52 protein-coding genes (2 of these 52 running past the window's edge) are annotated in these 56469 nt (G+C 61.2%); 22 read left to right on the top strand and 30 right to left on the bottom strand.

What is annotated here, in order from left to right; translation table 11 throughout:
• Positions 1-2283 carry the 3' portion of a hybrid sensor histidine kinase/response regulator gene (locus PH551_RS18465; protein WP_285194282.1) on the top strand. It extends 1101 nt beyond the left edge of the window, so only the last 2283 of its 3384 coding nucleotides appear in the window; its start codon lies beyond the left edge, outside the window; it ends in the stop codon at positions 2281-2283.
• The gene (locus PH551_RS18460; RefSeq protein ID WP_285194281.1) at positions 2276-3193 is read left to right on the top strand and encodes a response regulator; all 918 of its coding nucleotides are present in this window, start codon (positions 2276-2278) and stop codon (positions 3191-3193) included. The genes PH551_RS18465 and PH551_RS18460 overlap by 8 nt, the downstream gene beginning before the upstream one ends.
• 193 nt (positions 3194-3386) lie before the next feature.
• Here the strand turns inward: PH551_RS18460 and PH551_RS18455 are convergent, their stop codons facing one another.
• The 6 genes from PH551_RS18455 to PH551_RS18430 form a co-directional block, all read right to left on the bottom strand.
• The gene (locus PH551_RS18455) at positions 3387-4511 is read right to left on the bottom strand and encodes a branched-chain amino acid ABC transporter substrate-binding protein (protein ID WP_085779191.1); all 1125 of its coding nucleotides are present in this window, start codon (positions 4509-4511) and stop codon (positions 3387-3389) included.
• Positions 4512-4631: 120 nt separating this feature from the next.
• Entirely contained in the window at positions 4632-4985 is a 354-nt protein-coding gene (locus PH551_RS18450) for a DUF6867 family protein (protein ID WP_085779192.1), read from the bottom strand.
• Between the two features lie 18 nt (positions 4986-5003).
• On the bottom strand, positions 5004-5747 hold the full coding sequence (locus PH551_RS18445) for an ABC transporter ATP-binding protein (protein WP_285194280.1): 744 nt from the start codon (positions 5745-5747) through the stop codon (positions 5004-5006).
• On the bottom strand, positions 5747-6622 hold the full coding sequence (locus PH551_RS18440) for an ABC transporter ATP-binding protein (RefSeq protein WP_064804536.1): 876 nt from the start codon (positions 6620-6622) through the stop codon (positions 5747-5749). The genes PH551_RS18445 and PH551_RS18440 overlap by 1 nt, the downstream gene beginning before the upstream one ends.
• Positions 6622-8013, bottom strand: coding sequence for a high-affinity branched-chain amino acid ABC transporter permease LivM (gene livM / locus PH551_RS18435; RefSeq protein WP_285194279.1), 1392 nt, complete (start codon positions 8011-8013; stop codon positions 6622-6624). Before livM ends, PH551_RS18440 begins: the two co-directional genes overlap by 1 nt.
• Before the next feature lie 4 nt (positions 8014-8017).
• On the bottom strand, positions 8018-8920 hold the full coding sequence (locus PH551_RS18430; protein ID WP_064811172.1) for a branched-chain amino acid ABC transporter permease: 903 nt from the start codon (positions 8918-8920) through the stop codon (positions 8018-8020).
• Between the two features lie 534 nt (positions 8921-9454).
• Here PH551_RS18430 and cysQ point away from each other — a divergent pair.
• Together cysQ and PH551_RS18420 are read left to right on the top strand one after the other, a co-directional pair.
• The gene (cysQ, locus tag PH551_RS18425; RefSeq protein WP_285194278.1) at positions 9455-10252 is read left to right on the top strand and encodes a 3'(2'),5'-bisphosphate nucleotidase CysQ; all 798 of its coding nucleotides are present in this window, start codon (positions 9455-9457) and stop codon (positions 10250-10252) included.
• A gap of 586 nt (positions 10253-10838) precedes the next feature.
• Complete coding sequence (locus PH551_RS18420) at positions 10839-11564, top strand: sugar transferase (protein WP_285194277.1); 726 nt, start codon at positions 10839-10841, stop codon at positions 11562-11564.
• Here PH551_RS18420 and PH551_RS18415 read toward each other — a convergent pair.
• Complete coding sequence (locus PH551_RS18415) at positions 11561-11743, bottom strand: hypothetical protein (RefSeq protein ID WP_285194276.1); 183 nt, start codon at positions 11741-11743, stop codon at positions 11561-11563. The two genes, PH551_RS18420 and PH551_RS18415, sit on opposite strands and share 4 nt — an antisense overlap.
• Before the next feature lie 488 nt (positions 11744-12231).
• Here PH551_RS18415 and sciP point away from each other — a divergent pair, with 488 nt between their 5' ends.
• Positions 12232-12507: a CtrA inhibitor SciP gene (gene sciP, locus PH551_RS18410; RefSeq protein ID WP_007533628.1), complete on the top strand. Its 276-nt coding sequence runs from the start codon at positions 12232-12234 to the stop codon at positions 12505-12507.
• Between the two features lie 21 nt (positions 12508-12528).
• Here the strand turns inward: sciP and PH551_RS18405 are convergent, their stop codons facing one another.
• Positions 12529-12996 (bottom strand): paraquat-inducible protein A, encoded by a 468-nt coding sequence (locus tag PH551_RS18405; protein ID WP_285194144.1) that lies wholly within the window; start codon positions 12994-12996, stop codon positions 12529-12531.
• 135 nt (positions 12997-13131) lie between these two features.
• Between PH551_RS18405 and PH551_RS18400 the strand changes: the two genes are divergently transcribed.
• Entirely contained in the window at positions 13132-13410 is a 279-nt protein-coding gene (locus PH551_RS18400; RefSeq protein ID WP_285194143.1) for a GNAT family N-acetyltransferase, read from the top strand.
• A 156-nt stretch (positions 13411-13566) separates the two neighbouring features.
• On the opposite strand, the gene PH551_RS18395 is transcribed toward PH551_RS18400, so the two are convergent.
• A complete protein-coding gene (locus PH551_RS18395) occupies positions 13567-13920 on the bottom strand; it encodes a flagellar export protein FliJ (protein ID WP_085779199.1) in 354 nt (117 codons plus the stop codon).
• A 437-nt stretch (positions 13921-14357) separates the two neighbouring features.
• Here PH551_RS18395 and ctrA point away from each other — a divergent pair, with 437 nt between their 5' ends.
• Complete coding sequence (gene ctrA, locus PH551_RS18390) at positions 14358-15059, top strand: response regulator transcription factor CtrA (RefSeq protein ID WP_007533606.1); 702 nt, start codon at positions 14358-14360, stop codon at positions 15057-15059.
• Positions 15060-15270: 211 nt separating this feature from the next.
• Here the strand turns inward: ctrA and PH551_RS18385 are convergent, their stop codons facing one another.
• Together PH551_RS18385 and chpT are read right to left on the bottom strand one after the other, a co-directional pair.
• Complete coding sequence (locus PH551_RS18385; RefSeq protein WP_285194137.1) at positions 15271-15633, bottom strand: response regulator; 363 nt, start codon at positions 15631-15633, stop codon at positions 15271-15273.
• A 118-nt stretch (positions 15634-15751) separates the two neighbouring features.
• On the bottom strand, positions 15752-16399 hold the full coding sequence (gene chpT / locus PH551_RS18380) for a histidine phosphotransferase ChpT (protein WP_085780171.1): 648 nt from the start codon (positions 16397-16399) through the stop codon (positions 15752-15754).
• Positions 16400-16593: 194 nt separating this feature from the next.
• Here chpT and PH551_RS18375 point away from each other — a divergent pair, with 194 nt between their 5' ends.
• Together PH551_RS18375 and PH551_RS18370 are read left to right on the top strand one after the other, a co-directional pair.
• Positions 16594-17181, top strand: coding sequence for a DUF1134 domain-containing protein (locus tag PH551_RS18375; protein ID WP_285194135.1), 588 nt, complete (start codon positions 16594-16596; stop codon positions 17179-17181).
• A gap of 116 nt (positions 17182-17297) precedes the next feature.
• Positions 17298-18458, top strand: coding sequence for a coiled-coil domain-containing protein (locus PH551_RS18370; protein ID WP_285194134.1), 1161 nt, complete (start codon positions 17298-17300; stop codon positions 18456-18458).
• 3 nt (positions 18459-18461) lie between these two features.
• On the opposite strand, the gene PH551_RS18365 is transcribed toward PH551_RS18370, so the two are convergent.
• Positions 18462-19283: a TrmH family RNA methyltransferase gene (locus tag PH551_RS18365; protein WP_221113565.1), complete on the bottom strand. Its 822-nt coding sequence runs from the start codon at positions 19281-19283 to the stop codon at positions 18462-18464.
• Positions 19284-19289: 6 nt separating this feature from the next.
• Positions 19290-19673 (bottom strand): hypothetical protein, encoded by a 384-nt coding sequence (locus tag PH551_RS18360; RefSeq protein WP_085779203.1) that lies wholly within the window; start codon positions 19671-19673, stop codon positions 19290-19292.
• A 41-nt stretch (positions 19674-19714) separates the two neighbouring features.
• Between PH551_RS18360 and PH551_RS18355 the strand changes: the two genes are divergently transcribed.
• Both PH551_RS18355 and rpoH read left to right on the top strand, forming a co-directional pair.
• A complete protein-coding gene (locus PH551_RS18355; protein ID WP_285194132.1) occupies positions 19715-20740 on the top strand; it encodes an RluA family pseudouridine synthase in 1026 nt (341 codons plus the stop codon).
• 189 nt (positions 20741-20929) lie between these two features.
• Positions 20930-21838 carry an RNA polymerase sigma factor RpoH gene (gene rpoH / locus PH551_RS18350; protein ID WP_085779205.1) on the top strand — a complete coding sequence of 303 codons (909 nt, stop codon included), beginning with the start codon at positions 20930-20932 and terminating at the stop codon, positions 21836-21838.
• A gap of 296 nt (positions 21839-22134) precedes the next feature.
• On the opposite strand, the gene PH551_RS18345 is transcribed toward rpoH, so the two are convergent.
• Together PH551_RS18345 and PH551_RS18340 are read right to left on the bottom strand one after the other, a co-directional pair.
• Entirely contained in the window at positions 22135-24621 is a 2487-nt protein-coding gene (locus tag PH551_RS18345; RefSeq protein WP_285194129.1) for a hypothetical protein, read from the bottom strand.
• A 60-nt stretch (positions 24622-24681) separates the two neighbouring features.
• A complete protein-coding gene (locus tag PH551_RS18340) occupies positions 24682-25980 on the bottom strand; it encodes an adenylosuccinate synthase (RefSeq protein WP_085779207.1) in 1299 nt (432 codons plus the stop codon).
• A 192-nt stretch (positions 25981-26172) separates the two neighbouring features.
• On the opposite strand from PH551_RS18340, the gene PH551_RS18335 reads away from it, so the two are divergent.
• The gene (locus PH551_RS18335) at positions 26173-27090 is read left to right on the top strand and encodes a DMT family transporter (protein WP_183699076.1); all 918 of its coding nucleotides are present in this window, start codon (positions 26173-26175) and stop codon (positions 27088-27090) included.
• Between the two features lie 2 nt (positions 27091-27092).
• Here PH551_RS18335 and PH551_RS18330 read toward each other — a convergent pair whose 3' ends face one another.
• The 5 genes from PH551_RS18330 to PH551_RS18310 form a co-directional block, all read right to left on the bottom strand.
• Positions 27093-27941, bottom strand: a complete 849-nt coding sequence (locus PH551_RS18330; RefSeq protein ID WP_285194123.1) for a GNAT family N-acetyltransferase — start codon at positions 27939-27941, stop codon at positions 27093-27095.
• A gap of 326 nt (positions 27942-28267) precedes the next feature.
• Positions 28268-30052, bottom strand: coding sequence for an IlvD/Edd family dehydratase (locus PH551_RS18325; protein WP_285194120.1), 1785 nt, complete (start codon positions 30050-30052; stop codon positions 28268-28270).
• Positions 30053-30338: 286 nt separating this feature from the next.
• Positions 30339-33539 (bottom strand): efflux RND transporter permease subunit, encoded by a 3201-nt coding sequence (locus PH551_RS18320; RefSeq protein ID WP_085779211.1) that lies wholly within the window; start codon positions 33537-33539, stop codon positions 30339-30341.
• A 117-nt stretch (positions 33540-33656) separates the two neighbouring features.
• A complete protein-coding gene (locus PH551_RS18315) occupies positions 33657-34847 on the bottom strand; it encodes an efflux RND transporter periplasmic adaptor subunit (protein ID WP_285194117.1) in 1191 nt (396 codons plus the stop codon).
• Positions 34848-34893: 46 nt separating this feature from the next.
• On the bottom strand, positions 34894-35709 hold the full coding sequence (locus PH551_RS18310) for an alpha/beta hydrolase fold domain-containing protein (RefSeq protein WP_285194116.1): 816 nt from the start codon (positions 35707-35709) through the stop codon (positions 34894-34896).
• A gap of 165 nt (positions 35710-35874) precedes the next feature.
• Here PH551_RS18310 and PH551_RS18305 point away from each other — a divergent pair, with 165 nt between their 5' ends.
• Positions 35875-36786: a LysR family transcriptional regulator gene (locus PH551_RS18305; RefSeq protein ID WP_097600688.1), complete on the top strand. Its 912-nt coding sequence runs from the start codon at positions 35875-35877 to the stop codon at positions 36784-36786.
• A 243-nt stretch (positions 36787-37029) separates the two neighbouring features.
• Here the strand turns inward: PH551_RS18305 and PH551_RS18300 are convergent, their stop codons facing one another.
• On the bottom strand, positions 37030-37773 hold the full coding sequence (locus PH551_RS18300) for an SDR family oxidoreductase (RefSeq protein WP_285194115.1): 744 nt from the start codon (positions 37771-37773) through the stop codon (positions 37030-37032).
• 116 nt (positions 37774-37889) lie between these two features.
• On the opposite strand from PH551_RS18300, the gene PH551_RS18295 reads away from it, so the two are divergent.
• The 3 genes from PH551_RS18295 to PH551_RS18285 are packed head-to-tail and all read left to right on the top strand — an operon-like array spanning position 37890 to position 39802.
• The gene (locus PH551_RS18295; RefSeq protein ID WP_097600690.1) at positions 37890-38798 is read left to right on the top strand and encodes a LysR family transcriptional regulator; all 909 of its coding nucleotides are present in this window, start codon (positions 37890-37892) and stop codon (positions 38796-38798) included.
• A 23-nt stretch (positions 38799-38821) separates the two neighbouring features.
• The gene (locus PH551_RS18290) at positions 38822-39136 is read left to right on the top strand and encodes a hypothetical protein (RefSeq protein WP_085779217.1); all 315 of its coding nucleotides are present in this window, start codon (positions 38822-38824) and stop codon (positions 39134-39136) included.
• A 48-nt stretch (positions 39137-39184) separates the two neighbouring features.
• Positions 39185-39802 carry a DNA-3-methyladenine glycosylase gene (locus tag PH551_RS18285; RefSeq protein WP_483315429.1) on the top strand — a complete coding sequence of 206 codons (618 nt, stop codon included), beginning with the start codon at positions 39185-39187 and terminating at the stop codon, positions 39800-39802.
• On the opposite strand, the gene PH551_RS18280 is transcribed toward PH551_RS18285, so the two are convergent.
• Genes PH551_RS18280 through PH551_RS18270 form a run of 3 tightly spaced genes read right to left on the bottom strand, consistent with a single transcriptional unit; the run spans position 39803 to position 43017 of the window.
• Positions 39803-41344: a DHA2 family efflux MFS transporter permease subunit gene (locus tag PH551_RS18280; protein ID WP_285194111.1), complete on the bottom strand. Its 1542-nt coding sequence runs from the start codon at positions 41342-41344 to the stop codon at positions 39803-39805.
• Positions 41337-42560: an HlyD family secretion protein gene (locus PH551_RS18275; RefSeq protein WP_285194107.1), complete on the bottom strand. Its 1224-nt coding sequence runs from the start codon at positions 42558-42560 to the stop codon at positions 41337-41339. The genes PH551_RS18280 and PH551_RS18275 overlap by 8 nt, the downstream gene beginning before the upstream one ends.
• Positions 42553-43017 (bottom strand): MarR family winged helix-turn-helix transcriptional regulator, encoded by a 465-nt coding sequence (locus PH551_RS18270; protein WP_285194105.1) that lies wholly within the window; start codon positions 43015-43017, stop codon positions 42553-42555. The genes PH551_RS18275 and PH551_RS18270 overlap by 8 nt, the downstream gene beginning before the upstream one ends.
• A gap of 231 nt (positions 43018-43248) precedes the next feature.
• On the opposite strand from PH551_RS18270, the gene PH551_RS18265 reads away from it, so the two are divergent.
• The 3 genes from PH551_RS18265 (at position 43249) to PH551_RS18255 (ending at position 49410) form a co-directional block, all read left to right on the top strand.
• Positions 43249-44790 (top strand): cation:proton antiporter, encoded by a 1542-nt coding sequence (locus tag PH551_RS18265; protein ID WP_285194104.1) that lies wholly within the window; start codon positions 43249-43251, stop codon positions 44788-44790.
• 259 nt (positions 44791-45049) lie between these two features.
• Positions 45050-46228, top strand: a complete 1179-nt coding sequence (locus tag PH551_RS18260) for an efflux RND transporter periplasmic adaptor subunit (protein ID WP_285194102.1) — start codon at positions 45050-45052, stop codon at positions 46226-46228.
• Positions 46225-49410: an efflux RND transporter permease subunit gene (locus tag PH551_RS18255; protein WP_285194101.1), complete on the top strand. Its 3186-nt coding sequence runs from the start codon at positions 46225-46227 to the stop codon at positions 49408-49410. Before PH551_RS18260 ends, PH551_RS18255 begins: the two co-directional genes overlap by 4 nt.
• 132 nt (positions 49411-49542) lie before the next feature.
• Here the strand turns inward: PH551_RS18255 and PH551_RS18250 are convergent, their stop codons facing one another.
• The gene (locus tag PH551_RS18250; protein WP_085779224.1) at positions 49543-50280 is read right to left on the bottom strand and encodes a metallophosphoesterase family protein; all 738 of its coding nucleotides are present in this window, start codon (positions 50278-50280) and stop codon (positions 49543-49545) included.
• Between the two features lie 202 nt (positions 50281-50482).
• Here PH551_RS18250 and PH551_RS18245 point away from each other — a divergent pair, with 202 nt between their 5' ends.
• On the top strand, positions 50483-51595 hold the full coding sequence (locus PH551_RS18245; protein ID WP_285194099.1) for a monooxygenase: 1113 nt from the start codon (positions 50483-50485) through the stop codon (positions 51593-51595).
• A 61-nt stretch (positions 51596-51656) separates the two neighbouring features.
• Here the strand turns inward: PH551_RS18245 and PH551_RS18240 are convergent, their stop codons facing one another.
• Positions 51657-52121, bottom strand: a complete 465-nt coding sequence (locus PH551_RS18240; protein WP_285194098.1) for an RrF2 family transcriptional regulator — start codon at positions 52119-52121, stop codon at positions 51657-51659.
• Positions 52122-52262: 141 nt separating this feature from the next.
• On the bottom strand, positions 52263-53051 hold the full coding sequence (locus tag PH551_RS18235; protein WP_183699041.1) for an SDR family NAD(P)-dependent oxidoreductase: 789 nt from the start codon (positions 53049-53051) through the stop codon (positions 52263-52265).
• Positions 53052-53196: 145 nt separating this feature from the next.
• On the opposite strand from PH551_RS18235, the gene PH551_RS18230 reads away from it, so the two are divergent.
• Complete coding sequence (locus PH551_RS18230) at positions 53197-53967, top strand: TIM barrel protein (RefSeq protein WP_285194097.1); 771 nt, start codon at positions 53197-53199, stop codon at positions 53965-53967.
• Here the strand turns inward: PH551_RS18230 and PH551_RS18225 are convergent.
• Positions 53964-54497, bottom strand: a complete 534-nt coding sequence (locus PH551_RS18225; RefSeq protein ID WP_285194096.1) for a carboxymuconolactone decarboxylase family protein — start codon at positions 54495-54497, stop codon at positions 53964-53966. The genes PH551_RS18230 and PH551_RS18225 overlap by 4 nt on opposite strands.
• 91 nt (positions 54498-54588) lie before the next feature.
• Between PH551_RS18225 and PH551_RS18220 the strand changes: the two genes are divergently transcribed.
• Positions 54589-55062 (top strand): cupin domain-containing protein, encoded by a 474-nt coding sequence (locus PH551_RS18220; protein WP_085779228.1) that lies wholly within the window; start codon positions 54589-54591, stop codon positions 55060-55062.
• 6 nt (positions 55063-55068) lie between these two features.
• Here the strand turns inward: PH551_RS18220 and PH551_RS18215 are convergent, their stop codons facing one another.
• Positions 55069-56178, bottom strand: coding sequence for a sn-glycerol-3-phosphate import ATP-binding protein UgpC (locus tag PH551_RS18215; protein WP_285194094.1), 1110 nt, complete (start codon positions 56176-56178; stop codon positions 55069-55071).
• Between the two features lie 12 nt (positions 56179-56190).
• On the bottom strand, positions 56191-56469 hold the end of the coding sequence (locus PH551_RS18210) for an ABC transporter permease subunit (RefSeq protein WP_285194093.1). Its footprint extends 636 nt past the window's final position; only the last 279 of its 915 coding nucleotides appear in the window; the start codon falls outside the window, past its right edge; it ends in the stop codon at positions 56191-56193.

Here is a 56469-nt window from a genome sequence, read left to right as displayed (position 1 = left end):
GTCTTCAATGTTGCGATCGCCCTGCTGTTGATGGAACTCGGCATCTACCGGCTGCTGGAGGAGACGCTCGGCATCTTCTCGATCATCGCGATGGCCTGGCTCTGCACGATCTCCGCCGATCTCTTCATCAACAAGCCGCTGGGGCTCGCGCCTGCCGGCATCGAGTTCAAGCGCGCCCATCTCTACGACATCAACCCGGTCGGCCTCGGCGCCATGACGCTGTCGGCGACGATATCGCTGATCGCGCACTTTGGCGCTTTCGGCGAGATGGCCGCGTCGCTTGCTCCCTATATCACCCTCGTCATCGCGCTGTCTGCCTCGCCTGCCATTGCCTGGGCGACCAGGGGCAAGTTCTATCTCGCCCGCAAGCCGCGCCAGAGCTGGAAGAATCTGACTAGCATCACCTGCTCTGTCTGCGAGCATCCCTTCGAGCCGGAGGATATGGCCTGGTGCCCGGCCTATGCAGCCCCTATCTGCTCGCTCTGCTGTTCGCTTGACAGCCGGTGCCACGACATGTGCAAGCCGGCCGCGCGTTTCAACGCACAGGTCGGAACCGTCGCGAGGACGCTGCTGCCGGAGAGCGTTCTGGGCAAGCTGACGACACGCCTTGGCCGCTACGGCATCGCCGTGGCGCTGGCGCTGACCGCCATCGGCGCGATCCTGGCGATGATCGCCCATCAGGTCGCCTCCGCCTCGCCGGAGACGGCAGAGGTGGTCAATCGCACCATTCTGATCGTCTTCTTCGTCTTCTCGGTGATATCAGGCGTCGTCTGCTGGTTCTATGTGCTCGCCCATGATAGTCGCGTCGTCGCCGAGGAGGAATCCTCGCGCCAGAACACGCTGCTGCTCAAAGAAATCGCCGCCCACAAGAAAACCGATGCGGCCCTTCAGAACGCCAAGGAGACGGCCGAGGCCGCCAACCGCGCCAAGAGCCGCTATGTCGTCGGCCTCAGCCACGAGCTGCGCACACCTTTGAACGCCGTGCTCGGCTATGCCCAGATCCTCGAACGCGACGAAACGATCCCGGCGCCGCGCCAATCCTCGATCAAGCTCATCCGCCGCAGCGCCGAACATCTCTCGGGGCTGATCGACGGTCTGCTCGATATTTCGAAGATCGAGGCCGGCCGCCTACAGGTCTATTCCAACGAGATCAATATCCATGACTTCCTCGACCAGATCGTCGAGCTGTTCCGCCCGCAGGCGCAGGCCAAGGGACTTGTCTTTCTACATGACCGTTCGCCTGTTTTGCCGCAATTCGTCCGCACCGACGAAAAGCGCCTGCGCCAGATCCTCGTCAACCTGCTCTCCAATGCCATCAAGTTCACCGACGAAGGCAGCGTCGCCTTCGATGTCGCCTATCGCAGCCAGGTCGCGACCTTCACCGTCACCGATACCGGCCGCGGCATTGCCGAAAAAGACCTGACACGCATCTACGAACCTTTCCAGCGGGGCGAGGCAGACAGCGTGCGGCCGATGCCTGGCCTCGGCCTCGGCCTCACCATCACCCGGCTTCTGACCAACACGCTCGGCGGCGAGATTGCGGTATCCAGCGTCAAGGACGAAGGTTCGACATTCCGTGTGCGGCTCATGCTGTCCGCCGTCATGCGCGCCGCCGCGCCGCCGCAGGAAAAACGCATCGTCGGTTACGACGGTCCGCGCCGCACCATCGTCGTCGTCGACGATAATGAGGATCACCGCGAGATGATGCGTGAAATCCTGGCGCCGCTCGATTTCATCGTGCTGACGGCGGCAGGCGGCGCCGAGTGTCTGACACTGATCGACGGCATCCAGCCCGATCTGTTCCTCGTCGATATACTGATGCCCGGCATGAGCGGCTGGCAGCTCGTCTCGCGTCTGCGTGAGGCTGGCCAGACGGCACCGATGCTGATGCTTTCGGCCAATATTGGCGATGCGACGGTTCTGAGCGACAGCGACGACAGCCACAATGACGCTATCGGCAAACCGATTGACATTCGCCAACTGCGTGACAAGCTTGCCCTGCATCTTGGCCTGAATTGGGTCTATGCCGATGACGCGCCCGCCGCTCCTGCAAAGATCGAGGCGCAGCTGCTAGGTCCGGGTGCAACCCATGTGCAGGAATTGCTACGGCTCGGCGAGATCGGTTACATCAAGGGCATCGAAGCCAAGCTTTCGGACCTTGCCAAGGTGGAGGCAAATCGGCCATTCACGGAGGCTCTTCGACCCTATGTGGCTGCCTTCGATCTGGCCGGCTTCATGTCCTTCCTGCACGACTTCGACGAAAAGGTGGAATCCATTGGCTGAGCCGGCCCTCCCCCGCGACATCGTTTTGCTGGTCGACGACTCGCCGGAGGCACTCGGTTTCCTGACGGATGCGCTCGAACAGTCCGGCTTCTCCGTTCTCATCGCCACCTCGGGCACGGCAGCGCTTGGCATCGTCGAGCGCATCACGCCTGATCTGATTCTGCTCGACGCTGTGATGCCTGTGATGGATGGCTTTGAGACCTGCCGCAGGCTGAAGGCAAATGCCGCCGTCGGCCAGGTGCCGGTGATTTTCATGACCGGCCTGACGGAGACCGAGCATGTCGTGCACGCGTTGGAATCCGGCGGCGTCGATTACCTCACCAAACCGATCAACATCGACGAACTGCGCGCCCGCATCCGCGTCCATCTGCGCAATGCCCGCTCGGCCCAGAGCGCCCGCGTTGCGCTGGACGCTGCCGGCCGTCACCTGCTGGCGGTCAAGGGCGATGGTGCGATCCACTGGTCGACGCCGCAGGCAACGCGGCTCGTCAATGCCGCCATGGGCAGTGACGACGGCATGGAGATCGTCGTCCGTCATATTGCCGGCTGGATGCGCGACCGCGCAGGCGCGGGACGAGACGGCATCATCTCAATCACCCAGGCCGGCCAGGCAGCGCTGCAGCTTGCCTTCCTCGGCGCGATCGGCTCGGATGAATATCTCTTCCGCCTCACCGCCGCCAGCCACCGTAGCGACGACGAGATGCTGCGCCAGCGTTTTTCGCTCACCCAACGAGAATCCGAAGTGCTGCTCTGGATCGCCAAGGGCAAGGCCAACCGTGACATCGGCGAAATACTGGGTTTGTCGGCGCGCACCGTGAATAAGCACCTCGAACAGATATACGTGAAACTCGGGGTAGAGAACCGCGCATCGGCCGCCGTGAAGGCGACGCATGTGCTGCATGAGATGTGATGGATAGCGGAAGGCGTTCCGTGGATCACGTCTCCTCCACCGCACCGCTGACAAGCGGCAGCAGTACCACTTTCTCCATCCGGCCAAGCCGGCGCCGCTTCACCGGCTGACCGCCCGGTGGATGAAGCGCCGCCAAAAAAGAAGCCCGGTGAACCGGGCTTCAATGATCATATTCCTAGAGACGAAGCTAAGCTTACTTGGTCTCCTGCGGGACGTAGGTGTACTTGCCGTCCGCGCCCTTCTTCCATTCGTACATGATGTAGCCAGGAATCTTCGGGTCGCCCTTTTCGTCGAACGAAATGTCGCCGAGCACCGTCGGGAACGGACCCTTTTCCTTCATGGCCGTGGCAACGGCTTCAGGGTCCACCGAACCGGCAGCCTTGGCAGCGCCGGCAATTGCCTGCATCGCAGCGTAGGAGTAGAGCGTATAGGCTTCCGGGTTGAAACCAGCAGCCTTGAACTTTTCGACGAGCTCCTTGTTCGCCGGGTTCAGCGTCGGATCGGGGCCGAAGGTGTTCAGGGTACCGGCGACAGCGTCACCAGCGATCGAGGCCAGCTCGTTCGAAACGATGCCGTCACCGGAAACCAGCGTTGCCTTCAGGCCCTGGTCTGCGGCCTGACGGATGATGAGACCGGCTTCGGTGTGCAGACCGCCCCAATAGATGATCGAGACGCCGGCTTCCTTCATCTTGGCGATGAGGGCCGAGAAGTCCTTGTCGCCGACGTTGATGCCTTCGTACATGACTTCCGTCAGGCCGGCGGCATTCATCGCCTTCTTGGTTTCGTCTGCAAGGCCCTGACCGTATGGGGTCTTGTCGTGAATGACGGCGATCTTGGCGTCCTTGAAGTGGTCGGCGAGATACTTGCCGGCGATGGCGCCCTGCTGGTCGTCACGGCCGCAGGTGCGGAACGTGTTCCAGAGGCCCCGTTCCGTGAACTTCGGGTTCGTCGCGGCCGGGGTGATTTCGAGGATGCCGTTTTCGGCATAGACTTCCGAAGCCGGGATTGAAACGCCCGAGTTGAAGTGGCCGATGACGAACTTGACGCCGTCGGCAACGAATTTATTGGCGACCGAAATGCCCTGCTTCGGGTCGGAAACGTCGTCGCCGAGCTCGATCTTGATCTGCTCGCCATTGATGCCGCCAGCAGCGTTGATGTCGGCGGCTGCCTGCTCGGCACCCTTCTGAAGCTGAGCGCCAAAAGCGGCGTTCGGGCCGGTCAGCGGACCAGCGACAGCGATGAGGACGTCGGCCCAAGCGTTGCCGCTGAAGGCGACCATCGCCGTCAGAGCCACTGCCGACAGAAGAGACTTCTTCATATTGTTACTCCCAATTTTTGGGCGGGTTCCGGTCCAAGGCCCGACGCATTACCCACCATAGACTGCGCCAGGAAAGCTGTTCCGCTCTGAAGGCAATTCATGCCTAGTTTCAACGGACTGTCAATGTTTGTCCTTCCACGAAAACGCGGAAGTTTTTTCGTACAGCCAGTAATAGTTGTTGACCATCTGATTGGTACGGCGAAAGCGAAAGCCCGCCGTCGAGAAGACAAGCAAGGTCACGAAGTCGATGCCATAGTAGAGGGCGCTGAGCATCGGCCCATTGAACAGGGCGTGGTGTAGAAACTGCATCGCCCATGCAAGGAGGAAGGTGTAGACGACGGCCAGTGGATAATTGTTCCAGCCGTCAGCAACCGCCTTGCCGGCTCGCCAGGCCGTCCAGAAACCGATCAGAACCACGAGGGCGCGAATGACAACGCGAACGCCGTCGTCACTTTCGAAGAAAAGTCCCTGCATGTTAAACTCTCCCTTCGACTAGTGTCTTCCGCCTTCGAGATAGGCGGCGCGGACTTCCGGATTGGCGAGCAGTTCCTTGCCGGAGCCGCTCATCGTCACCTTGCCGTTCACCATCACATAAGCGCGGTGCGAAAGCCTCAGTGCCGCGAATGCGTTCTGCTCGACGAGGAACACGGTGAGGCCTTCCTGCTCGTTGAGCTTCCGGATCGCTTCGAAAATCCCCTTAACGATCAGCGGCGCCAGGCCGAGCGAAGGTTCGTCGAGCAGCAAGAGCTTCGGACGCGCCATCAGCGCGCGGCCGATCGACAGCATCTGCTGCTCGCCGCCCGAAAGCGTGCCGCCGCGCTGGGCATGGCGTTCCTTGAGACGCGGGAAGAGCGTGAAGATCTTCTCGACGTCCTCAGCAAAATATTTGAGATTGTCGAGACCCGCGCCCATCTGGAGGTTTTCCGTGACCGTCATGCGCGGGAAGATGCGACGCCCTTCCGGCGACTGGGCGATGCGCAGGCGTGCGATTTCATGGGTCGGCATACGGGTGATCTCGCGACCCTCGAAGACGACCGATCCCTTACGGGCCTGGGGGCTGCCGCAGATCGTCATCATCAGTGTCGACTTTCCGGCGCCATTCGCGCCGATCAGACTGACGATCTCGCCCTTGTTGACCTCGACATCGATGCCGGCCAGCGCGCGGATATTGCCGTAATAAGTTTCGACGCCATTCACCTGAAGAAGCGGTTGACCCGTCATGACTGCATCGCCCATCAGTTTGCGCCTCCTTCGAGCTGCTCGACGGTTGCGATCACCTCTTCCACTTCTTCATCCTCGACGCCGAGATAGGCCGCAATGACCTTTGGATCGTGCTTCACATGATCCGGCGTGCCGTCGGAAATCTTCTGGCCATATTCGAGGACGACGACGTGATCGGAGATTTCCATAACCACAGACATGTCATGCTCGATAAGGAGAATGGAGGTTCCGGTATCGGCGCGAATGCCCTGCAGAAGCTCGTTGAGCTTAGCGGATTCGCGTGGGTTGAGGCCTGCGGCCGGTTCGTCCAGGCAGAGCAATTCCGGGCCCGTGCACATTGCACGTGCGATCTCGAGACGGCGCTGGGCGCCGTAAGGCAGATCGCCTGCCGGATCGTCTGCACGCTCTATCAGATCGGCCTTTTCAAGCCAATGACGCGCCAACTCGACGGCTGCGGCGGCTTCTCGCCGATAAGGGCCGATGCCGATGAGGCCGAGAATGGTATAACCCGACGCCTGCATCAGCTTGTTGTGCTGGGCGACGAGCAGATTTTCCAGAACCGTCAGGCCGGAAAACAGCCGGATGTTCTGGAAGGTGCGCGCCACCTTGGCTTCCTTGGTGATACGAAAGTCCGGGAGACGCTCCAGCAGGTACTGCTTGCCGCTTCTCTGATTAAGCGTGATCATCCCCATCGTCGGCTTATAGAAGCCGGTGATGCAGTTGAAGACGGTGGTCTTGCCGGCGCCGTTCGGACCGATCAACGCGGTGATGTCGCCGCGCTTGGCCTCGAAGGAGAAGTCGTTGATGGCCATCAGGCCGCCGAACTTCATCGACAGGTGCTCGACCTTGAGAAGCGTGTCGCTCGACATCGTATTGGTGACGGGGCTCATCAACCGTGGCCCTCCTTGGTGAAGCTTCCGGATACGGCCTTGCGTGTCTTGAGGAAGGCGGTTGGTTCACGCGATCCGACGAAACCGCGCGGTTTGAACAGCATGACGACCACCATTGCGAGACCGAAGAGCAGCATGCGGTAGAGTTCCGGCGTGAAGTCGGGCCCGAAGACTGCTTTCAGGAAATCCATTTCGCGCAACGCTTCGGTACCGCCCACCATGACGATCGCGGCGATCGCAATGCCGGTCAGCGAGCCCATGCCGCCGAGAACGACGATGGCGAGAACGACGGCCGATTCCAGGAAGATGAAGGATTCCGGCGAGACGAAGCCCTGGCGAGCGGCGAAGAACGAACCCGCGAAGCCGCCGAACATGGCTCCGGTCGCGAACGCCGTCAGCTTGGTCGTCACCGTATTGATGCCGAGCGAACGACAAGCGATCTCGTCTTCACGCAGCGCTTCCCAGGCACGCCCGATCGGCATGCGCCGCAGGCGGATGGTGACGTAAGCCGTCAACATGCACAGCGCCAGGATCAGGTAAAAGAGGAAAATCTTGTAGTAGGCGGAAGACATCGGCAGGTGAAAGAGCTTGGCAAAGCCGCCGGCCGTCGCATCGAAGGGAATGCCGAAGAGCGTCGCCTTTGGAATGCTTGAGATACCGAAGGTTCCCTTGGTCACGTCGGTCCAGTTGATCAGCACGAGGCGGATGATTTCACCGAAGGCGAGCGTGACGATGGCGAGATAGTCGCCGCGCAGACGCAGCACCGGGAAGCCGAGAATGACGCCCCAGAGCGCGGCCAGGATGCCGGAAAGCGGCAGGAGCAACCAGAAGGACAGGCCGAAATAGCTCGACAGCAGAGCATAGGAATAGGCGCCGACCGCATAGAAGGCGACATAGCCGAGATCGAGAAGGCCCGCGAGGCCGACGACGATGTTCAGCCCCCAGGCGAGCATCACGTAGATCAGGATCTGGATGCCGAAATTGTCGACCCATTTCAATGAGCCCTGAGCGCCGACTGCCGCCACGATCACCATCGGATAGAGCAGCAGCGCAATCAGCGCGATCTTCAGGAAATGCCGATGGAAGAAGCTCTTCTCGGTCGAAATGTCGAGATCGCCCTCCCGCGCCTTCCGCAATTTGCGGCGGTCGATATTCGGCTTGATGAAAACGACCATGGCGAAACGGCCGATCGCCGCGATGGCGACGAAAATCGCCAGCAGACCCCAGCGCTGGATGATGATCAGCTCGTTATTGATGTTCTGATCGGTCTTCAGACCGACATAAAGAACAAACATGCCGAGCGACAGGACGGCGGCGAAAAGGGCTTCGATAAGACCTTTGCGGACAAGTCCGGCATCGGGCTTGCCTGCAGAATTCTCGATGTTTGGCATGACGTTATACCTTCTCGACTTCCGGCCGTCCGAGGATGCCCGTCGGCTTGAAGATCAGCACGAAAGCGAGGATGGCGAAGGTCGCCACATCCTTATACGCGATGGTGAAATAGGCCGACCACAGCGATTCGATCAGGCCGATCATCAACCCGCCGAGAACGGCGCCCGGCAACGAGCCGATGCCGCCGAGAACGGCTGCGGTAAATGCCTTCACACCCGGCGTGAAACCATCGGCGAACGAAGCGACGCCATAATACATCAGATACATCGTCCCGGCGACGGCAGCCAGCGCCGCCCCCATGACGAAAGTGATCGAGATCGTCTGGTCGACATTGACCCCGAGCAGCGCCGCCATCTTGCGATCCTGCTCCGTGGCGCGCTGGGCGCGGCCAAGCGCTGTATGATTGACGATATACCAGAAGACGGTCAGCAGCACCGCCGTGATCAGGATGATGATGATCTGCTTCAGCGACACCGAGATGTTGCCGAACTGGTAAACCGAGCTCACCATCGGCGGGATCGGCTTGTTGCGCGGTCCCTGCGTCACCTGGATGAAGTTGGACAGCACGATCGACATGCCGATTGCGGTGATCAACGGTGCAAGGCGGAAGGATCCGCGCAGCGGACGGTAGGCAACACGCTCGATCGTCCAATTCCACAAGCTCGTCATCAGCATCGCAACGACAAGCATGGCCAGCAGCAAAATTGCCACCGGGAGACCTGCGAAGATGGATGTAAGGACGAGAAAGACGATAAGAGCGGCGAAACCACCGAGCATGAAGATGTCGCCATGGGCGAAATTGATCATGCCGATAATGCCATAAACCATCGTATAGCCGATAGCCACGAGGCCATAGATGGATCCGAGCGTCAGCCCATTGAAGAGCTGCTGGACGAAATACTCCATATGTCGTTTTCCCCTGGATGCGAGCCGAAGATGCTGCATCTCTTTTTGGTTATTCGGCTCCTCGTTCAAGGAACCTCATAGGCCGCATCCATACCGGTTTCGTTGAAAATGTGAAGACAAAAAGGGTCTACTCCAGCAGATTCTTGTTCGAACAGGCCTAAATGGCGCATTTTGAGCCAGAATCCACAGAAAATCGGCAAAGCCCGACCCATTTTTAGCCAAAATCCTCTGCCGGCTTAACCATCCGGCAAGCGCGCCTTCGATTTCCTGCGTCGCTTCCCGCGTAAGCCATTCCGCAAGGCTGGAAGAAAGCGCAAATTCAACCCTTGAGCCCGCAGTTTTTGCGAATGGTTTTTCACATGCAAATGCCGCCATCCTCGCCTGACAGCTGCGTGAACTTATGGTAGCATCAACTATCTGCGTTATCGGGGGTGCGGGGCGCGGCGAGAACCACCATATCGATATCTGGTGCGACAGGGATGGTTGACGACGAGCGACAGCGGGCGCTCGCGGTGCGGCGAACGGCAAAGGACAATGCTGACCACATTTGAAAAGGCGGCGCTCGAAGCCGGCAAGGCCATCATCGCGGTTTTGCGCGAAGGCTTTCCCATCGCCATGAAGGCGGACGCAAGTCCGGTTACGGTTGCCGACGAGGAGGCCGAACGCATCATCCTGGCCCATCTCTCCAGGGATTATCCCGACATACCCGTCGTGGCGGAAGAGTCGGTTGCCGCTGGCAACGTGCCCGACATCAGCGGCCGGGGCTTCTTCCTCGTCGACCCGCTCGACGGCACCCGTGAATTCGTCGACGGACGGCAGGAATTCACCGTCAACATCGCCTATATCGAGAACGGCGCCCCGGTCGCCGGGATCGTCTACGCGCCGGCGCTCGGGCTCGCCTTCTCAGGAGAACGCGGCCGTGCCGAAAGGCTTGATGTCACCGAGGACTTCACCATTGGGGCACGCACCGCAATTGCCGTGCGCGAGCAGCCGGACGATCGGCTGGCACTTGCAAGCCTTCGTCACAACAGCCCGGAGACAGGAACCTTCCTCGCCGATCATGCGATCTCCAAATGCACCAATATCGGCTCTTCGCTGAAATTCTGCCTGTTGGCGGAAGGCAAGGCCGACGTCTATCCACGCTTCACCCGCACGATGGAGTGGGACACCGCGGCCGGCGACGCGGTGCTGCGCGCGGCCGGAGGGTCGACAGTGACGCTCGACGGGGCGCTGCTGACCTATGGCAAGACGGGGGCGGCGGCCGATTTCGACTTTGCAAACCCGAACTTCATCTCCTGGGGCGGCAGGAAACGCGTCCTCGAACCCGCGTGACCATCCAGGCATTCGGCAAATGCCGTGATAGCGCGATGCCGCCCTTTATGATGTTCTGCGCCTGCCGCGGCATTCCCTACCGCGTTCGATCGCACAGCACACCCTCGCACAAACTGGGAAGTGATTTGGCCGGGGCGGTCGCGTGATTCCCGGCCGGCTTAACTCTCCATCGCTCACAGTTTGGAGCTTGTCGATTCGGCCTTGATTTTGTCATATTCTGACACAGTTTGAGAACGGCCGAACATATCCGGCAAAAAAATTCACGTCGGAATTCGTTAAAAAAGCGGTCAGCCAACCGTCGGTCGCGTGTCGAAACAACACGAGGACAGCCCCATGGAAGCCATGGCCAAAGGCCTAGAAACCTTGACGAAATTGTAATTCTTAACGAAATATCATGAGCTTGCCTCAACTTAACGCAGGTGCGAAAGATTTGTTGCGATGCGATATTTCTCTGGACACCATTACACAATTGTCGCATTTTTCCGTTTTAGTAGGGTTACCAACACCTGAGTGCAGCCCTGGTCACAGGGCAAACCATTGATCGCCTATTGCCGCCGCGCCCCTCGAAGACAACAGAGTACGATCCTTGAGCATCACGGAATTAAACAACACCATTTCGACTGATTCCTTCCGGCCGAGCCGCCGCCAGCAGCCGAGCTTGAAGATTCAGAGCCCTGTTATCCATAGCGATGCCTCCCAGGCGCCGTGGATGGACCTCGCCCTGAAGCGGGCGTTCGACATAGTTTCGTCGTTGAGCGCCCTCCTCGTCCTCGCTCCTTTCCTTCTCCTTATAGCCCTGCTGATCAAGCTCGACAGCCCGGGACCGGTGCTGTTCAAGCAGACCCGCTGGGGTAAGAACTGCAAGGCCATCAAGGTCTACAAGTTCCGTTCAATGCGCACCGATCTTTGCGATGTCTCGGGCGTTGCCCAGACGGTGAAGAACGACCCGCGCATCACCCGCATCGGCGCTATTCTGCGCCGCACGAATATCGATGAGTTGCCGCAGCTGTTGAACGTGCTGTTGGGCGACATGTCGGTCGTCGGTCCTCGCTGCCATGCAATCGGCATGCGCGCCGGCGGCATGCTCTATGAAGAGCTCGTACCCGAATATCATCAGCGCCACGCGATGCGCCCCGGCATGACCGGTCTTGCCCAGATGCGTGGCCTGCGCGGTCCGACCGATCGTCCCGCCAAGGCGCGCGCCCGCATCGCTTGTGATCTTTATTATGTCGGGAATTTCTCGATTTTGATGGATATGCGCATTATCGCCGGGACCGTCGTATCCGAACTGACCGGCGGAAAAGGCTTCTAAGCTTTTTGTGAGAACGGCACCGGCTGCCTCAGGGCGGCCGGTGCCGTTCTGGCGATCTCCTGCGTGCGGTTGACCGTATATGGCTTGGACATCGCGCTCTTCAGATAACCATCCACGGCGTCCGACGAGAGATCGAGAATGATCGTAATCTCATCGCTGCTCGTGCGTTTCGCTGACAACGCAGCTCTTCGAGCTGGCGCCGGCTGGACGTTTCCGGCGAGCCATCTTCCGGATTGCGGTTAGTGAGAGGCGGTCCAGAATCTCACGCAGCCATAGCGCATTGCCACAGAGTGCTCCCGTGCCCACATCGCCGCCCGAGTAGCGAAAATGTACTTGCTTCCGGTGAGTGTCGTGCAATGCGAAGGGATGTTCAGGCCGGACACCTGGAAGAGCGCGTCGAGGCGGCAATTTTCCTGATCGGCAGCACCGCCCGCAATCGATCCATCCTCGCAGAAGATCGGCGGAACCGTACGCTTCATCGGCGTCACCGGTCTGATGCCATAGAAGAGATCGACGTGCTCGTGAGAGCCGGCAGGATTTTTTTCGCTCGTTCACCGGCCACTCTGGCACGTAAATTTGTTATCAAAGTCTTACGTTGGGCTTAGGCAATTTTTAAATGTGGCAGGCTAGAGTGGCGCTCGTGGTCTTGCGTTGTGTAGAGAGTCCAATGACCGAAATGATACGTCCCCGAGTGAAATATGTCATCGGCCCCGATGGCAGCCCCCTGACCATCGCGGACCTTCCGCCGCCCAATACGCGGCGCTGGGTAATCCGCCGCAAGGCAGAGGTTGTCGCGGCTGTTCGCGGTGGCCTGTTGAGCTTGGAAGAGGCCTGCGAGCGTTACACGCTCACGGTCGAAGAATTCCTTTCCTGGCAGTCGTCGATCAACAGCCACGGCCTCGCCGGGCTGCGCACCACCCGCATCCAGCAGTATCGCCACTGATCACGCGCCATTCGTCGCCACTTATTTCGGGCCGGACGCATCTCCCATCAGGGAATGAAGAAGGCCCGAAATCATTGACGAGGCCGCGTAGCACCAGAGGCCGGGCTGCGTGAAGGCATCCGCCAACCCCGTTGTCTTCGCCGCAGCAATGACGATCGCGACCAGCAACACGTCCATCATTGACCACTTGGACAGATGCGGCACGACGCGACGATAGAAGAGGCTCCCGGCCCCGCTGCCGGCAGCCGTCGCTTCCGCCGCAATCCCGATCATCTTCAGAAACGGAAGCACGATCGAGACCAGCGCGACGATCAGCGCCAGCAGCCTATCTCCGCCTTGCCAGAGCGAGACGACGACTTCGATGAGCGACGGAGTCTGATCGAAGAAGTACAGCGTCTCGAAACGGACCAGCGGCAAGATCAGACCGAGCGCCAGGAGGAACGGCGCTGCTACGAGAGGAGCAGGGCGGACGATCGAAAGCGCGCTCATTCCCAAAGACCTCGCGCCGATCCGACATTCTTCATGAACACTGCGTCTCCCTGAGGAACTGTTCCACCCGCTTGGCACGACCGCGCCGCCGTGTCACCGTCGGCTGCGATAAATATCTGTGTACGAGGAAAGACGATGGATATCCGAAATGAGGAAGGCGCATCCGGCGGCCGTTATGCCGTGGATGTCGAGGGGCACGAGGCGGAGATGACCTATTCACGTGCGTCGCCGAAGCTCGTCATCATCGATCACACGGCCGTTCCCGACGCTTTACGTGGCAAGGGTGTCGGCCAGGCATTGGCGCTTCACGGGGTGGAAGCGGCCCGCGCCGGCGGTTGGAAGATCATTCCGGTCTGCCCGTTCTTCAAGGCGCAGGCAGAACGTCATCCGGAATGGCAAGATGTCGTGAACTGATTCGCGACGCTTGAAGCGGTCGTCGCGTGGAGCGGCGGCGTGCGGACGCAAAACAGGGGAAACACCAAAAGCCATGTATGACGGACGGCACGCCCATCATACATGGCTTCTCTCTGGCGATTCCCGGGGCGCCGACGCCGGCGCCCGCATTTTCTCTTAGGCCCTGGCGGCGCGGGCGCCGCTGTCACGTTCTTCCAGCGCCGTCGCCCTTGCAAATTCCGCCTGCATCTCCTCAAGCGCCAATTCCAGCGCCTCTTCCTGCATCTTCAGTTCCTTGATTGAAACCTGCAGGTTGTCGGCCCGCTGACGCGCGGCCTTGGCGAAGGTCGGATAAGCAAAGTGATTCGGGTCGGATATACCGGACTTCTTTTCCTCGACGACGATCTGGCTCTCCAGATCCTTCGTCATCCGTTCGAATTCGGACATCATCATCTGCAATTGCTGCAATTGACGTCGTTTTTCGTTCACCTGAAACTCTTTCAGGCGAACGAGACTTTCTCGCGACTTCATACGCATTACTCCCGTGATGCGAGACCCCGGCTCAACTTGAAACCGCCCTGCGCGCCGCTTTGACACGGCTTGCTAAAAAATTTCCTGCGATATTAACAAAAACCTACCGCTGGTAACCTTTCGTTTACGGGCATCGTTAATGATAGGCCCGATGATTTAAGGGTCGGTAAATGCCACGGCATGAAGTTCGAACCTTTTCATTGGCGAGTCGGATGAATCACTTAGCGCTGTTTCCTAATGTTAAAGTTGAGGAACGCCTTTTTGAGATTCCTATTGGAAAACAGAGAAATGGAAAAATTATTTAATAAATTCGATACTCCTTGCCAGAGTGAATTAGAATTTGTTAACCATTTCGTGGCAGCTTCCAAATCACGTAGCTTGTTCGGGTAGCGTGTTGGGGGCCAGACCACCTTTCGGCGGCGGTAAAGGGGATAATTATGCGGGTACTTCTCATCGAGGATGACAGCGCTACGGCGCAGAGCATCGAATTGATGCTCAAATCAGAGAGTTTTAATGTTTACACCACCGATCTCGGTGAAGAAGGCGTCGATCTGGGCAAGCTGTATGATTACGACATCATCCTTCTCGATCTGAACCTGCCCGACATGTCCGGATATGAAGTGCTCCGCACTCTCCGGCTTTCCAAGGTCAAGACACCGATCCTCATTCTGTCGGGCATGGCAGGCATCGAGGACAAGGTTCGCGGCCTCGGCTTCGGCGCCGACGACTACATGACCAAGCCGTTCCACAAGGACGAACTGGTCGCCCGCATCCACGCTATCGTTCGCCGCTCCAAGGGTCACGCCCAGTCGGTCATCATGACCGGCGAGTTGATCGTCAATCTTGACGCCAAGACCGTCGAAGTCGGAGGCCAGCGCGTCCACCTGACGGGCAAGGAATATCAGATGCTGGAGCTGCTGTCGCTTCGCAAGGGCACCACGCTCACCAAGGAAATGTTCCTGAACCACCTTTACGGCGGTATGGACGAGCCGGAACTTAAGATCATCGACGTCTTCATCTGCAAGCTGCGCAAGAAGCTCGCCAACGCCGCCGGCGGCGCCAACTACATCGAAACCGTTTGGGGCCGTGGTTACGTTCTTCGCGAGCCGGATGGCACGGAATATGCGGAAACCGCTTGATCTTCCGATCCCCCTTATCGGATGATGAAATCCCGCCCTTTCGGCGGGATTTTTCGTTTGTACCGCCGGCGCTGCCGTCGCATTAGAGGAAGCCCGCTTGATCTGGTCGAATAGGCTGATGTCCAGGAAAAGCGCAGCGTCAGCCGGAGCCCGGCGGCGCTTTCGGCACTATGCTCAGGGACTGCCGATGCGGCCGGGAAGAAAGCTGCTGTCAGGCAGCAATCGCGCGGTTTCCGAAAACCGCGGTTAGGATCTTACGATCGAACGGCTTCAGCAGGAAATCGGTGGCGCCGGCTCGTTTACCCGCCATCAGCTTCTTTAGATCCGCCTCGATAACGCAGTAATAGATCTTGACCTCTTTGCCACCGTCCATGGCGCGGATGGCCGCGATGAGCTCGAGCGCACCTTCCATGCCGGAATCGACGATCAGGTATTCCGGCAACTCTGTCTGGCAGCGCTGCAGCGCCTCGGCGGCATTGGAGGCCTCGCTGACGAGAAAGTCGAGTTCGGAGAGAATGCGCTTGCCGACCTTACGGACAATATCCGAATTATCGGTGATCATGAACCTTTGCATGACTACTCCTTTCCCCGCATTCGTCGTAACGAGGGGCCTTCCACAACCTAAGAGAATAGGTCCATCAGGCTAAGGAATCGTTACCAGACGGGCGAGTGCATGCTGCTGCACCCGAAAATCAGACCGCAGCAACCGTCGCCGTAAACACCAGTTCGTCCGGGCTTGCGCTGTGGTCAAGCGTCATTCCGCACTCCTCGGCCAGAAGCACGGCGTAGTAGGGCTGGATCGAATGGGCGTCGATCGCTTCCTCGATCGTGCCCGTCGATATCTCGACGAATTTCGGCGGCAGACGCATCAACTTGCCTTTCGCCGTCAGCGTGAACTTGGCGTCGAATTCGGGATTTTCGAGCGTTACCTCGAGCACCCCGCCGCGCGGAATCGCCGAATAGGCGACGAGGAAGAGGTTGAGCAGCAGCTTGACGCGGTTCTTGGCGACGATGGCACGCGGTCCATTCCAGATCACCTCGGTCTTCTTCTCGGCGAGTGCAAAATCCTTCGCGGCCCGCTCGGCCTCGCCGGTATCGATCGAGGCCCCGACGGATCCGGAGGCGCCGAAGGCGAGGCGCGCGAATTTCAAACGGACTGAAGCGTTGAGCGCACTGGTGCGGATCAGATCCATTGCATCGGAATCAGCGCCACCTTCATCCAAGAGTTCCAGGCCGTTGTTGATCGCGCCGACGGGCGAGATGACGTCGTGGCAAACGCGGCTGCAGAGAAGCGCGGCCAGATCCGGGCCGGACAGGGTGAGGTTCGGGTTCTTGGACATCATCGTCTCCTGAAAGGCGGCAATCTCATCGCGCCCGCAAATATGCTTCATCAAAATTGCGCGAAGTTTGCGATCGTATTCGGTGCCATAATGACACCATATTTGGTAAACCGATTGTTAAGATCATCGGCGCAAAATGCAGCAATCGACGCGAGCGGGTGCCCGCTCCAGCCAAACGACGAACGGATGACATCATGCGCCCTCGATTTCCGCACCGATTCATTGGCTTCTGGAGGTTGCTTTCGGCCCTCGTCTTCTCCTCGCTGGTGATTGCCGCGCCGGCCGCCGCCCAGAACAACGGGCAGTATACGATGCAGGAAATCATCGATACCGGCCACTCCTTCTTCGGCTCCGCCAGTGGCGGCCTTGCCAAGGTGGTCGAGAGCGCCTTCCAGAAATACGGCCTGCCGAACGGTTATATTCTCGGGCAGGAAGGCGGCGGCGCCTTCATCGCCGGTCTCACCTACGGCGAGGGCCAACTCAACACCAAGAACGCCGGCGAGCATCCGCTCTACTGGCAGGGCCCGTCTCTCGGCATCGATTACGGCGGCCAGGGTTCGCGCGTCATGATGCTGGTTTACGACCTGCCCTCCATCGACGGCATCTATGCCCGCTTCGGCGGCGTCAGCGGCTCGGCCTATGTGATCGCCGGCTTCGGCATGACGGTGCTGAAAAACAATGACGTGCTGGTTGTGCCGATCCGCACCGGCGTCGGCGCCCGCCTCGGGGTCAATGTGGGTTATCTCAAGATCACCCAAGCGCCGACCTGGAACCCCTTCTGAGGCCGTAAAGCGGCAGGAATCGGCAGGCGCCGGCATCGGCGGCCTTGCCATGCGTGCCATGCCTCTTTAATCATCGCGGCTGACCCCGCATTAACTGTCGAACCGATGGTCGCGCCGTGATCGAATACGCTCTCTTGTTCGGATTGGGCTTCCTGACTGCGGCCTTCCTCGTCTTTCTGGTTTCACCGGCCGTTCACCGCCGCATTGTCTGGTATACCGAGAACCGCCTGAAGGCGACAATGCCCCTGAGCCCGCAGGAGGTTCGCGCCCAGAAGGATATGGTGCGCGCGCTTCATGCCGCCGAAAATGCCCGCACCACCCAGGACCTTCTGCGTGAGCGCGAGAAATCCCTGTCTCTCCAGCTGCGCCACGACGCGCTCGCCGTCGATGCCGGCAGGCTCGCCGCCGAGATTGGCGAATTGCAGGCCCAGATCGGCGAGATGCACGTCGAGGCGGCCGAGCAGCGCTCGCACCTGCGCAAGGATGAGAGCTATATCAGCCAGCTGAAGACCAATCTGCATATTGCCGAACAATCCGCCGCCAACAAGGAGGCCGAACTGACGGCAATGCGGACGCGGCTGAGCAAACTCAGCGAACAGGCCGACGGGCTGAGAATCGATCTCGCCGCGCGTGAGACCGAAGCGGAAAGCCTGAAATTCCGCGCCAACGCGCTGCGCGACGAACGCGACACCTTGCGCCAGGACGTCAACTTGCTGCAGAAGCGGGCTAGGGATGTCGAGCAGAAACTGACGCAGCAGCAGCATTTGGTGATCCGCCTGGAGGACAAGGCTGCGCGCGAAAGTGCTTCCGCCTCCGAGAAGGAAACGCAGCTCGCCCGCCGTCAGCAGGAGATCGCCAAGTTGAAGGAGCAGTTGAAAGCCGCCAATGCCGAGATCCGCAAGATCAACCGGGTGCTGCGCGACGCCGGCCTGGCCAAGATAGCTGCGGAACTACCGACGGAACTGACAGTCGAAGACACGACCACATCCGTGCTCGACATGGCCGCTGTGGCGGCTGAGATAGGCGAGGATGTCCGCAAGCGCAGCGCCGCCCTTGCCGAACGCTTGCAGAAGGTAAAATCCGTCACCGGACGCGATGGCGCGATCCGCGAGGAGATCGCCTCGATCGCCGCCAACATGGTGGCGCTGACCGCACTCAACGAAGGCCCTTCGTCGCCGATCCGCGCGCTACTGCCGGATGCCGGCAACAAAAATCCGAGCGATCGCGTCAGTCTTGCAGACAGGGCGGCCGCCATCATCGCCAATCCGCTGCGTTAAAGCTCATAGCCGCCCCATGGCGGAGGCCATGGAAAACAATGCGATCCCTGTCGCAGTTGCCGCGTTGAGACTATCGAGCTCGTCCGATTGGGGAATGCGCGCGCTCTGAAAACGCGCCAGCAGCGCCTCCGGCAAGCCCTCCCCCTCCGTGCCGATGACGAGCGCCATGCGTGCCGCAGCGGGAATGGCGCGGATGTCGGTCTTTCCGTGCGGCGAAAGCGTCCAGATGGCAAAGCCCCGTTGGGCAAGCGTCAGGAGCAGGTCCAGCGCCTTGCCGCCGCGCCGGTGCGGAACGCTAAGCACCGAGCCGACCGACACACGTAACGCCTTGCGATAGAGCGGATCGCAGCAGGTTTCGTCGAGCAACACGGCATCCGCCCGAAAGGCAGCAGCATTGCGAAACATCGAGCCGGCATTGTCGTGGTTGGAAATGCCGCAGCCGACCAGCACCAGAGCCCGTTCCGGCAATGCGTCGAGAAGTGCCGCCTCGCCGCGGTCCTCTCGCTTTCCAAGGGCGAGAACGCCGCGATGCAGATGAAAGCCAACGACACCATCGAGCACTTCGGCCTCGGCGACATAAACCGGCACACTAGCCGGAAACCGTTCCAGGATGGATTGCAGGCCGTCGACGCGATTGCGCAGGAGCAGGATTTTCTCGGCCGAGAAGCCGCGACGTGCCGCATGCGCCTCGGCGAGCATGCGCAGCACGACAGTGCCTTCGGCGATAAAGCGGTTTTCCCGGCCCGTCAGGTCACGCTCTCTTATATCGCGAAACTCGGCGATGCGTGGATCGTTGGCGCTGTCGATGACGATCGGGGCGGCCATACCGCCTCAATTTCCCCCGACGGTGACGTCGGCGACCGTGCGGCCGGTCCTCAGATCGAATACCAGCGCCTTCCTCGTGCCTTCAACCGTTTCTCCATAGAACAGCATCTGTCCCGCCGAAAACGAGGTGGACTGCACCTTGAACCCGAGAGGCAGGGAGAGGCTCGCCGCAAGCGGTGCGTCCGCAGGCACGCCGGAGGCTGCGGCAGTGGACGCAGTCTCCTTGGGCTCGCGCATCGTCTTGTAGACAACGGCGCCGAAGACCGCCATAAGGCTGACGAACATGATGGCGCCGGAAACAATCTGCAGGCGGACCATCTTGCGCCGGACACTTTCCATCGCCGGATCAAGGGGCTTCTCTTCCTGGTCGTCTGGCTCGATTGCTGTCATCTGTGCGTTCCGTTCTAAAAATACGTCGGAGAAGAAGCGTCTTGAGCGACCCCTTTAAACAAGCAGCCGGCATTAGAAAAGTCCTGACCGCCGATGAAACCGCCGAAGGCCGGCTCGACGCCTGGCTGACGGCGCAGGTCGGTGAGGATTTTTCCCGTAGCCGCATCAAGGCGCTGATCAAGGAGGGGCTGGTTTCTTTGAGAGGCGAGCAGGTTACCGATCCGCAGCGCAAGGTGCGCGTCGGCGACAGCTTCGAGATCACCCTGCCCGAGCCGGAGGACCCGACCCCAAAGGGTGAAGATATCCCGCTCGACATCCTGCATGAGGACGATGACCTTATCGTCATATCGAAACCGGCGGGTCTGGTCGTCCATCCCGGCTCCGGTAACTGGACAGGAACGCTGGTCAACGCGCTGATCCATCATTGCGGCGATACGCTCTCAGGCATCGGCGGCGTGCGCCGTCCCGGCATTGTCCATCGTCTGGACAAGGACACGACAGGCGTCATGGTCGTCGCCAAGAACGACGTCGCCCATCGCCACCTCTCGCTTCAATTTGCCGACCACGGCCGCACCATGCCGCTGGAGCGGGCCTATCGGGCAGTCGTCTGGGGCCGTCCCCGCACTCTGTCGGGAACAATCGATGCGCCTCTCGGCCGCGCCACCGGCGACCGCACCCGCCGGGCCGTCAAGCGCCCCGACAGCCAGGATGCGGACGCGGCGATCACCCACTACGAAGTAATCGAGCGCTTCCAGGAAAACCCTGACGCGACCGCGCTCGCTTCGCTGGTCGAGTGCCACTTGGAAACCGGTCGCACCCATCAGATCCGCGTGCACATGGCCCATATCGGTCATCCGCTCGTTGGCGACACCGTTTATGGCGCCGGCTTCAGGACCAAGGCCAATCTTCTGCCCGAAGAAATCCGCAAGATCGTCAACGGTTTCGGCCGTCAGGCACTGCATGCCTTCATGCTGCAATTCGAGCATCCCCGCACCGGCGAACTCATGCATTTCGAAGTGCCGCTGCCGGACGATATGATGAAACTGGTCGAAGCTTTGCGACGATAAAGGCGGTCCGGCATACCGCTCTCGCCGCCTCACACCTGCGTGAGCAGCACCTTGAACCGCCGTTTCGCCATACTTATCTGTATATAGACTTAGTGCGGGCTTGGAACAAAAGCCGCACGTCCCGGTTCGCCTTTTAACGCGGGGGCGCGTTTCCATCGGGAACCGGAATTCACTTTAGGAGGGTGCAATATGGCCCGAAATACCTTGCCGTCCATTACCGCCGGCGAAGCCGGTCTCAACCGTTATCTCGACGAAATCCGCAAGTTCCCCATGCTGGAGCCGCAGCAGGAATATATGCTGGCCAAGCGTTATGCCGAGCATGGCGACCGCGACGCTGCCCATAAGCTCGTCACCAGCCATCTTCGCCTCGTCGCGAAGATCGCGATGGGCTATCGCGGCTACGGCCTGCCGATCGGCGAAGTCGTCTCCGAAGGCAACGTCGGTCTGATGCAGGCCGTCAAGAAATTCGATCCCGAACGCGGCTTCCGCCTCGCCACCTACGCCATGTGGTGGATCAAGGCCTCGATCCAGGAATATATCCTGCGGTCGTGGTCTTTGGTGAAAATGGGCACGACGGCCAACCAGAAGCGCCTGTTCTTCAACCTGCGCCGGCTGAAGGGCCGCATCCAGGCGATCGACGACGGCGACCTGAAGCCGGAGCACGTCTCGGAAATCGCCACCAAGCTGAACGTCTCGGAGGAGGAGGTCATCTCGATGAACCGCCGTCTCTCCGGCGACGCTTCGCTGAACGCGCCGATCAAGGCGGCCGAAGGCGACAGCGGTCAATGGCAGGACTGGCTTGTGGACGACCACGACAGCCAGGAAGACGTGCTGATCGAACAGGATGAGCTCGAAACCCGCCGGCGCATGCTGGCGAAAGCGATGAGTGTTCTGAACGAACGCGAGCGCCGCATCTTCGAAGCCCGCCGCCTTGCCGAGGATCCGGTGACGCTGGAGGATCTCTCGGCCGAGTTCGACATCAGCCGCGAACGCGTCCGCCAGATCGAAGTCCGCGCCTTTGAAAAGGTGCAGGATGCTGTCCGCAAGGAAGCCCTGGAACGCGCCAAGGCCATTCGCGTCGTCGAAGCCACGGCCTGAGAGAACTGAACTGACAGTTGGAAACGCCACCTTCCGGATGCGGGAGGTGGCGTTTTTGTTTTGTGGCGGGCGATGCCGGCAGGAAGGACGTTGAAGGGCGTGCCGTGCAGCCCCCTCATCCGACCCTTTGGGCCACCTTCTCCCTCTGGGGAGAAGAGGAGAAGCAAGCTGCTCGCCCTCATTTCCAAAAGGAATGCTTTAAGAAAGACAGGACGCTGCCACGATTCCCTTCTCCCTCGCGTGGAGGTGCCGGCAGGCGGATGAGGGGCCGGTGGCACAACGCACCGAGAACCCACTCACTGGCTCGTCGAGACATCCCCGAGTGCAGTCCATTCCTTGATGGCTGTATTGAAGGCATCCGTTCCCGTACCACCCTTCTCCATCGTCAGAAGCGCACGGCGGCCGTTGCGGTAGGTGATCGGAATATCGATCCAGTTGCGGGTCGACAGCAGATCGAGATTGGCCTTGCGCGCATCGGGATAGTCGTTGAGCGCGATCATGTGAAAATCATCCGTGATCTTGGCCGGAACCGCGATCAGCGCATCGCCGCGATCCTGTTCGGTGCGCTTCATCGAGATGCGCTGGACGCTTTCGATGCTGCCGCCTTCAAAATTGGGCGGCACCGAAAAGACGATCTCGACGAGATGGCTCGCCGGAAGCGACGGATCGGAATTGCGCTTGAAGGTGACGAGAGCCGAGAGGTTGCGCTCGGGAACGGTGACATTGCCTTGTACCGTCGCCTCCTGCCGGCCGTCCTGGCCAGCCTCGTGTTGGACGGTCCAGACGACCGTTCCCTCGATCGCCGTCGGCGAGCTCTGGCCGATACGCTCCTCATAGAGGAACATTTTTTCCGACGAACCAACCGGCGCAGCCTGCTGCGGCGATGCCGCAGGACCGTTGGGCGTCAGCGTTTCGGGCGGGGCCGCATCGCCTTGCGCGCTGGCCGCCGGCGTATCGGCCGCCGCGACGTTCTGCTCGGCCACCGATTTTCCTTCAGCCGTCGGCGTTCCCGGCACCGTCGCCGGGCCGCTGTCGACTTCGGTCCCGTCGGAAAGCAGTCGTTGCGTGAATTTGGAATTGGCCGCCGCGCCGTCATTGTTCAAGGACGCTACTTGCTGGTTAGGCTGTGCCGGCGCCGGCGGCGTATTCTGTGCTTCTGGTGCGGCTGGCTGGGCTGGCGTCGGCGCGGGCTGGGCCGGCGTCTCGGAGCCCGCCGGCGTCATTGCCGCCTCGTTCCTCGTAGCCTGCGACGGTGCCGAACTGACAAGCCCATCGACCATCGCCACCAGCGCTTCTCTGTTCACCCAGCCGGCATAGGCGCCGCCACCGATCAGGATAAGCGCGAAGAGAAGAGTAATTATCGTGCCGATGCCGAAGCGGCGGCGCTTCGGTTCCATGCGGAAATTCTTGCCCTGCAGCTTCGAGGCGACGATCTGATCGATATCCATCGTCGGGTTGGCGTCGTCATCGTCAGTGGCGATCGGGCCGCGGCGGTCATAGCCACGCAGCGCCTTCGCTTCGCGCCATGCCTCGCTCGGCGCGCCGGCGGGAGGTGTAGGCTTGCCGTCGTGCACCTCCGCAAAGATATCAACGTCGTCGAAATGCGAGGACACCGGCGTCTTCTTATCGGTGCCCGCCTCGATCGGCGGCAGGTCGTCGAAGGCAGCCTTCTCCCAGGAGAAAGCTTCCTTGGCGGCCGGCATGACAGCGGCGGGCGCCATTTTTTCGAGGCTCGATATCACGTCTTCGAAGGCACGCGCCGAAGCGTCAGCGGTAACCGGCACCGTTTCCGAATATTGCCGGAGCTCCTCTTCGGCCCATTCGGTCTCCGCATCCTTGGGCGCCGGAGCCGGCGTCTCGACGGCAGGCTCGGCCCAGACAGGATCGAAATGTCCCGCAGCATCCGCCTGCAGCGGCTGCTCGCGGCTATGTTCGACGAATTCCTGGGCACGATTGAAATCGGCGACCGGCTCCACGAGCCGGTTGGATGCATGCTCTAGGCCGCGTGTGATCGGCTGAAACGACTCGATGGGCTCGTAAGCGGCCTCGGCCTTGGGCTCATGGCTTTCCGCCATCGCCGGTTCGGCCGCGATCTCCTCGGCCTCCACGGGATGCTCTTCATCGGCACGATGCTCGTCGGCTTCCTCGTAGGCATGATCGGCAGGTGGCGTTTCGAAGCCGTGATGCTCCGGCTGCATTTCTTCGGCGGCGACGTCACGCGCCTCGCCGGCATGCCATTCCTCGGCCGGAGCCTCCTCCTCATGCGAGGGATGCCAATAGGTCTCGGCGGGTGCAGCTGTCTCAGCGGAAACAGGTGTTTGTGCGGCCTCAGCTTCCGCGGAAAGCGGCTCCTCGGCCGCGACCTCTTCCTCAGTTTCCTGCCGTGTGTCAGCTTCCTGGTGATCCGGCTCATGGGCGGCGTCGGCCGTCGCCGGTTCCACATCAGCTTCACCGGCCGGCTCGCCGACAGCAGTCTGGGGCGCAGGCGGCAAGGTGCTTTCGTCAGGAACCGCTTGTTCTTCGAAGGTTTCCGGCGCAGCACCGGCGCCGGCCGTCTCCTCGAGGGGCAGCGCTTCGGAGTGTTCAGCCTCCACTTCGCGGATGGCGGCCTCGAGCTTTTCGAGCTGGCGTTGCAGCATGGCTTCCGGCGGACGCGGCTTCATGTTCTCGAGCTGCCGCTGCACTGCGCCGCGAGCACGTTCGTAGACTTTCACCCGCATCTCGGGGGTGTTTTCAGCCAGGCCGTCGACGGCCCGCCGAATAACTGCAATAAAATCCGCCATTCTTACTTTCTCAAGAAGTCCGGCCTTCTGCCGAACTGTCCTCCACAGTGGGCCGTGACCTTAATCCTCAAACGGATCGGTCACAAGTATCGTGTCGTCCCGCTCCGGGCTGGTGGAAAGGAGCGCGACCGGCGCCCCGATCAGTTCCTCGACTTGGCGAACATATTTGATCGCCTGTGCCGGAAGATCCGCCCAGCTGCGGGCGCCGACGGTCGATTCCTTCCATCCCTCAAGCGTGACATAGATCGGTTCGACCCGAGCTTGCGCTCCCTGGCTTGCGGGAAGATGATCAATCTGTTCGCCGTCGAGCATATAACCGACGCAGATCTTCAGTTCCTCGAGACCGTCGAGCACATCGAGCTTCGTAAGCGCGATGCCAGTAATGCCGTTGGTCGCAACCGACTGACGCACCAGTGCCGCGTCAAACCAGCCGCAGCGGCGCTTGCGCCCTGTCACGGTACCGAACTCATGCCCCTTCTCACCCAGGAACTGGCCAATTTCGTCGGTCAGCTCCGTCGGGAACGGGCCTTCGCCGACGCGTGTCGTATAGGCCTTGGTGATGCCGAGGATATAGCCGAGCGAGCCTGGCCCCATGCCGGAACCGGCCGCCGCCTGGCCGGCCACGGTGTTGGAGGAGGTCACGAAAGGATAGGTGCCGTGATCGATGTCGAGCAGGCTGCCCTGCGCACCTTCGAACAGGATGCGGGCGCCCTTGCGGCGCTCCCTATCAAGCAAAAGCCAGACCGTGTCGCGGAACGGCAGCACCCGATCGGCGATCGAGGTGAGCTCGTCCATGATCGCCTGGTGGCTGATCTCGGCGACGCCGAGGCCGCGGCGAAGCGCATTGTGATGCGTCAGGATACGGTCGACCTTGCCGGAAAGACTGTCGAGATCGGCGAGATCCATGACCCGGATGGCGCGGCGGCCGACCTTGTCCTCATAGGCCGGACCGATGCCGCGGCGCGTCGTGCCAATCTTGGTGCCGCTGTTGGACGCGGCATCCTCGCGCATCGCGTCGAGCTCGCGATGCAGCGACAGGATGAGCGTCGCATTGTCGGCGATGCGCAGATTGTCAGGCGTAACCGTCACGCCCTGCGCCTCCAGTCGGCCGATCTCAGCGATCAGCGCATGCGGATCGACGACGACGCCGTTGCCGATCACCGCCATCTTGCCGGGACGCACGACGCCGGAGGGCAACAGCGAGAGCTTATAGCTCGTGCCGTCGATGACGAGCGTATGGCCGGCATTGTGGCCGCCCTGATAGCGCACGACAATATCCGCACGTTCCGAAAGCCAATCGACAATCTTGCCCTTGCCTTCGTCACCCCATTGCGAACCGACCACGACTACGTTCGTCATCCAACTCTTCCTGTTACCGGCGGAAAACCGCGCACCTGCTCAAACCCGCGCATCTATAAAGCTTTGTTTTTGGGAAAGCGACCCTGTTGTCACAGACGATTGGGCTTTTTACGTGACAAATCAGCAGCCGGCAGTCTATTTCCCCTGGGAAAAATCCGAACTTCGATCGCAAGAAGACGAGGAAGAACGCTCTTGCAAGCCACGGCCTATATCTGCCTCGTCATCGCCACCCTCTGCTGGGGCGGCAACTCCGTCGCCGGCAAACTCGCGGTCGGCCATATCAGCCCAATGATGCTGACCTTTCTGCGCTGGTTCCTCGCCGTCGCGTTCATCGCCATTATATCTGTGCCGCAACTGAAGAAGGATTGGCCTGTGGCGAGGAAAAACCTGCCGCTGCTTCTTTGCTACGGCGCCATTGGCTATACACTCTTCAACGCCATGCTCTATTCGGCGGTGCAATATACAACGGCGATCAACGTCGCCATCGAGCAAGCCGGCATTCCGATGCTGATCTTCCTGTTGAATTTTTTCTTTTTCCGCACTGGCATCTCGCTGGCGCAATGTCTCGGCTTCGGCATGACGCTGATGGGCGTGGCGCTGACCGCCGCCCATGGCGACCTCGCCACGCTGCTGCAGCTGCAGCTTAACCGCGGCGACGGGCTGATGCTGATCGCTATTGCCGCCTATTCGCTCTACACGATTTTCCTGCGCTGGAAACCGCCGGTCGACTGGCGCACGCTAATGGCCTTCCCCGCCCTCGCCGCCATGCTGACCTCGCTGCCGCTGCTTCTCTGGGAGATCGGCCGCGGCGCTGCGCAGTGGCCTGACCAGGCCGGCTGGAGCATCACCTTCTATACCGCGATCTTTCCCTCATTGCTGGCGCAGATCCTTTATATCAAAGGCGTTGAGGCTATTGGCGCCAACCGCGCCGGTCTCTTCATCAATCTCGTGCCGGTATTCGGAACACTGCTTTCCGTCGTACTGATCGGAGAAAGGCTTCAGTCCTTCCATATGGTAGCGCTGATGCTGACGCTCGGCGGCATCGCAATCGCCGAAAAGGGCCGGCCGAAAGCGTCCGCTCCCACCGTGCCCGCCTCGCCCGTGGATTAGGCTTAACCAAGCTCCAGCGTCGTCACGCCGAAGACGTGTTTCAGCGGGATCGACGGGGCGGGTCCTCGATACATCCGCATGGCCTCGAACACCGGCTGAAGACCCATGCCTTCGGCAAGTGCAATCGCCTCGCGATTCTCGGCGGGGATATCGATGAAGATCTGAGCGCCCTTTGCCTCGGGGATCAATCCGGCAAGCAGCGCCGCGGCGCTGTCTGCATCGTTGGCGAAAAGCGGGCCGATCTTGTAGCCCTCGTAACAGCGGCGAATCGTGCCGTAACCGCGGATCTTGTGGCTTTTGCGGACTACGGCCGTACGCCGCCCCTTGCGGCTGGTGCACCAGGCGGCGAGGAAGGCATCCCGCGGCTGCGGAAAGATCGCCGCATCATAACGCTGCAGCCCTTCCAGGCGTGAATCCAGCACCGGCTGCGCGACAAGCGTGGAGGCCGGCAAAGAGGAGGCAACACCGCCGTAACGAATGGTGGAATAGGCGGGCTCGAAGCCGGCCTTGCGATAGTTCCCCTGCTGCGCGGCAACGCCGTCGAGACCGATCGTCCGGCCTTCCGCCGTGGCAATTCCCGCTTCCCAGATCGCCTTGCCGTAACCCTTGCCGCGGAAATCCGGGTGGACGATGTAGAGGCCTAGAAAGGCGAAGCTGTCGCCATATTTGACGACCGAGATCGAGCCGACGGGGACTTCACCGATAGAGCCGACGAAAAATCCCGACGGATCGGCTTCGAGGAATGCAAGCGAATCGTCGAGACCCGGATTCCACCCCTCCTGACGCGCCCATTCGAGCACGAGTTCCAATTCGCCGGGCCGCATCGAACGAACGGCAAATTCCGAATTCATGCGACCTTCCCAGATTGAATGTCCCGCAAGTCGATCCCGCCAACGGCAAAGCAATTTTCAGATCACCGCCACCGATCGCACCGGACGAACGATGGAGAAGCCGCGCCGATGGTCTTGACCACGCGTATAATCGTTTTCGATGCAATGCAGTAAGCTTCGTTTCCGCATTACCATGAAACAATGCCGTTGCAAGCTCAAGAAAATTACTTGGCGCCCAATAACTTCCGGCGCGGATAAATGTCGCGCCGAAATCTCTCGCGTACTCAACCCGGAGGACAGGAAGCATTTCAGCGGAAATTAGCCACTATCGCTGCCCTGCGCCAGAATCAATGGTTGTGCCGTGGCGGGTTTTTCGCGATCTGGCGAAACTCCGACGCACCTTCCAGAACCGCGCCATCCGACAGCTGCGTCACCGAGCGGCGGTAGATCTGCTGCCACGGCGTGGCATCCGCCGGCACCGGCGGAATACCGTCGCTCCTGCGCCGCTCGATCTCCGCGTCGTCGACCAACATGTCGCAGCGCCCCTGGTTGAAGTCGATGCGGATGATATCGCCGGTGCGAAGCCAGGCGAGGCCGCCCCCGGCAGCGCTTTCCGGTGATGCATTGAGGATCGACGGACTGTCGGCGGTGCCCGACTGACGTCCGTCGCCGATTGTCGGCAGGCTGCGAATGCCACGCTTCAACAGATGATCCGGCGGCTGCATATTGACGACCTCGGCCGATCCCGGCCAGCCGAGCGGCCCCGCGCCGCGGATGACGAGGATGGTATCCTCGTCGATGCCGAGTTCGGGGTCGTTGATGCGCTTGTGATAATCCTCGGAACCGTCGAAAACCACCGCCTTGCCCTCGAAGACACCTTCCCGCCCGGGTTCCAGAAGATAGCGCTGGCGGAAATCTTCCGAGACGACGCTCATCTTCATGATCGCGAAATCGAAGAGATTGCCCTTGAGAACGAGGAAGCCCGCCCGCTCCTTCAGCGGTTGGTCGAATGGCCGAATGACCTCGCGGTCGCTGGCCTGCCGACCGTCGAGGTTCTCGGCCATCGTCCTCCCCGTCACCGTGCGACAATCGCCGTCGAGTTTTCCGGCCTGCAGCAGCTCCCACATGATCGCCGGCGTGCCGCCGGCGCGGTGGTAGCGCTCACCGAGATAGGCGCCCGCTGGCTGGACATTGGCCAAAAGCGGGATATCGAAGCCGTACACCTGCCAATCATCGGGATAAAGTTCGACGCCGGCATGCTTGGCCATCGCAGCCAGATGCGGCTGCGCATTGGTCGAGCCGCCGATCGCCGAATTGGTGCGGATCGCATTGAGGAAAGCAGCCCGCGTCAGGATATCCGATGGCTTCAGATCCTCGAACACGATCTCGACGGCGCGCCGTCCGGTGCGGTAGGCCATCTGCCCCCGCTCGCGGTAGGCGGCCGGGATGGCGCCACAGCCGGTGAGCGACAGGCCGAGTGCTTCCGCCAGCGCATTCATCGTTGAGGCTGTGCCCATCGTGTTGCAGTGGCCAACGGACGGAGCCGAGTCGAGCGCTGCCTGCAGGAACTCCTCCCGATCGATCTCGCCTGCCGCATATTTCCGCCGCATCCGCCAGATGACGGTGCCGGAACCGGCCAGTTCGCCTTCGTGCCAGCCATCGAGCATCGGACCGCCGGAAAGCACGATAGCCGGAATATCGACCGTCGAAGCAGCCATGATCGCCGAAGGCGTGGTCTTGTCGCAGCCGGTGGTCAACACGACACCGTCGAGTGGATAGCCGTAGAGGATTTCGACGAGGCCGAGATAGGCAAGATTGCGATCGAGGGCGGCGGTCGGACGCTTGCAGTTCTCGAAGATCGGATGTGTCGGAAACTCGATCGGTATTCCGCCTGCGTCGCGAATGCCGTCGCGCACGCGCTTGGCGAGCTCGATATGCACTCTGTTGCAGGGCGTTAGATCGCTGCCGCTTTGGGCAATCCCGATGATCGGCTTGCCCGAGCGCAGCTCTTCCGGGGTGATGCCGTAATTCATGAAACGCTCGAGATAGAGCGCCGCCATGTCGATATGATCGGGATTGTCGAACCAATCCTGCGAACGCAGGCGGCGTTTCTTCGTTTGGCGGTCCGTCATCATTATCCTCCCGATCGGCCACTCTTCTCTTCGAAATTTAGAAGCGAAGCGCTGCAGTCCGCCTCAGCAACTTCCGCAAGCGCGCCGGCTTTGCCGGTCTCGCTTATCCGGACAGCGGGGCCCGCGCCGATCCTCCCAGCTGCTATCCGCCTTTGATAGTCCCCTCCTCCACGGTTGCAACCGTTTTGATGAACGTAACGCATTTTCATCGGGTGCCAGAAAAACGATACGGGCGAGAACCGAAGTTCCCGCCCGATTTACTCGACAAAGGAAGGTTGAATTCCGCTTATTCCGCCGCGAGCCGAATGACCTCGGCCTCTTCCTCCTTGTGTTCGTCCGGCTTGTGCTGGATGAGCGGGCGATTGCCCGTCAACCGCCGCAACAGCACGTAGAACACCGGCGTCATGAAGATGCCGAAGAAAGTCACGCCGATCATGCCCGAGAACACCGCAACGCCCATCGCCGCACGCATTTCCGCGCCGGCGCCGGTCGAGACGACGAGCGGCACGACGCCCATGATGAAGGCCATGGAAGTCATGAGGATCGGGCGAAGGCGCAGGCGGCTGGCTTCGACCGCGGCTTCGCGCGGCGTCCGGCCCTCGAACTCCAGTTCGCGAGCGAATTCCACGATGAGGATCGCGTTCTTCGCCGATAGGCCGACAAGGACGACCAGGCCGATCTGGGTGAAGATGTTGTTATCTCCGCCGGTGAGCCAGACGCCTGTCAGAGCGGCCAGGACACCCATAGGTACGATCATGATGATCGCCAACGGCAGGGTCAGGCTTTCATACTGGGCGGCAAGCACCAGGAACACCAGCAACAGCGCGAGCGGGAAGACGACGACGCTCGAATTGCCGGCAAGGATCTGCTGATAGGTCAGGTCCGTCCATTCGAAGTCGATGCCAGCAGGCAGCGTCTCGTGTAGGATCTTCTCGATCGCCGCCTGTGCCTGGCCGGACGAGAAGCCCGGCGCCGGCCCGCCGTTGATATCGGCGGCGAGGAAGCCGTTATAGCGGTTCGCCCGCTCCGGACCCGTGCTCGGCTCCACCTTCAGAAGTGCCGAAAGCGGGATCATCTGGCCCGACGCCGAACGAACCTTCAGCTGTCCGATATCTTCCGGCTGAGCGCGGAATTTCGCGTCGGCCTGCACACGGACGCTGTAGGTGCGGCCGAAGGCGTTGAAGTCGTTCACATAGAGCGAGCCGAGATAGATCTGCAGCGTCTGGAAGACGTCGGTGACGGACACTCCGAGCTGCTCGGCCTTGGCGCGGTCGAGATCGGCATAGAGCTGCGGCACGTTGATCTGGAAGCTGGAGAACAGCCCGGCGAGCTCAGGCGTCTGATAGGCCTTGGCAAGCACTGCCTTGGTCGCCTCGTCGAGCGCCTGGTTGCCCAAGCCTGCGCGATCCTCGATCTGCAGCTTGAAACCGCCCGTCGTGCCGAGACCGTTGACCGGCGGCGGCGGGAACATGGCGATGAAGGCATCCTGGATTGCGCCGAATTTCTGGTTCAGCGCCATGGCGATGGCGCCGCCAGAAAGATCCGGCGTCTTGCGCTCCTCGAAATCCTTCAGCGTCACGAAGACGATGCCGGCATTCGAGGAGTTGGTGAAGCCGTTGATCGACAGGCCGGGGAAGGCGATTGCATTGGCGACGCCGGGCTGCGCGAGCGCGATATCGGTCATGCGCTTGATGACGTCTTCCGTGCGATCGAGGCTTGCGGCATCCGGCAGCTGAGCGAAGCCGATCAGATATTGCTTGTCCTGCGACGGCACGAAGCCGCCGGGAACCGTGGTGAACATGCTGTAGGTCGCGCCGACCAGCGCCAGGTAGACCACCATGACGATGCTCTTGCGCGACACCAGGCCGCCAACACCTTTGCCATAGGCATTCGAGCCTGCGCCGAAGACGCGGTTGAAGCCACGGAAGAACCAACCGAAGATCGCGTCCATGAAGCGCGTGAGCCAGTCCTTGGGCGCGTCGTGGCCCTTCAGCAGAAGGGCGGCAAGCGCCGGTGACAGGGTCAGCGAGTTGAAGGCCGAGATGACGGTCGAGATCGCGATCGTCAGCGCGAACTGACGATAGAACTGACCCGACAGGCCAGAGATGAAGGCGAGCGGCACAAAGACCGCGACGAGCACCAACGCGATCGCGATGATCGGACCGGACACTTCCTTCATCGCCTTATAAGTGGCCGCGCGCGGCGACAGGCCATGCTCGATATTGCGCTCGACGTTTTCCACCACCACGATGGCGTCGTCCACCACGATACCGATCGCAAGCACCAACCCGAACAGACTGAGCGCGTTGATCGAGAAGCCGAAGACATACATGACCGCGAAGGTGCCGATGATCGAGACCGGAACCGCGATCAGCGGAATGATCGACGCGCGCCATGTCTGCAGGAAGACGATGACGACGAGGACGACGAGCGCGATGGCTTCGAGCAGCGTGTCGATGACCTTCTCGATCGAGGAGCGCACGAATTTCGTCGTATCGTAGACGATCTCGTATTTGACGCCCTCAGGCATGGCCAATTGCAGCTGATCCATGGTTGCGCGCACATTGTCGGCGATTTCGATCGCATTCGAACCGGGCGCCTGAAGGGCGGCAACGGCAACGGCCGGCTTACCGTCGAGCAGCGACCTGAGCGTATAGTCGGCGGCGCCAAGCTCGATGCGGGCGACGTCGCGAAGGCGGGTGATCTCCCCATTGGCGCCCGTCTTGACGATGATGTTGCCGAACTCCTCGGGCGTGCGCAGGCGGCCCTGTGCATTCACGTTGAGCTGCAGGTCGACGCCCGGCTGACTCGGCGACGCGCCGATAATGCCGGCGGCCGCCTGGACGTTCTGCGAGCTGATCGCGTTGCTGATGTCGCTGGCGGCGAGTTCATGCTCGGCGGCCTTCTGCGGGTCGATCCAGACACGCATCGAATAATCGCCGGCGCCGAAGACCTGCACCTGGCCGACGCCGGGGATGCGGGCGAGCCGATCCTTGATGTTCAAGGTCGCGTAGTTGCGAAGATAGGTGATGTCGTGGCTGTTCCCGTCGGAAACGAGGTTGACGACCATGATGAAGTCGGGCGAGCTCTTGACTGTGGTGATCCCGAGCGCGCGCACTTCCGCCGGCAGGCGCGGTTCGGCCTGCGAAACGCGGTTCTGCACGAGCTGCTGCGCCTTGTCGGGGTCGGTGCCGAGCTTGAAGGTGACGGTGACGTTGAGCACGCCGTCCGACGTCGCCTGGCTCGACATGTAGAGCATGTCCTCAACGCCGTTGATCTGCTCTTCGAGCGGTGTCGCCACCGTTTCGGCAATGACGCTCGGATTGGCGCCGGGATAGGTGGCGCGCACGACGACCGACGGCGGCACGACGTTGGGATATTCGGAAATCGGCAGCGCGCGCAGGCCGATCAGGCCGGCAACCACGATGAGGACCGAAAGAACGCCGGCAAAGACCGGCCGGTCAACAAAGAATCTGGAGATGTTCATATCAAAGCCCTCTCCGGGGTGAACATGGATGCAACGTCCCTTTCCGGCGGTTTGGGGAGCCGCCGGTGGTCCTGTCGTTTCGGAAATTGGCCTTCCCCGAGAGGGGAAGGCTGCGTCTTACTGCGCGGTCGCGACTTTCTCTTCCATCTGCGGAATGACGACGGCGCCTGGACGGATGCGCTGCAAGCCGTTGACGACGATCTTTTCGCCGGCAGTGAGGCCGCTTTCAACCACCCGCTGCCCATCAGCCAGAGCGCCGAGCTGCACCTGCCGGTATGCGACCTTGTTGTCGCCGTCGACGACGAAGACGAACTTCTTGTCCTGGTCCGTGCCCACGGCGCGGTCGCTGATGACGATCTTGTTCTCAGCCTTCGGCCGGCCCATGCGCACGCGCACGAACTGGCCGGGGATAAGGCGTCCGCCCGGATTATCGAAGACGGCGCGCACGCCGATGGTGCCGCTCGATGCGTCGACCTCGTTGTCGATCAGCTGCAGCTTGCCCTTGATCGGCGTGCCTTCGTCGGCGAGCGTGCCGACCTCGACCGGAATCTCTTCGACGGGCGGCAGAGCGCCGTCCGTCTGCGGCAACTGGGCGAGAGCGCGGGTCACCATCTCTTCGCTGGCGTTGAAGCTCGCATAGATCGGATCGACCGAAACGAGTGTCGTCAGCGCAGGCGAAGCCGATCCGGCCGCAACCAGGTTGCCTGTCGTCACCTCGATCTTGCCGATGCGGCCGGAAACCGGCGCCCGCACCTGGGTGTAATCGAGATTGAGTTGAGCCGACTGCAACGCAGCCTGCGCTGATCGCAGTCCTGCCTGCGCCTCGGCCAGCGCGCTCTGGCGCTGATCGAGATCGCTCTGGGAGATGGTGCGGTTGTCGGACAGCCTGCGGCCGCGGTCAAGCTCGGTCTGCGCCAGGCTGACCTTGGCTTCGGCCGAAGCGACCTGGCCTTGAGCCTGAGCCACGCTAGCCTGGTAAGGAGCCGGATCGATGGTGAAGAGCAGGTCACCCTGCTTCACCAGCGCCCCCTCACGGAAAGCCACCGAAAGGATGGCGCCTTCCACACGGGGACGGACCTGGACACGATCGACCGCTTCGAGACGGCCGGAGAAGGTCTCCCAGGCCGTCACGTCGCGGGCTTCGACCATGGCCACCGTCACCGGTACGGCGGGAGGCTGCGCGGGAGCGGAAGCTGCCGTAGCCGTCGCGCTCATCGGCAGCTCGAAAAACAATGCAGCGCCTGAAACGGACGCAATAAGTCCTATGCCGGCGCCCACGAGGGCCCAGCGCTTGCTTCTGGACGTCATCAGTACTCTCCTTGCGGCCCCAGGCCGCCGAAATATCAGATCTTCTTCAATGCAATTGCGGTTGGACGCTTACGTCCTGAAGGAAACTTCCGAAATGGCGGCTGACGTGTTCCTGCCAGTCGGGTGTCTCCCCAGATTTCCCACCATAAATCGAGGGCCAGCCCGTCCCGGCGGGAAGGACATGCTGGCGCACACCGACGCCGGCCTTTTTCAGGCGGGCACCGTAACCAAGTGTTTCGTCGTGCAGAGGATCATCCTCCGCGGTGAATATCAGCGCTGGCGCGACGCCTGAAAGACGCGAACAGAGGCAGGGGGCCGCGTAGGGGTGGCAGCCGCCACCGCTCAGATAATGGCTCCAGCCGTCCGCCCAGCGCTGCCGCATGCCGATCGCTTCGGCCTTGCGGATCGACGACGTGCCCATGAAGGGATCGAGCAGCGGTGATATCAGTACCTGGCCGTCGAGCGCGTCCGGCATCTGATCGCGCGCCTTGAGCGCCACTCCGGCCGCGACATTGCCGCCCGCCTCCTCGCCGGCGACAAATAGCAGCGACTTCCGGTCGCCGAGACCGGCGGCGCGCTTGTTGGCGAGATAGGTGAAAACGGAGAAGGAGACTTCCAATGCCTTCGGAAAGAGGTTGCCGGACAGTGTGCTGTAGTCGACGGCGGCGACGATGGCGCCGGCTTTGGCGAGACTGACGGCAACCGGCCTTTCGACATTCGTTTCGCTGTCGAGAAATGCGCCCCCATGCAGGTAAAGCACGATGGGCGGACCCTTGCCGTAATCGGCGCCCTGGTAGACACGCGCGGAAACGGGGCCGATGGCCACCTTATCCAGCATCATGTCCTTCCATCCTACCGTCATCGGTCCGGTCTCTTTTGCACGCAACCGCAGGCACACAGCACCTGCCGCTTGCATTTCGTATAAAAAAGATATTGTTATTCAGAACAGGGAATAAGAAGCAATATCACGATAACACTGTTCCGATTCTCGAATAATGGTGCAACGCAAACTGCGGACTTGAAACCGATGGATCAACTTTCGGCAATGCGCGTCTTCATCCGCGTCGTGGAGACGGGCAATTTCACCCGCGCCGCCGACATGCTCGCGATGCCCAAGGCGACGGTGACCAACCTCATTCAGGGTCTCGAAGCGCATCTGCGCACCAAGCTCCTGAACCGCACCACGCGCCGGGTCATGGTGACCACGGACGGCGCACTTTATTATGAACGCGCCGCCCAGATCATCTCCGAGCTGGAGGAACTCGATGGCAGCCTCTCCAATTCGCAAAGCCTGCCGAGCGGGCGGTTGCGCATCGAAATGAGCGGCGCTTTTGCCGACGCCATTATCGTTCCGGCACTTTGCGACTTCTACCAGCGCTATCCGGATATTCGTCTGGACCTAGGCGTCGGCGACCGCACGGTAGACTATCTGGTCGAAAACGTCGATTGCGCGCTGCGGGCCGGTACGCCCACCGATCAGTCACTGATCGCCCGGCGGGTTTCGGAGATGGAGCTGATCACCTGCGCTTCGCCGAGCTACATTCAGAAATTCGGCATGCCCGAACGGCCGGAGGATTTGGAGACCACGCACTACTCCGTCAATTATTTCCGCGCCCAGAACAACCGGACGCTGCCTTTCGAATTTCGCAGGGGCAACGAAATGGTCGAGACGACCCCACGCTGCATTGCCTCGGTCAATGACAGCCGCACCTATCTGACCGCGGCCCTGACGGGGCTCGGCGTCGCGCAGGTGCCGACCTTCATGGCGCGTGAACCGATGCGGCGGGGCGAACTCGTCCGCGTGCTGCCGGACTGGCGCCGTGACCCGGTGCCGCTCTATGTGGTCTATCCGCCGAACCGCCACCTCAGCAACAAAGTCCGCGTCTTCGTCGATTGGCTGGTCAAGCTCCTGGTCGAGGCCAAGCTGAACGATTTCTAGAACATGCCACGCGGTGGCAAAACAGAGACGGCCCGGAAGGCAGAGAAACCTTCGACGGGCCGTAAAATTTGAACATCGGACCTGTCGCGCCGCAGACTGGGCGCGGCAGGCTCTGGAGGTTCGGGAGAGAGCGTCAGGGAACTCCACTCTCTCGCGATAAAACAACTATAGGCACTCTCCACACGATTGTAAGGGGGGAGACCTACAATCTTCAATCACATGATTGCGATGAGGGCGCCTTCATCAGACCACGCCGCCGTTGGCGCGCAGTGTCTGACCATTGATCCAGCCGCCGTCCGGGCCGGCGAGAAAGGCGACTGCGGAGGCAATGTCCTCGGGCGATCCGAGCCGTTCCAGCGGATTCATCTTCGACATGCGGGTAATGAGTTCCTCCGTCTTGCCGTTCAGGAAAAGATCGGTCGCCACCGGCCCGGGCGCAATGGCGTTGACGGTGATGTTACGGCCGCGCATCTCCTTGGCCATGATTGCCGTCAGCGTTTCGACGGCGGCTTTGGTGGAGGCGTAAACGCCGTAGGTTTCGAGCTTCAAGCCGACGACCGAAGTCGAAAAGTTGATGACCCTGCCGCCATCGCGCAGACGCCGGGCCGCTTCCCTGAGTGTATTGAACGTGCCCTTGAGATTGACGCCGATCTGGCGATCGAAGTTTTCGTCGTCAGTCTCGGCGAGCGGCGACAGCATCATGATGCCGGCATTGTTGACAAGCACATCAACGCCGCCAAAGGCGCCTTCCGCAGCGTCGAACATCCGCCGGACGGCTTCAGCATTGCTGACATCCGCCTTGGCCGTCAGCGCCCTGCCGCCAGCCTGTTCGATCTCCCGGGCGAGGTCCTCGGCCGCTGCCGGACTGCCGGCATAGTTGACGACGACGGTGAAACCCTCCCTGGCGAGGCGTCTGGCTACGGCCGCGCCGATACCGCGGGAAGCGCCGGTGACGAGTGCGACCTTGCTGTCTTTGTTGGAAGCCATTGTTCTTCTCCTTTTACGCCGCAGCGCGTTTTCGATGAGAAGAAGATGCGCCTTTTCTTGCGCCGGTTAATCGTGCATTCTCCGGCATCACTATCCGGAAAACACGAACAAACAAGATGGACAGATTCGATGCAATGCGTGTGTTTTGCCGTGTTGTCGAGCGCCGCAGCTTCACCCTCGCAGCGGAAGACACGGGCCTGCCGCGCTCGACCGTTACCGACGCGGTCAAGCAGCTCGAGGCCCGCCTCGGCGTGCGCCTGCTCCAGCGCACGACACGCCATGTCAGCCCGACGCTCGACGGCGAGGCCTACTACCAGCGCTGCCTGTCGATCCTCGCCGACATCGAGGATGCGGAAGGAGCCTTTGCAGGCGCCAGACCGAAAGGCCTGCTGCGCGTCGATCTGCACGGCACGCTCGCGCGCCATTTCGTGCTGCCGAGCCTGCCGTCCTTTCTGGAGACCTATCCCGAGATCGAGTTCTATATGAGCGAAGGCGATCGGCTGGTCGATCTGGTGCGCGAGGGCATCGATTGCGTGCTGCGCGTCGGCACGCCTGCCGACAGCGACATGGTCATCAGGCGCGTCGCCATGCTTGATGAGGTCACGCTCGCCTCCCCCGCCTATATCGCCGCCCGCGGCCCGCCGCAGCATCCTGACCGGCTTGCCGGCCATCGCATGGTCGGCTTTCACTCCAGCAGCACCGGCAGTCTGCTCCCGCTTGAATTCACCATCGGCGGTGCGGCACGTAACATAACCATTCCAGCGACGATCACGGTCAACGCCGCTGAAAGCTATGTTGCGGCAGCGAGGATGGGCCTCGGTCTGATCCAGATCCCGCGCTACCACGCCGAAAAAGATCTGTCCGACGGCACGCTGGTCCACGTGCTCCGGGATTTTCCACCGACCCCGACCCCGGCTTCCCTGCTCTACCCCCGCAACCGCCAGCTTTCGCCCCGCGTCCGCGTTTTCATCGATTGGCTGGTGAAGCTCTTCGCTCGACAAAATTCCAAAAACACGCTTTGCTAATATAAGCGTTTAGGGGAAGAGCCATGGCACTCAGCGATATCACCGTCTACCAGACGGAAGATGGCTTCGTCGTCGAATTCGGCGGTGAGGGCGAAGACAGCATTGCCGTAACGCTGCGAAGCGCACCCGAACTGACATTGGAAAACGCAATCCGGCGTGCAAAGGCCCTGCTTGCGGCAGCAATCGAACCGGCCCATGGCGACGGCGCGCGCAGCAAGGATCCGGCCCTGCTCGAAGAGGAACTGGAGGAAGGCCTGGAAGATTCCTTCCCCGCGAGCGATCCGGTCTCGGTTACATCATCCTCGATCCCAATGCGTAATCCGAATGCCGGCCGCTGACGCGGCCAGCCCCATCAAGTGGTTTTGGGATGACGGCGGCGGCAGCGAATGTTATCTGCCTCGGTTATGACGGATGGTGGAATGACAAAAGGCGCGATCGGCGACGGCGCGCTTGCCGGCGAAGGCCTCAGGGCGTTTTTCGAGCGCGATGCGATCACTGTCGCCCGCGACCTGCTCGGATGCCATCTGAGCGTGGACGGCGCCGGCGGCCGCATCACCGAGACCGAAGCCTATTTCCCCGATGACGAAGCCTCGCACAGTTTTCGCGGGCCCACCAAGCGCAATGGCGCCATGTTCGGCCGGCCCGGCAATGTCTACATCTACCGCATCTACGGCATGTACTGGTGCCTGAACTTCGTCTGTCATCCGGGCTCGGCCGTGCTGATCCGGGCGCTCGAGCCGGAAACGGGAATTGCCGCTATGACGGAGCGGCGCGGCACTGATATGCTGACGGCGCTCTGCAGCGGCCCGGGCAAGCTCTGCCAGGCGCTCGGCGTCGACATCGAAATCAATGACAGACTGCTCGACCGCCCGCCATATGCGTTGACGCCGTCCACGCCGGTGCCGATTGTTGTGGGAAAACGCATCGGCATCACGAGAAATGCCGAAGCACCGTGGCGCTTCGGCATTCAGGGATCGCGTTTTCTCAGCAAGCCGTTTCGCTGATCACTCCATGACCGCACTGTGGTCGACGGCAGGCGCGGCCTTCGGCTTGCGCAGCAATAGCACCAGCGGAATGACCGCGAGCGACATCAGCATCAAGAGCTTGAAATCGTCCATATAGGCGATGATCGTCGATTGCAGCGTGATCATCTCGTTGAGCGAAGCGCGGCCGGCGGCCGTGAGCGGGCTCAACCCCTGCGCCGCGACAGCATTGAAGGCGTGGTTGAAAGGCGTCACATAGGCCGCGATCGACTCGTGATTGCTCTGCGTGTTCTCGACGATCAGTGCCGAGACGATCGAGATGCCGACCGCCGAGCCGATGTTTCGCGACAGATTGTAGAGGCCGGTGCCGTCGCCACGCATTTGGGCGGGCAGCGTCGCGAAGGCGATGGTCGTCAGCGGCACGAAGAGAAAGCCGAGGCCGGCGCCCTGGATGAAGCCGACCGAGACGATCGAACATTGCGAAACATCAGGCGTCCATCCCGTCATATCGTACATCGCCCAGGCAGTCAGGCCGAGACCGAGCACCAGCAGCAAGCGCGTATCGACCTTGCCGATCAGCCGCCCGACAATGAACATACAGAGCATGGTGCCGAGCCCGCGCGGCCCCATGACGATGCCGGCGGTAATGACGGGATAGCCCATCAGCTTCTGCAGATAGGGGGTCATCAGCGCCAGCGAGGCGAGGTAGGTCACGCCAACCACGAAGATGAAGATCATGCTCACCGTGAAGTTCTGGTCGAGAAACAGCTTCGGATTGACGAAGGATTTCTCTGCGGTCAGCGTGTGCACTAGAAGCAGATAGAAGGCGGCGGCGCAGACAATCGCTTCGACCACGATCTCGCCCGAAGAAAACCAGTCGAGCTGCTCGCCGCGATCGAGGAAGAGCTGCAGCGCGGCGATGAACAGGCTCATCATCCCGAAGCCGAACCAGTCGAGTTTGGCGAGCGCATCCCGCTTGGTCTCGGCAACGAAGACAACGATGCCCATGAAGGCGAGCGCGCCGATCGGCACGTTGATATAGAACACCCATCGCCAGCTGATATTGTCGGTCAGCCAGCCACCGATGACCGGGCCGAGCACCGGCCCGACCATGACCGAGACGCCGAAAAGCGCCATGGCCGAGCCGCGTTCCTCCACCGTATAGATGTCGAGGAGAATGCCCTGGGAAAGCGGCACCAGCGAGGCGCCGAACAGGCCCTGCAGCAGGCGGAAGGCAACGATCTGGTTCAGCGATTGCGCCAGGCCGCAGAGAACGGAGGCGGCCACGAAGCCAGCGATAGCGACGAGCAGCACGCGCTTGCGGCCGAATTTGGCGGCGAGGAAACCGGAGGGCGGCGTCATGATCGCCGCCGCAACGATGTAGGAGGTGAGCACCCAGTTGATCTGGTCGGCGGAGGCCGACACGCTGCCCTGGATATAGGGCAGCGCCACGTTGGCGATCGTCGTGTCCAGCGCCTGCATGATGACGGCGAGAATGACGCAGGCCGTGATCGCGCCGCGATTGGCGACCCGGGTCGCCGGAGATGCGGGAGCGTTACTCATGGTCCTTGCCCTGAGGCCGGCCCAGAAGCGTGTTGACGAAATCGGGCAGGCCGCGGGCATGGCCGGTATCGACATCGACGACCGTGCTCATGCCGACGCGCAACGGCGGCTTGCCTGCGGCATCCTCGATGCTGACGCGCATCGGAATGCGCTGCACGACCTTCACCCAGTTGCCGGTGGTGTTCTGCGCCGGCAACAGCGAGAAGCTGGAACCCGAAGCCGGGCTGATGCTCTCGACCTTGCCCTTCCAGGTCACGCCGGGATAAGTGTCGACATGGATCTCGGCCGACTGCCCAGGCTTGACATAAGTCAGCTCGGTTTCCTTCGGGCTGGCGGCGATCCACAAATGGTCGGTAGCGACGAGCGAGAAGGCCTGCTGCGAGGCCTGCAGGTAGGAGCCGACCTGCAGCGCGTTGACATTGGTGACGATGCCGTCGAAGGGCGCCTTGACGACACTGTGGTCGAACTCGCGCTGGGCGTTGTCGACCTGCGATTTGGCCTGCAGGTAGAGCGGGTTTTCCTCGACCGGCTGGTCGGCCCTGCCGCCGAGCTGGGCGAGCGTCGTTGCTGCTTCCGCCTTGGCGACGGCAACCTTCTGCTGAGCGGCCTCGAGATTGTGCTTGGCCTCGTCATAGGCCGATTGCGTCGCGCTGCCGTTGTTGACGAGGGCCTGCTGCCGGTCGAACTGATCCTGGTAATAGGGCAGATCGGCTTGCGCCTGCGTGATCTCGGCAAGCGACTGCTGATAGCTGGCCTTGAGGTTCATGATCTGATTGCGCTGCACGCCGAGCTGCGCCTTGGCGCCGTCGAGCGCGATCTTGAAGGAATCGGCCCTCAGGCTGAAGAGCACCTGCCCCGCCTTTACCGCCTCGTTTTCATGCACGTCGATCCGGTCGACGATGCCCGAGACATCCGTGGTGACCCCGACCATATCGGCCTGGATATAGGCGTTGTCGGTCGACATCACCTGACCGCCATTGACGTAATAATAACCGCCGACAACGAGCGCGACCGGCAGCAGGGCGAAGAGAACGGGCCGCGTGAGACTGCGCCGGCGGCGGACCTTGTTGCCGCCAGGCGCAGCCACGGCGACAACCGGCGCTGAACTGGATGAAGGCGCTTCGGCTACCGTTTTCTGCTGTTTCGCTTCATTTTCTTCAATAGGTGACTTTGCATTGGCGTCGGCAACGACGCGGAGGGGAGATTGATCAGTCATCGTTCATCTCATTCTCGTCAACCGGGGTCCGGCATGCCTGGACCAGGTTGGTCTTCATTACGGACAGGATGTGGAAAAGCTGTTCACGCTGCTCGACTGACACACCTTCCAGCGCCTCTGCGCGGGTCACATCGCCAAGTTCGCGCATTTCGGCGAGCAGAGGATGCGCTTCGTCGCGCATGTAGAGCAGCCAGATCCGCCGGTCGGTCGGATGCTGGCGGCGCTCAATGAGCCCGCGTTCAGCGAGTTTGTCGAGAATACGCACCAGCGTGATCGGCTCGACTTCGAGAATTTCGGCAAGGCCGCTCTGGTGGATCCCCTCGTTATTCGAGAGATAGGCGAGCGTCTGCCATTGCGAACGTGTCAGCCCAAGACACTTGGCGCGTTGCTCGAAGCGCTTGCGCAGCAGTCGTGCGACATCGTGGAGAAGGAATCCGAGTGTGGGCGTGGCGTTCATGGAAACCTGTGCCGGATATTTATAAGCATCCTTATGATGTGCTCACATATATTGAGCGCAGACGCTCGCACAAGAGCGTAAGCCGCAGATTCTGCAACCGGAGCCAAAATGCCGCAGCCCGCAGCCGGCAGCTTGCCGTCCCTCACAGCTTTAGGCTCGAACGGTGGCCGTGGCATCGCCTGGCCCTAGTTTCTGGCAAGAACTATCCGCTGAAAATGGTCTGGAGGGCCTATGGCGTTCTTCGAAAGCATGCTGACGCTGCTCTTGGTGGCGATCATCTTCCTGCAATTCTCCAGGAAGTTCCGTGTGCCTTATCCGACCATGCTGGCAATCGCCGGCATCATTGTCGCTGCCTTCCCATGGGCTCCGGAGGTGGCGATTGATCCCAGGCTGGCGCTGGCGCTTTTCATCGCACCCGTACTTTTCGACGCCGCCTACGATTTGCCGCCGAGGACGTTGAGGCGCAACTGGCTGCCGCTCTTTTCGCTTGCCGCAATCGCCGTCATTTTGACGGCCGCGTCCGTCGCCGCCGTCGGCGTTGCAATGGCCGGCCTGCCGCTTGCCGTGGCCGTCGCACTCGGCGCCATCGTGGCGCCGCCGGATGCGGTCGCGGCGACCGTCATGCTCGACCGCTTCAATCTGCCCCGTCAGACCTATGTAATTCTCAAGGGCGAGAGTCTGCTCAACGATGCCGTCGCCCTCCTCATCTTCAGCGCCGCAGTGGCGGCCGCCACCAACCCCGCCTTCCTCACCGGCATTCTGGCAGAATTGACGCTGGCAGCGCCGGGTGGTCTCATCCTCGGTTATCTTCTCGGCCGTCTCTACATGATCGTTGGTCTGAAGCTCGCCGGCACGCTCGGCGGCACATTGCTCGAGTTCGTCGCCACCTTCGGCACGTGGATCATCGCCGAGCGACTGCACCTTTCGGCGATCCTGGCGATCGTCGCATATGCCATGGTGATCGCCCGCTACATGCCGGAGCGGCAGACGGCCCGCCACCGCATTCATTCCTATTCGGTTTGGGAAGCCGCGGTTTTCCTGCTTAACGTGCTCGCCTTCCTGCTGATGGGCTTGCAGGTCCGCCAGATCGTCCTCGATCTCGATCCCGGCCGGCTGAGTTTTGCGATCACCTTGGCAACCGCGGTCTTTGTCACCGTCATCGTCGTGCGCCTAGCCTGGGTGCTCGTCTATAACCGCGCCATCACCTTTCTTGCCGAGCGCGGTCTCACGACACAAGCCGCTCCCTCATTTGCTGCGAGCCTGCTTGCCGGCTGGTGCGGCATGCGCGGTCTCGTCACGCTTGCAACTGCGCTCGCCCTGCCGATCGACTTCCATGATCGCGATATTATCCTGCTCAGCGCGCTGGCCGTCGTTCTCGGCACGCTCATCGTCCAGGGGCTGACGCTCGGGCCGCTGATCCGCTTCCTGAAATTCGATCCGGACAAATCCCTGAACCGCGATCTCACCAAAGCCCGCGTGGCATTGATCGACGCGGCTCTTGCCGAGCTTGAAGGCGAGGACAAATCCACCCGAATCCTGCGCGACGTCTACACCTCCGAGCGTGAGATTGCTGCCGACGGAAGACACCCGCGCGAGGTCAGCAGGCTCGACAGGCAGCGCCGCAGCGTCATCGCCGCGAAACGCCGAAAACTGGCGGAGATGCGTCGTGCCGACGAGATTGATGACGATGTTTTCCATGCGTTGGAACAGGAGCTCGACTGGGCAGAGCTCGCCGTCCTGCCGCCCGGCCGCGACGAAATCGTCGAGAGCTGACGCCGCCCATGAGTTTTGACGGATCGCTGAACGGCAGCCAATTGGCATTTGCTATTTTTCGCCGCTGCCGTTTATATCCAGTTTCATAGCGTTACGATTTTTCCGATTTGCATTGCATGCCGGCCTTCCTTTCCAGAATTGAACGCCGGGGGAAATCACGGAGGCAAGGCCTTCGTTCAAAGCAGCAAGACATGAATAGCATCACTTCATCTTAAGTTCGGTGGCAGTCGATCGGCCATCGCGATTGGAGGGACCGATTATGACTTTCGCGCTTCGACGGATATTGATGCTCGGCTGCATCGCTACGTTCATGCCTCTGGTCGCGATGGCGCAGCGCGCACCGTCCGCCCCTCCCCCTGTCACGGTCGCAAAGCCGGTGGTGCGCGATGTCATCGACAATGACGAATTCATCGGCCGTTTCCAGCCGGTCGACGAAGTCTCCGTGCGTTCGCGCGTCGGGGGCTACCTACAGGAAGTCCATTTCGAGGACGGCGCCTTGGTCAAACAGGGCGACCTGCTCTTCGTCATCGACCAGCGGCCGTTCGTCACCGCGCTCAACCAGGCAAAGGCCACGCTCGAAGCGTCGCAGTCCACTCTTGTCTTCGCCGACGCTCAGTACAAGCGCGCCCAGTCTCTCGCTTCGAGCGGCAGCCAATCCGCGCAGACGCTGGATGACCGCCGCCGCGAATTCGATTCCGCTGAGGCCAATGTCCGCGGCGCTCAGGCCGCGGCCGACCGCGCGGCTCTCGATCTCGAATATACCGAGATCCGGGCGCCACTCAGCGGCCGTATCGACCGCCGCTTGCTCTCGACCGGCAATCTCGTGCAGGCCGACCAGACAGTGCTCACGACGATCGTCTCCCTCGATCCGATCGACTTCTATTTCGATGTCGACGAGCGCCGCCTGCTGAATTTCGCCGACACCGCACGCAAGCAGGGCAAGGACCTGCAGCTCGGAGGCGGCGGTGTCGACGTATCCGTCACGATCTCCGATCCGACCGCCAAACCTTTTATGGGGAAGCTCGATTTTGCCGAGAACCGGGTGGACAACGAGAGCGGCACCATCCGCATCCGCGCCCGCCTTGCAAATCCAGATCTCGTCCTGCAGCCGGGCCTGTTCGGCCGTGTGCAGGTCGCAGCCTCCAATACATACAAGGCCATCCTCGTCCCGGACGAGGCTATCGGCTCCGACCAGAATGAACGTGTCGTCTATGTGGTCGATGCGCAAGGCAAGGTTTCGACCAAGCCCGTGAGGCCCGGACCGCGGCTCTACGGCTATCGCGTCATCCGTGAAGGCCTCGACGGCAACGAGACGATCATCGTCAACGGGCTGATGCGCGCCCGGCCTGGCTCGACCATCACGCCACAGATGAGCGAACTGCCGCAGGAGCGGCAGGACACTGCGCCCGAATCCGCGAATGCGGAGACCGGACAATGAGATTTGCACACTTTTTCGTGGACCGGCCGATCTTCGCGGCCGTCATTTCCATCCTCTTTCTGGTCGTCGGCGGCATCGCCTATACGCAGCTGCCGGTCTCTCAATATCCGGAGATCGCGCCGCCCACCATCGTCGTGCGCACCTCCTATCCGGGCGCCGACCCGCAGACCATCGCCGACACCGTTTCGACCCCACTCGAGCAGCAGATCAACGGCGTCGAAGACATGCTTTACATGTCTTCCTATTCCAGCGCCGACGGCGCCATGTCGCTGACGATCACCTTCAAGCTCGGCACCGATCTAGACAAGGTGCAAGTCCTAGTCCAGAACCGCGTTTCCATCGCCCTTCCCCGCCTTCCCGAGGAAGTCCAGCGCCTCGGCGTGACCACGGACAAGAGCTCGCCCGACCTGATGATGGTGGTGCACCTCCTGTCGCCATCGCATCGCTACGACCAGCTCTACGTCTCCAACTACGCCCGCAACCGCATCCGCGACGTGCTCGTGCGTCTCGACGGCGTCGGCGACGTGCAGATCTTCGGCGAACGCCAGTATTCGATGCGCATCTGGCTCGATCCGGAAAAGCTCTCCGCCTACGGCATGACGTCGGACGACGTCGTTTCGTCCTTGAGGGACCAGAACGTCCAGGTATCGGGCGGCAAGATCGGCGCACCGCCGGTGACCGGCAGGAACGCGTTCGAATATACGGTGCGAACGGACGGGCGCTTTTCCGATGTGCGCGAGTTCCGCTATGTCATCGTCAAATCGACGGGAGCAGGCCGGCTCGTGCAGTTGCAGGATGTGGCCCGCATCGAACTTGGCGCCCAGGACTACGTCACCAACAGCTATCTCAACAACGACCCTGCGGTCGCGCTCGGCATCTTCGCCCGGCCGGGAACCAATGCACTCGACACGGCCCACCAGGTCCAGACGCTGATGAAGGATATCTCCCAGAATTTCCCGGAAGGCCTGGAATATCGCATCGTTTACGACACGACCGAATTCATCTCGGACTCGATCAACGAGGTCTATAGAACCATCGCCGAAGCGGCCATCCTGGTGGCGATCGTCGTTCTGGTTTTCCTGCAATCCTGGCGGACCGCGATCATACCGATCGTCGCCATTCCCGTATCGCTGATCGGCACCTTCGCGGTTCTGCTCGCCTTCGGCTTTTCGCTCAACATGCTGACGCTCTTCGGCCTCGTGCTGGCGATCGGCATCGTCGTCGACGATGCGATCGTGGTGGTGGAAAACGTCGAGCGAAATCTGGCGCGCGGAATGACGCCGAAGCAGGCGTCGCACGTGACGATGGACGAAGTCGGAACCGCTGTCGTGGCGATCTCGCTGGTCCTGATCGCGGTATTCGTGCCGACGGCTTTCATCCCCGGCATATCGGGCCAGTTCTACAGGCAGTTCGCCGTGACGATCTCCGTCACCACTGCCATATCAGCCTTGAACTCCCTGACGCTTTCGCCGGCCCTCGCGGGCATATTGCTGAAAGCCCATGATCACCAGACGAAGCGCAAGAGCATCGCCTCACGGCTGGGGACAGGTCTTGCAGGCGGCTTCAATCGCGGCTTCGACCGGATGAGTTCGGGCTACTCATGGGTTGTCCGGCACCTTGTCAGAAGCTGGGTAGGCCTGACCTGCTCGATGCTCGCCTTTGCCGCCCTTCTGGGCGCAACATGGTACATGAGCACCAGGGTTCCCTCGGGCTTCATCCCCACTATGGACCAGGGTTACGCGATCATCGTCGTGCAGCTTCCCGACGGTGCCTCGCTTGCGCGTACCGATGCAGTCGTCAAAAAGGTGGGTGATATCGCCCGAACCGTGCCCGGCGTCGGCAACGCCGTGCAGTTTGCCGGCTTCAGCGGAGCGACGTTTACCAATGCTTCGAATTCGGGCGTTGTCTTCGTTCCGTTCAAATCCTTTGCCGAACGCGAGGAAGGCGGAGAGAACGCCAACAAGATCATCGGCGAACTCTTCGGCAAGCTGCAGAGCATCCAGGAAGCCTTCATCATTGCCATCCCCCCGCCGTCCGTGCGCGGCGTCGGCAACTCCGGCGGCTTCAAGATGCAGATTTCCGATCTTGAAAACCCTGAAATGACGCGCGTGCTCGGCCTTGCCCGCCAGATGATGGGGGCGGCGGCTACGACCGAGGGTCTCACCGGTGTCTTTACGACGTTCTCCGATGCCAGTCCGCAATATTTCCTGTCGATCGACCGCGACAAGGCGCGCTTCCTGAACGTGCCGATCCCCAATATCTTCAATGCGCTTTCGATCAATCTCGGCGTCGCTTACGTCAATGATTTCAACGCGTTCGGCCGTGTCTACCAGGTCCGCGCCCAGGCCGACCGACAATACCGGATGGACAAGGAAGACATCCTCGCCCTGAAGGTGCGCTCGGCCACCGGTGCGCTCGTGCCCTTGGGAACGCTGATGGACATTCAGGATTCCAGCGGACCGGCGCTTGTCCAGCGCTATAACATGTATGTCTCGGTGCCGCTCCAAGGCAATCCGACGCCCGGCACCTCGACCGGCGATGCCATCAAAAAGATGGAGGAACTGGCCGCCAAGATCCTGCCGCCGGGAACGACTTTCGAATGGACGGAACTCGCCTATCAGGAGACTCATACCGGCAACACCGCCGTCTATATCTTCGCCCTCTCCGTCATTTTCGTCTTCCTGGCGCTGGCCGCCCAATATGAAAGCTGGGTTCTGCCCCTTGCGATCATTCTCATCGTTCCGCTTGCGGTACTCGCGGCGCTGATTGGAGTGTGGCTAAGAGGCATGGACAACAACGTCCTCACCCAGATCGGCCTGATCGTCCTGATCGGACTGGCGGCGAAGAACGCCATTCTAATCGTCGAATTTGCAAGACAGGCGGAAGAGGAAGGCAAATCGTCGGTAGAGGCCGCGATCGAGGCGAGCCATCTTCGCCTGCGCCCGATTTTGATGACGGCATTCGCCTTCATCTTCGGCGTTCTGCCGCTTGCCATCGCCACCGGCCCCGGCGCCGAAATGCGTCAGTCACTCGGAACAGCCGTTTTCTCGGGCATGCTCGGCGTGACGCTCTTCGGCCTGTTCCTGACGCCGGTCTTCTACGTCGTGCTGCGCGGCCGACGCCGCAGCCGCTTGGTTGAAAGGCCTGTCGAAGCCGTTCCGGCCGAAAGGGAGACAGTCTGATCACTCTAGCCTGGCGCAAAAGTGTGCAGCGGTTTTGCGGCAACGACATGTTTGAAAACCAAGACTCAAGCGCAGGGGAGAATCAGAAAGATTGCGACGCGCTTTATGACACAGCCTCGTGCTGGGACGATGTCAGGTGGAAAATAGATGCACCCGGCCCTGCCAGAACCGTGCGACGGTCAGCTTGCCGCTGCGAAAGGCGCGTGTATCGAGATTGAGCCGCCTCGGGCGAATGTCAGGCTCATCGCTGGGCGTATGGCCATGCACGACGAGCTTCGGCAAAGGAACCCTGCTTTCGAGAAAGCGGTGGCGGATAAGGACCAGGTCCTCCTCCGTCTGCGCGGAGAGCGGCAGCATCGGATCGATGCCGGCATGCACGAACACCACGCTCGGTGTGTCCAGCATGATCGGCAGCGCCCGCATGAAATCGATATGCGTATGCGGCAGCGACTGCCGCAGAAAGGCGTCGAGCTGCGCGCCGGAGGGGAAGACGAGCGGCAGATGCTCCGGATCGAGCCCATAGGATTTAAGCGATTCCGCCGATCCCATCCGCATCCAGTCGTCATAAGGGAGCCAGCCGTCGACATAATCGAGCATGGCGATCTCGTGATTACCGGCAAGACAGATACGGTCGAAACCGTCAGGCGGCGGCTCCATGAGGTGAGTGATGACCTGTGCCGATTCCGGGCCCCGGTCGATATAGTCACCCAGCGTCACGATCAGCTTTTGCCCGGGCAATCGCTCGCCATCTTGCAGAATCGCCTCCTCAGCTTTCAGAAGCAGGTCGTAGCGGCCGTGAATGTCGCCGATCGCATAAGTTGGAATCTCGGCGATATCCAGCGTCAGGCGCGGTCTCGGCTGGCGCCCCATTTTCCAAACCTCGCTATGGCGAGCAAGTGCTTCACCCATCATATTCCTCGATTGGATAGCCCGGTTAACCATAAGTAGAGTGCAAGGCGAGGCGATCAAGTTGGTGAGAAAATTCGAAGCTTTGGGTTTTTCTGGAAAAACCGTTCTTATCATCCGGAGGAAAATCCCTCACTCCTGTCACCCGTCGAGGAAAGAGTGAGCGATGGGAACAGTATCGCAGTTTCAAGACCGCATCAGGCCGCCGGCACGCCGCATCGAAAACGAAGAGGAGGCGGTATCTACGGCTCGCAACCTCGCCGACACATTCCGTCGACAGGCAAGCGAGCGCGATATCAACCGCATCCTGCCTTTTGCCGAGCTCGACGCGCTGTCGGTCTCGGGTTTGACGGCAATCTCTGTTCCGCCCGAACATGAAGGGCTCGACGTGCCGAACGCCCTGCTAGCCGAAATCATCGCGATCATTGCCGAGGCCGACGCCTCGATCGGCGAGACCATGGAAAATCACTTTTCCGTCCTGGAAACCCTCCGCACCCAGGCGCCCGAGGATCTGAAGGCATCGCTGTTTACCCGTGTGCTGCTCGGCGACCGCTTCGCTGGCGCAACCGTTGCCGACGGCAGCGAGCTATCGCCCGAAGGATCGGGGTACCGCCTGAGCGGACGGATGCGGCAGGCGCCCGGTATTCTCTACGCCGATTGGATTGCCGCTGACCTCACACTTCCGCCCGGCCGCCCTGTGACGCTTTACTTCAGCCGCAACAGCGAGGACGTGCAGGTGGTCGATGATTGGGACGGTTTCGGTCAGCGCACCAATGGGTCGGCAACGACGATCGCCGGCGCAGTGCATGTTGATGCCGGCACAATCGCGCCGGCCCCCTCGTCCGCATATTCGACGGGCATTTCGCTCGGCCTGCTGCTTAAGGCGGGCGTAGGCCTCGGCATCGCGCGAGCCGCATGGGCCGACCTGATGACAGCTATTGGCGATCGCACCGTCTTGCCCTCCCGGCTCGGCGAACACGCTGTCGGCATCGAAATCACGGCGGCAGCTCTGGAGCGGGCGGGCCGCAAACTCGATATTGCCCAGGTCAATCCTGTAGAGGCGGCGATGGCGGACGCCTATTTTTCTGCCTCGGCGGCCGCAATAACTGCCGGGGAAACGGCCCTTAGCGCCGCAAATGCGCTGTTCGAACTTGCGGGCGAAGCGTCAATCGGCATCGGCCTCAATCTCGACCGCCATTGGCGCAATGCACGTATCCACGCGCTGTCGCTGCCGCGCGATCGATTGCTGCACCGCGCCGGCGACCATATGTCAAGATGAGCGCTGAACGATCACAGCATGACGCCCTGGGAGTAACGCAGACCACACGAAACAAAGCGTCTCAGCTGGCGGCGGAGATCGGCAGTTCATCCCCGGTGTCGTCAATGCGGCCACCGGCGGCGACGAATTGGTCGAGGGTCATATTGTCCAGAATGGCGGCGATCGCGTCCCGAACATCGGTCATCGAACGCCGCACTTGGCAGGTTTCCGGGTCGGCGCAGTCGTCGCACGCCTCGTAAGCCGTGCGGCTGGCGCAACGGATCGGCGCGAGCGGACCATCGAGCGTGCGGATGACATGGCCGATACGGATCTCGGATGCCGGCCGAGAGAGAGAATACCCGCCGCCAGGGCCTTTCTTTGAACGCAGGATTCCGACATTGCGCAGTTCGAGCAGGATCGTGTCGAGAAACTTCTTCGGAATATTGTTCCGCGCCGCGACGTCATTGATGAAGGCGGTCTCGCCCGGCGCCAGACGCGCCAGATCGACCAAGGCCTTGAGGCCGTATTTTCCCTTCTTCGTCAGCATCGTCGTCGCCTTTTGGAAACCGAAATATTTGCCCGTCAATAGCAGCCAAATAACGTCGAAATCGTGAAGATACAACAAAATAGCTAATATTTATAGCTTGTATCGGCAACGTCCCCGGTCGGCTCTTTGCGGCAGCTTCGATCAAATTGTCTTCAGCATGCCGCCATCGACGAAATAGGTCGATCCGATACAATAGCTCGCCCGCTCCGAACTCAGAAAGACGAAGACATTCGCCAGTTCTTCCGGTGTGCCGAAGCGTTTGGAGGCGGCATGTTCATTGGCAACGCTCTGCAGGTAACCTTCCCAGTTTCCGCCGCTTTCGGCCGTCAGCTGCTTGGCGGTCTTGATCCAGTCGGGCGTCAGGATCAAGCCGGCGTTGATGCAGTTGACGCGGATATTGTCCTGGATGAGCTCGGTCGAGAGTGTCTTCGAAAACATCATCAGCGCCGATTTGCTGACATTGTAGATCGGCTCGTACCAGAGCGGCTGGACGGCGCAGATCGAGGCATTGTGCAGGATCACCCCGCCGCCGCGTTTCTTCATCTGCGGTGCGATGCCGCGCGCAAGCCTGACGGCGGCCATCACATGCAGGTCCCAATAGGCCTGCCATTTCTCATCAGGCGCCTCCATGACGGTCTCGTTCGATCCGGTGCCGGCATTGTTGATGAGGATATCGGCGCCTCCCTTTTCGGCAGCCGCCGCAATGATCGCCTCGGTTCCCTCAACCGTCGCCACATCTGCGGCGACAGCGACGGCGCTGACGCCGAATTTCTCGGCGATGCGGACGGCTTCCGCCTCCAGCCGTTCGCCGCCGCGCGCCGCCAGAACGAGGTCTGCGCCCTCAGCCGCCAGCCCTTCGGCGATCGCGAGCCCGATGCCGACCGACGCGCCAGTTATGACGGCGATCTTTCCCTTCAATCCCAGATCCATATCTTCCTCCCGAAGCGGCCAGCGATCCCGGCCCTAGATTAGGGGATGAGTGTTCCGCCAATGAATCCGGGCGTCAAGCACCCAAACGTCTCTTGCGGCAGGCTCCGTTCTGTCGCAGCCTGCATCCGCACCGGGAGGAATTTTCATGCGACGTTATTCAGCCTGCATAGAATGGCTGTTTGCCGAAGAGGGCGACAGCTTTGCCGACCGCATCCGTCGCGCCCATGCCGGCGGCCTGACGGCGATCGAATTCTGGCGCTGGACCGACAAGGATCTGGATGCGATCGAGACAGCGCTGAAGGAAACCGGCCTTGCCGTCACCAGCCTCGTCGCCGAGCCGATGATCGCACTGACCGATGCCGCCAACCGGCAGGCCTGGCTGGCGGGCCTTGCGGAATCCGTCGCAGTCGCCAAACGCCTCGGCGCGCCGGTGCTGATCGCCCAGGCCGGCGACGATCTCGCCGGCTTCAGCCGTGATGAACAGCGCGTGGCCCTCACCGACACCCTGAAATCAGGCGCCGATATCCTGGAAGGGAGCGGCGTGCGGCTCGGCGTAGAACCTCTCAACATCCGTATCGACCATATCGGCTACTTCCTCGATTCGACCCGCGAAGGCCTCGACATCGTCGATGACGTCGGCCGCCCCGAGATCGGTATCGTCTACGACATCTACCATTCCGCCGTGATGGACGAACGCACCGAAGACGTGCTGGACGGCCGCCTCGACCGTGTTTTCCACGTCCATGTCGCCGATCATCCCGGCCGCAACGAACCGGGCTCCGGCGGCATCGACCTCGCCCATCGCCTCAACTGGATCTTCGCCAACGGCTATGACGGCGCCGTCGGCCTTGAATACCGGCCAACGAGGGCCGGCGCGGGCGCTGTCAAAGCCGCGATCGCCTCGCTAAACGGCTAGGAGCCGGTGCCTTCTGCGAAAGCCTCAAGCTCCGGGTCGAATTCGACCTCGACGACATTGTTGAAGACAGCGGTCGCCAGCATGATGCCGGCGAAGGCGACGAGATCGACGAGCGCCTTGGTTTCGTAGCGTTCTTTCAGCCTTTCCCAGAGCTCGGCCGGAACGGCGTTTGAATCGGCGACAACAGCCCTGCCGAAGGCATCGAGCAGCGCCTCCGCTTCGGAAAATTCCATAGCATCGGGATCAAACCCCTTGTTGATCAGCGCCCTGCGAAAGAAGGTGATGGCAATCTTCGATTTCTCCGCCTTCGAGATCGCATGCGAGAAGATCCAGATCTCGCGGTCGCTGATGACAGGATCGAGCTCGGCCCGCAGCGTAAACCATTCGGCATAGATGCGATGGGCGACCGGCGAATGGAGGAGCGTCCGCTTCATGTTGGTCATGCGTCCGCGCAGTCTGATTTCTTCATCATGCGCCGCGCGAACCTCAGGCGAAGCGGTGTCGTAATCGATCTGCGGGAGGTGGCTCATCGGCTCCGCTCTTTCTGCTGCTTCAAGGTAAATCCGCTTGGCCGTCGCGGTAGTCCCGCCTAGACTGATCCTATCAAGGCGGAGGCTAGGCATGAGCGGCGACCACCAGCATTCTCACATCGACTGGCGCGAACACGGCGTCAAGGTCATTCCCGGCAATTCGCTCGACCCGAACACCGCGCAGACCCCGGGCATGAACCGCGCGACCGCGATCAACCATGCCCGTGCCGGCGCAGAGAAAATCTGGGCCGGCACGGTGACGATCCATGCCAATGCGAAAACCGGAGCCCACCATCACGGCGATCTCGAAAGCATCATCTACGTCGTCAAGGGCAAGGCCCGCATGCGCTGGGGCGAGCATCTGGAATATACCGCCGAAGCCGGCCCCGGCGACTTCATCTATGTTCCGCCCTATGTGCCGCACCAGGAGATCAATGCCAGCCGCGACGAGACGCTGGAATGCGTGCTCGTTCGCTCAGGCCAGGAACCGGTCGTCGTCAACTTAGATATCGAACCGGTCGAGAAACCGGAAGACGTCGCCTGGATCGATCCCATCCACCGCTGACGCCGCTCAGGCGTGAACGGCGCCGGCGCTGTTCACCGCCGGGTTTTCGATGATCCGGCCGGTATCGGCGGCATAGAGGTGGATCGCATTGTGATCGATCGCGATACCGATCGGATCCCCCGATTTCACGGTCACGGCCTCGGTCAGCGCCACGGCAAAGGGCAGCCCGTCGAAATCGGCATGAACGACGCGGCTTGCGCCGAGCTCTTCGATGAAATCGGCCGTTGCCACCAATGCGCCGGGCGCATCCGGGGCCACCAACCGGGCCGCCTCGGCGCGCATGCCGAGCACGACGCGTTTGCCCTTCAGCGGCGCGGCGCGTTCGCGGGGCAGCGCGATCTTGCGGCTCTGGTCGTAGACGAAGACGCCCTCGTCGTTGATCGTGCCTTCGAGCAGGTTCATCGCCGGCGTGCCGACAAAACCGGCAACGAAGCGCGAAACCGGATGATGATAGACCTCTTCCGGCGTGCCGACCTGCTCCACCCTGCCGCCGTTCATCACCACCAGCCGGTCGGCCAGCGTCATCGCCTCGGTCTGGTCATGGGTCACGAAGATCGAGGTGGCGCCGAGACGGCGGTGAAGGCGGCGGATCTCGGCGCGCATGGCGATGCGCAGCTTGGCGTCGAGGTTCGACAGCGGCTCATCGAAGAGGAACACCTTCGGTTCGCGGATCATCGCGCGCCCCATGGCGACGCGCTGGCGCTGGCCGCCGGAAAGCGCGGCCGGGCGGCGGTCGAGGAAAGGTTCGAGGCTGAGCGCCTTGGCGACCTCGGCGATGCGCCGATTGCGCTCCGCCTTGGCAACGCCCGCAACCTTCAAGGCGTAGCCGATATTCTCGGCGACCGTCATATGCGGATAGAGCGCGTAGTTCTGGAACACCATGGCGCAGCCGCGCTCGCGCGGCTCGAGCTGGTTGACGACGCGGCCGTCGATGGCGATTTCACCGCCGCTGATTTCCTCCAGTCCGGCGATCATGCGCAGCAGCGTGGACTTGCCGCAGCCGGACGGACCGAGGATGACGATGAATTCGCCGGACTGGATCTCCAGATCGGCGCCATGAACGACAGGATGTTTGCCGTAGCTCTTCTTCACATCACGGATTGAGATCGGTGCCACAGGACTGTTCCTTCACTTCTCGGTGGAGATGAGGCCGCGCACGAACCAGCGCTGCATCAGGATGACGAGCAGCAACGGCGGCGACATGATGATAAGTGTACCGGCCATGGCGACGTTCCAGTCAGGCAGGCCGAATTCGGACGGGATAAGGGTCTTCAGCTGCGTCACCGCAATGCCGAAATTCGGATCGGTGGTGACGAGCAGCGGCCAGAGATACTGGTTCCAGGCCCAGACGAACATGATGGTGAACAGCGCGATCATATTCGACCGCGACAACGGCAGCAGTATATC

The sequence above is a fragment of the Rhizobium atlanticum genome, assembly GCF_030182485.1.
In the GTDB taxonomy this organism is placed as follows: Bacteria; Pseudomonadota; Alphaproteobacteria; order Rhizobiales; family Rhizobiaceae; genus Rhizobium.
This window is presented reverse-complemented; position numbering and strand designations above follow the sequence as displayed.

What these genes read in the sequence shown, in the direction of transcription:
- PH551_RS18455 (WP_085779191.1), bottom strand. Translation starts at nt 4,511, where the DNA reads ATGAAGAAGTCTCTTCTGTCGGCAGTGGCTCTGACGGCGATGGTCGCC.
- PH551_RS18450 (WP_085779192.1), bottom strand. Translation starts at nt 4,985, where the DNA reads ATGCAGGGACTTTTCTTCGAAAGTGACGACGGCGTTCGCGTTGTCATT.
- PH551_RS18445 (WP_285194280.1), bottom strand. Translation starts at nt 5,747, where the DNA reads ATGGGCGATGCAGTCATGACGGGTCAACCGCTTCTTCAGGTGAATGGC.
- PH551_RS18440 (WP_064804536.1), bottom strand. Translation starts at nt 6,622, where the DNA reads ATGAGCCCCGTCACCAATACGATGTCGAGCGACACGCTTCTCAAGGTC.
- livM (WP_285194279.1), bottom strand. Translation starts at nt 8,013, where the DNA reads ATGCCAAACATCGAGAATTCTGCAGGCAAGCCCGATGCCGGACTTGTC.
- PH551_RS18430 (WP_064811172.1), bottom strand. Translation starts at nt 8,920, where the DNA reads ATGGAGTATTTCGTCCAGCAGCTCTTCAATGGGCTGACGCTCGGATCC.
- cysQ (WP_285194278.1), top strand. Translation starts at nt 9,455, where the DNA reads ATGCTGACCACATTTGAAAAGGCGGCGCTCGAAGCCGGCAAGGCCATC.
- sciP (WP_007533628.1), top strand. Translation starts at nt 12,232, where the DNA reads ATGACCGAAATGATACGTCCCCGAGTGAAATATGTCATCGGCCCCGAT.
- PH551_RS18405 (WP_285194144.1), bottom strand. Translation starts at nt 12,996, where the DNA reads ATGAGCGCGCTTTCGATCGTCCGCCCTGCTCCTCTCGTAGCAGCGCCG.
- PH551_RS18400 (WP_285194143.1), top strand. Translation starts at nt 13,132, where the DNA reads ATGGATATCCGAAATGAGGAAGGCGCATCCGGCGGCCGTTATGCCGTG.
- PH551_RS18395 (WP_085779199.1), bottom strand. Translation starts at nt 13,920, where the DNA reads ATGAAGTCGCGAGAAAGTCTCGTTCGCCTGAAAGAGTTTCAGGTGAAC.
- ctrA (WP_007533606.1), top strand. Translation starts at nt 14,358, where the DNA reads ATGCGGGTACTTCTCATCGAGGATGACAGCGCTACGGCGCAGAGCATC.
- PH551_RS18385 (WP_285194137.1), bottom strand. Translation starts at nt 15,633, where the DNA reads ATGCAAAGGTTCATGATCACCGATAATTCGGATATTGTCCGTAAGGTC.
- chpT (WP_085780171.1), bottom strand. Translation starts at nt 16,399, where the DNA reads ATGTCCAAGAACCCGAACCTCACCCTGTCCGGCCCGGATCTGGCCGCG.
- PH551_RS18375 (WP_285194135.1), top strand. Translation starts at nt 16,594, where the DNA reads ATGCGCCCTCGATTTCCGCACCGATTCATTGGCTTCTGGAGGTTGCTT.
- PH551_RS18365 (WP_221113565.1), bottom strand. Translation starts at nt 19,283, where the DNA reads ATGGCCGCCCCGATCGTCATCGACAGCGCCAACGATCCACGCATCGCC.
- PH551_RS18360 (WP_085779203.1), bottom strand. Translation starts at nt 19,673, where the DNA reads ATGACAGCAATCGAGCCAGACGACCAGGAAGAGAAGCCCCTTGATCCG.
- rpoH (WP_085779205.1), top strand. Translation starts at nt 20,930, where the DNA reads ATGGCCCGAAATACCTTGCCGTCCATTACCGCCGGCGAAGCCGGTCTC.
- PH551_RS18345 (WP_285194129.1), bottom strand. Translation starts at nt 24,621, where the DNA reads ATGGCGGATTTTATTGCAGTTATTCGGCGGGCCGTCGACGGCCTGGCT.
- PH551_RS18340 (WP_085779207.1), bottom strand. Translation starts at nt 25,980, where the DNA reads ATGACGAACGTAGTCGTGGTCGGTTCGCAATGGGGTGACGAAGGCAAG.
- PH551_RS18330 (WP_285194123.1), bottom strand. Translation starts at nt 27,941, where the DNA reads ATGAATTCGGAATTTGCCGTTCGTTCGATGCGGCCCGGCGAATTGGAA.
- PH551_RS18325 (WP_285194120.1), bottom strand. Translation starts at nt 30,052, where the DNA reads ATGACGGACCGCCAAACGAAGAAACGCCGCCTGCGTTCGCAGGATTGG.
- PH551_RS18320 (WP_085779211.1), bottom strand. Translation starts at nt 33,539, where the DNA reads ATGAACATCTCCAGATTCTTTGTTGACCGGCCGGTCTTTGCCGGCGTT.
- PH551_RS18315 (WP_285194117.1), bottom strand. Translation starts at nt 34,847, where the DNA reads ATGACGTCCAGAAGCAAGCGCTGGGCCCTCGTGGGCGCCGGCATAGGA.
- PH551_RS18310 (WP_285194116.1), bottom strand. Translation starts at nt 35,709, where the DNA reads ATGACGGTAGGATGGAAGGACATGATGCTGGATAAGGTGGCCATCGGC.
- PH551_RS18305 (WP_097600688.1), top strand. Translation starts at nt 35,875, where the DNA reads ATGGATCAACTTTCGGCAATGCGCGTCTTCATCCGCGTCGTGGAGACG.
- PH551_RS18300 (WP_285194115.1), bottom strand. Translation starts at nt 37,773, where the DNA reads ATGGCTTCCAACAAAGACAGCAAGGTCGCACTCGTCACCGGCGCTTCC.
- PH551_RS18295 (WP_097600690.1), top strand. Translation starts at nt 37,890, where the DNA reads ATGGACAGATTCGATGCAATGCGTGTGTTTTGCCGTGTTGTCGAGCGC.
- PH551_RS18290 (WP_085779217.1), top strand. Translation starts at nt 38,822, where the DNA reads ATGGCACTCAGCGATATCACCGTCTACCAGACGGAAGATGGCTTCGTC.
- PH551_RS18285 (WP_483315429.1), top strand. Translation starts at nt 39,185, where the DNA reads ATGTTATCTGCCTCGGTTATGACGGATGGTGGAATGACAAAAGGCGCG.
- PH551_RS18280 (WP_285194111.1), bottom strand. Translation starts at nt 41,344, where the DNA reads ATGAGTAACGCTCCCGCATCTCCGGCGACCCGGGTCGCCAATCGCGGC.
- PH551_RS18275 (WP_285194107.1), bottom strand. Translation starts at nt 42,560, where the DNA reads ATGACTGATCAATCTCCCCTCCGCGTCGTTGCCGACGCCAATGCAAAG.
- PH551_RS18270 (WP_285194105.1), bottom strand. Translation starts at nt 43,017, where the DNA reads ATGAACGCCACGCCCACACTCGGATTCCTTCTCCACGATGTCGCACGA.
- PH551_RS18265 (WP_285194104.1), top strand. Translation starts at nt 43,249, where the DNA reads ATGGCGTTCTTCGAAAGCATGCTGACGCTGCTCTTGGTGGCGATCATC.
- PH551_RS18260 (WP_285194102.1), top strand. Translation starts at nt 45,050, where the DNA reads ATGACTTTCGCGCTTCGACGGATATTGATGCTCGGCTGCATCGCTACG.
- PH551_RS18255 (WP_285194101.1), top strand. Translation starts at nt 46,225, where the DNA reads ATGAGATTTGCACACTTTTTCGTGGACCGGCCGATCTTCGCGGCCGTC.
- PH551_RS18250 (WP_085779224.1), bottom strand. Translation starts at nt 50,280, where the DNA reads ATGGGGCGCCAGCCGAGACCGCGCCTGACGCTGGATATCGCCGAGATT.
- PH551_RS18245 (WP_285194099.1), top strand. Translation starts at nt 50,483, where the DNA reads ATGGGAACAGTATCGCAGTTTCAAGACCGCATCAGGCCGCCGGCACGC.
- PH551_RS18240 (WP_285194098.1), bottom strand. Translation starts at nt 52,121, where the DNA reads ATGCTGACGAAGAAGGGAAAATACGGCCTCAAGGCCTTGGTCGATCTG.
- PH551_RS18235 (WP_183699041.1), bottom strand. Translation starts at nt 53,051, where the DNA reads ATGGATCTGGGATTGAAGGGAAAGATCGCCGTCATAACTGGCGCGTCG.
- PH551_RS18230 (WP_285194097.1), top strand. Translation starts at nt 53,197, where the DNA reads ATGCGACGTTATTCAGCCTGCATAGAATGGCTGTTTGCCGAAGAGGGC.
- PH551_RS18225 (WP_285194096.1), bottom strand. Translation starts at nt 54,497, where the DNA reads ATGAGCCACCTCCCGCAGATCGATTACGACACCGCTTCGCCTGAGGTT.
- PH551_RS18220 (WP_085779228.1), top strand. Translation starts at nt 54,589, where the DNA reads ATGAGCGGCGACCACCAGCATTCTCACATCGACTGGCGCGAACACGGC.